General features: G+C 59.9%; 53 protein-coding genes (2 of these 53 cut by a window edge). 33 read left to right on the top strand and 20 right to left on the bottom strand.

What is annotated here, in order from left to right:
- A protein-coding gene (locus tag CCANI_RS12525) for an AMP-binding protein (protein ID WP_186750174.1) crosses the window boundary here: on the top strand, positions 1 to 112 show its final stretch. 449 nt of this gene lie to the left of the window's left edge; the window shows 112 of its 561 coding nt (coding positions 450–561); its start codon lies beyond the left edge, outside the window; it ends in the stop codon at positions 110 to 112.
- On the opposite strand, the gene CCANI_RS13620 is transcribed toward CCANI_RS12525, so the two are convergent.
- Positions 99 to 488, bottom strand: a complete 390-nt coding sequence (locus CCANI_RS13620; RefSeq protein ID WP_146324028.1) for a hypothetical protein — start codon at positions 486 to 488, stop codon at positions 99 to 101. The two genes, CCANI_RS12525 and CCANI_RS13620, sit on opposite strands and share 14 nt — an antisense overlap.
- A gap of 197 nt (positions 489 to 685) precedes the next feature.
- Between CCANI_RS13620 and CCANI_RS12515 the strand changes: the two genes are divergently transcribed.
- Positions 686 to 1255, top strand: a complete 570-nt coding sequence (locus CCANI_RS12515) for a nucleosidase (protein ID WP_146324027.1) — start codon at positions 686 to 688, stop codon at positions 1253 to 1255.
- A 32-nt stretch (positions 1256 to 1287) separates the two neighbouring features.
- On the opposite strand, the gene CCANI_RS12510 is transcribed toward CCANI_RS12515, so the two are convergent.
- Entirely contained in the window at positions 1288 to 2649 is a 1362-nt protein-coding gene (locus CCANI_RS12510) for an AI-2E family transporter (protein WP_186750173.1), read from the bottom strand.
- Positions 2650 to 2841: 192 nt separating this feature from the next.
- Entirely contained in the window at positions 2842 to 6045 is a 3204-nt protein-coding gene (locus CCANI_RS12505; RefSeq protein ID WP_146324025.1) for a bifunctional proline dehydrogenase/L-glutamate gamma-semialdehyde dehydrogenase, read from the bottom strand.
- 740 nt (positions 6046 to 6785) lie between these two features.
- Between CCANI_RS12505 and dnaK the strand changes: the two genes are divergently transcribed.
- The 5 genes from dnaK to CCANI_RS12480 all read left to right on the top strand — a co-directional run bounded on the left by dnaK (position 6786) and on the right by CCANI_RS12480 (position 13257).
- Entirely contained in the window at positions 6786 to 8615 is a 1830-nt protein-coding gene (gene dnaK, locus CCANI_RS12500; RefSeq protein WP_146324024.1) for a molecular chaperone DnaK, read from the top strand.
- Positions 8612 to 9202: a nucleotide exchange factor GrpE gene (gene grpE, locus CCANI_RS12495; protein WP_146324023.1), complete on the top strand. Its 591-nt coding sequence runs from the start codon at positions 8612 to 8614 to the stop codon at positions 9200 to 9202. The genes dnaK and grpE overlap by 4 nt, the downstream gene beginning before the upstream one ends.
- A 107-nt stretch (positions 9203 to 9309) precedes the next feature.
- Positions 9310 to 10458 (top strand): molecular chaperone DnaJ, encoded by a 1149-nt coding sequence (gene dnaJ / locus CCANI_RS12490; protein WP_146324022.1) that lies wholly within the window; start codon positions 9310 to 9312, stop codon positions 10456 to 10458.
- Positions 10455 to 10868: a heat shock protein transcriptional repressor HspR gene (locus CCANI_RS12485; protein ID WP_146324021.1), complete on the top strand. Its 414-nt coding sequence runs from the start codon at positions 10455 to 10457 to the stop codon at positions 10866 to 10868. Before dnaJ ends, CCANI_RS12485 begins: the two co-directional genes overlap by 4 nt.
- 1735 nt (positions 10869 to 12603) lie before the next feature.
- Positions 12604 to 13257 (top strand): ABC transporter ATP-binding protein, encoded by a 654-nt coding sequence (locus tag CCANI_RS12480; protein WP_186750171.1) that lies wholly within the window; start codon positions 12604 to 12606, stop codon positions 13255 to 13257.
- Here CCANI_RS12480 and CCANI_RS12475 read toward each other — a convergent pair.
- Positions 13234 to 14016, bottom strand: coding sequence for a transposase family protein (locus CCANI_RS12475; protein WP_290210929.1), 783 nt, complete (start codon positions 14014 to 14016; stop codon positions 13234 to 13236). The genes CCANI_RS12480 and CCANI_RS12475 overlap by 24 nt on opposite strands.
- A gap of 122 nt (positions 14017 to 14138) precedes the next feature.
- On the opposite strand from CCANI_RS12475, the gene CCANI_RS12470 reads away from it, so the two are divergent.
- The 4 genes from CCANI_RS12470 to CCANI_RS12455 all read left to right on the top strand — a co-directional run bounded on the left by CCANI_RS12470 (position 14139) and on the right by CCANI_RS12455 (position 18411).
- Entirely contained in the window at positions 14139 to 14420 is a 282-nt protein-coding gene (locus tag CCANI_RS12470) for a hypothetical protein (protein WP_146325671.1), read from the top strand.
- A 20-nt stretch (positions 14421 to 14440) separates the two neighbouring features.
- Positions 14441 to 15121, top strand: coding sequence for a hypothetical protein (locus CCANI_RS12465; RefSeq protein ID WP_146325672.1), 681 nt, complete (start codon positions 14441 to 14443; stop codon positions 15119 to 15121).
- Between the two features lie 656 nt (positions 15122 to 15777).
- Entirely contained in the window at positions 15778 to 17298 is a 1521-nt protein-coding gene (exaC, locus tag CCANI_RS12460) for an acetaldehyde dehydrogenase ExaC (RefSeq protein ID WP_146325673.1), read from the top strand.
- Positions 17299 to 17385: 87 nt separating this feature from the next.
- Positions 17386 to 18411 carry a zinc-dependent alcohol dehydrogenase gene (locus tag CCANI_RS12455; RefSeq protein ID WP_146325674.1) on the top strand — a complete coding sequence of 342 codons (1026 nt, stop codon included), beginning with the start codon at positions 17386 to 17388 and terminating at the stop codon, positions 18409 to 18411.
- Here the strand turns inward: CCANI_RS12455 and CCANI_RS12450 are convergent.
- Together CCANI_RS12450 and CCANI_RS12445 are read right to left on the bottom strand one after the other, a co-directional pair.
- Positions 18408 to 19490, bottom strand: coding sequence for an alpha/beta hydrolase (locus CCANI_RS12450; protein ID WP_146325675.1), 1083 nt, complete (start codon positions 19488 to 19490; stop codon positions 18408 to 18410). The two genes, CCANI_RS12455 and CCANI_RS12450, sit on opposite strands and share 4 nt — an antisense overlap.
- A complete protein-coding gene (locus CCANI_RS12445; RefSeq protein ID WP_146325676.1) occupies positions 19481 to 19720 on the bottom strand; it encodes a hypothetical protein in 240 nt (79 codons plus the stop codon). The genes CCANI_RS12450 and CCANI_RS12445 overlap by 10 nt, the downstream gene beginning before the upstream one ends.
- A 101-nt stretch (positions 19721 to 19821) precedes the next feature.
- On the opposite strand from CCANI_RS12445, the gene CCANI_RS12440 reads away from it, so the two are divergent.
- Complete coding sequence (locus CCANI_RS12440) at positions 19822 to 20604, top strand: carbon-nitrogen hydrolase family protein (protein WP_146325677.1); 783 nt, start codon at positions 19822 to 19824, stop codon at positions 20602 to 20604.
- Between the two features lie 739 nt (positions 20605 to 21343).
- Here CCANI_RS12440 and CCANI_RS12435 read toward each other — a convergent pair.
- Positions 21344 to 22102, bottom strand: a complete 759-nt coding sequence (locus CCANI_RS12435; RefSeq protein WP_246118312.1) for an FAD-binding oxidoreductase — start codon at positions 22100 to 22102, stop codon at positions 21344 to 21346.
- Between CCANI_RS12435 and CCANI_RS12430 the strand changes: the two genes are divergently transcribed.
- The 9 genes from CCANI_RS12430 to fbaA all read left to right on the top strand — a co-directional run bounded on the left by CCANI_RS12430 (position 22025) and on the right by fbaA (position 32941).
- Positions 22025 to 22333, top strand: a complete 309-nt coding sequence (locus CCANI_RS12430) for a hypothetical protein (RefSeq protein WP_246118313.1) — start codon at positions 22025 to 22027, stop codon at positions 22331 to 22333. The genes CCANI_RS12435 and CCANI_RS12430 overlap by 78 nt on opposite strands.
- A 226-nt stretch (positions 22334 to 22559) precedes the next feature.
- Positions 22560 to 25082, top strand: a complete 2523-nt coding sequence (gene clpB / locus CCANI_RS12425; protein WP_146325679.1) for an ATP-dependent chaperone ClpB — start codon at positions 22560 to 22562, stop codon at positions 25080 to 25082.
- Positions 25083 to 25271: 189 nt separating this feature from the next.
- Positions 25272 to 27746 (top strand): NosD domain-containing protein, encoded by a 2475-nt coding sequence (locus CCANI_RS12420; protein ID WP_146325680.1) that lies wholly within the window; start codon positions 25272 to 25274, stop codon positions 27744 to 27746.
- A 52-nt stretch (positions 27747 to 27798) separates the two neighbouring features.
- Positions 27799 to 28362 carry a lysoplasmalogenase gene (locus tag CCANI_RS12415; protein WP_146325681.1) on the top strand — a complete coding sequence of 188 codons (564 nt, stop codon included), beginning with the start codon at positions 27799 to 27801 and terminating at the stop codon, positions 28360 to 28362.
- Positions 28363 to 28367: 5 nt separating this feature from the next.
- Positions 28368 to 29375, top strand: coding sequence for a TtfA family protein (locus CCANI_RS12410; RefSeq protein ID WP_186750438.1), 1008 nt, complete (start codon positions 28368 to 28370; stop codon positions 29373 to 29375).
- On the top strand, positions 29368 to 29901 hold the full coding sequence (pyrE, locus tag CCANI_RS12405; RefSeq protein ID WP_146325684.1) for an orotate phosphoribosyltransferase: 534 nt from the start codon (positions 29368 to 29370) through the stop codon (positions 29899 to 29901). Before CCANI_RS12410 ends, pyrE begins: the two co-directional genes overlap by 8 nt.
- Positions 29885 to 30550 carry a TrmH family RNA methyltransferase gene (locus CCANI_RS12400; RefSeq protein WP_186750440.1) on the top strand — a complete coding sequence of 222 codons (666 nt, stop codon included), beginning with the start codon at positions 29885 to 29887 and terminating at the stop codon, positions 30548 to 30550. Before pyrE ends, CCANI_RS12400 begins: the two co-directional genes overlap by 17 nt.
- A gap of 30 nt (positions 30551 to 30580) precedes the next feature.
- On the top strand, positions 30581 to 31795 hold the full coding sequence (locus tag CCANI_RS12395; protein WP_146325685.1) for a glycoside hydrolase family 76 protein: 1215 nt from the start codon (positions 30581 to 30583) through the stop codon (positions 31793 to 31795).
- A 111-nt stretch (positions 31796 to 31906) separates the two neighbouring features.
- Positions 31907 to 32941, top strand: a complete 1035-nt coding sequence (gene fbaA, locus CCANI_RS12390; RefSeq protein ID WP_146325686.1) for a class II fructose-bisphosphate aldolase — start codon at positions 31907 to 31909, stop codon at positions 32939 to 32941.
- Between the two features lie 433 nt (positions 32942 to 33374).
- On the opposite strand, the gene CCANI_RS12385 is transcribed toward fbaA, so the two are convergent.
- Together CCANI_RS12385 and CCANI_RS12380 are read right to left on the bottom strand one after the other, a co-directional pair.
- Complete coding sequence (locus CCANI_RS12385; RefSeq protein WP_290211329.1) at positions 33375 to 34463, bottom strand: DDE-type integrase/transposase/recombinase; 1089 nt, start codon at positions 34461 to 34463, stop codon at positions 33375 to 33377.
- Positions 34463 to 34963, bottom strand: coding sequence for a transposase (locus CCANI_RS12380; RefSeq protein WP_146325764.1), 501 nt, complete (start codon positions 34961 to 34963; stop codon positions 34463 to 34465). Before CCANI_RS12380 ends, CCANI_RS12385 begins: the two co-directional genes overlap by 1 nt.
- Positions 34964 to 35826: 863 nt before the next feature.
- Between CCANI_RS12380 and CCANI_RS12375 the strand changes: the two genes are divergently transcribed.
- Positions 35827 to 36981 carry an FUSC family protein gene (locus tag CCANI_RS12375; protein WP_146324591.1) on the top strand — a complete coding sequence of 385 codons (1155 nt, stop codon included), beginning with the start codon at positions 35827 to 35829 and terminating at the stop codon, positions 36979 to 36981.
- Here the strand turns inward: CCANI_RS12375 and CCANI_RS12370 are convergent.
- Entirely contained in the window at positions 36978 to 37817 is an 840-nt protein-coding gene (locus tag CCANI_RS12370) for a hypothetical protein (RefSeq protein WP_186750276.1), read from the bottom strand. The two genes, CCANI_RS12375 and CCANI_RS12370, sit on opposite strands and share 4 nt — an antisense overlap.
- A 71-nt stretch (positions 37818 to 37888) precedes the next feature.
- On the opposite strand from CCANI_RS12370, the gene CCANI_RS12365 reads away from it, so the two are divergent.
- Both CCANI_RS12365 and purT read left to right on the top strand, forming a co-directional pair.
- A complete protein-coding gene (locus CCANI_RS12365) occupies positions 37889 to 39178 on the top strand; it encodes an adenylosuccinate synthase (RefSeq protein ID WP_146324592.1) in 1290 nt (429 codons plus the stop codon).
- Positions 39179 to 39295: 117 nt separating this feature from the next.
- Positions 39296 to 40498 carry a formate-dependent phosphoribosylglycinamide formyltransferase gene (purT, locus tag CCANI_RS12360; protein WP_146324593.1) on the top strand — a complete coding sequence of 401 codons (1203 nt, stop codon included), beginning with the start codon at positions 39296 to 39298 and terminating at the stop codon, positions 40496 to 40498.
- Here the strand turns inward: purT and CCANI_RS12355 are convergent.
- From CCANI_RS12355 to CCANI_RS12345, 3 genes are all read right to left on the bottom strand, one after another.
- On the bottom strand, positions 40495 to 40992 hold the full coding sequence (locus CCANI_RS12355) for a phosphoribosyltransferase (protein WP_146324594.1): 498 nt from the start codon (positions 40990 to 40992) through the stop codon (positions 40495 to 40497). The genes purT and CCANI_RS12355 overlap by 4 nt on opposite strands.
- A gap of 44 nt (positions 40993 to 41036) precedes the next feature.
- A complete protein-coding gene (locus tag CCANI_RS12350) occupies positions 41037 to 41513 on the bottom strand; it encodes a GNAT family N-acetyltransferase (RefSeq protein WP_146324595.1) in 477 nt (158 codons plus the stop codon).
- Positions 41514 to 41634: 121 nt separating this feature from the next.
- The gene (locus CCANI_RS12345) at positions 41635 to 42999 is read right to left on the bottom strand and encodes an FAD-dependent oxidoreductase (RefSeq protein WP_146324596.1); all 1365 of its coding nucleotides are present in this window, start codon (positions 42997 to 42999) and stop codon (positions 41635 to 41637) included.
- Between the two features lie 284 nt (positions 43000 to 43283).
- Here CCANI_RS12345 and CCANI_RS12340 point away from each other — a divergent pair, with 284 nt between their 5' ends.
- From CCANI_RS12340 to CCANI_RS12330, 3 genes are all read left to right on the top strand, one after another.
- Entirely contained in the window at positions 43284 to 43784 is a 501-nt protein-coding gene (locus CCANI_RS12340; RefSeq protein ID WP_146324597.1) for a hypothetical protein, read from the top strand.
- A gap of 186 nt (positions 43785 to 43970) precedes the next feature.
- Positions 43971 to 45314 carry a phosphate acetyltransferase gene (gene pta, locus CCANI_RS12335; protein WP_425457343.1) on the top strand — a complete coding sequence of 448 codons (1344 nt, stop codon included), beginning with the start codon at positions 43971 to 43973 and terminating at the stop codon, positions 45312 to 45314.
- Positions 45315 to 46517: an acetate kinase gene (locus CCANI_RS12330; RefSeq protein ID WP_146324598.1), complete on the top strand. Its 1203-nt coding sequence runs from the start codon at positions 45315 to 45317 to the stop codon at positions 46515 to 46517. It abuts the gene before it with no gap.
- 18 nt (positions 46518 to 46535) lie between these two features.
- On the opposite strand, the gene CCANI_RS12325 is transcribed toward CCANI_RS12330, so the two are convergent.
- From CCANI_RS12325 to CCANI_RS12315, 3 genes are read right to left on the bottom strand one after another with little or no spacing between them, the layout of a single operon-like run.
- Positions 46536 to 48803, bottom strand: coding sequence for a serine/threonine protein kinase (locus tag CCANI_RS12325; RefSeq protein WP_146324599.1), 2268 nt, complete (start codon positions 48801 to 48803; stop codon positions 46536 to 46538).
- On the bottom strand, positions 48800 to 49765 hold the full coding sequence (locus CCANI_RS12320; protein WP_246118232.1) for a glutamate ABC transporter substrate-binding protein: 966 nt from the start codon (positions 49763 to 49765) through the stop codon (positions 48800 to 48802). The genes CCANI_RS12325 and CCANI_RS12320 overlap by 4 nt, the downstream gene beginning before the upstream one ends.
- Positions 49762 to 51105 carry a GlnX family signal transduction membrane protein gene (locus CCANI_RS12315; protein WP_146324600.1) on the bottom strand — a complete coding sequence of 448 codons (1344 nt, stop codon included), beginning with the start codon at positions 51103 to 51105 and terminating at the stop codon, positions 49762 to 49764. Before CCANI_RS12315 ends, CCANI_RS12320 begins: the two co-directional genes overlap by 4 nt.
- A 40-nt stretch (positions 51106 to 51145) precedes the next feature.
- On the opposite strand from CCANI_RS12315, the gene thiE reads away from it, so the two are divergent.
- From thiE to CCANI_RS12285, 6 genes are read left to right on the top strand one after another with little or no spacing between them, the layout of a single operon-like run.
- On the top strand, positions 51146 to 51853 hold the full coding sequence (gene thiE, locus CCANI_RS12310) for a thiamine phosphate synthase (RefSeq protein WP_146324601.1): 708 nt from the start codon (positions 51146 to 51148) through the stop codon (positions 51851 to 51853).
- Positions 51850 to 52905 (top strand): glycine oxidase ThiO, encoded by a 1056-nt coding sequence (gene thiO, locus CCANI_RS12305; RefSeq protein WP_146324602.1) that lies wholly within the window; start codon positions 51850 to 51852, stop codon positions 52903 to 52905. Before thiE ends, thiO begins: the two co-directional genes overlap by 4 nt.
- Positions 52902 to 53108: a sulfur carrier protein ThiS gene (gene thiS, locus CCANI_RS12300; protein ID WP_342779839.1), complete on the top strand. Its 207-nt coding sequence runs from the start codon at positions 52902 to 52904 to the stop codon at positions 53106 to 53108. The genes thiO and thiS overlap by 4 nt, the downstream gene beginning before the upstream one ends.
- Positions 53101 to 53859, top strand: a complete 759-nt coding sequence (locus tag CCANI_RS12295; RefSeq protein ID WP_146324603.1) for a thiazole synthase — start codon at positions 53101 to 53103, stop codon at positions 53857 to 53859. Before thiS ends, CCANI_RS12295 begins: the two co-directional genes overlap by 8 nt.
- A gap of 25 nt (positions 53860 to 53884) precedes the next feature.
- Positions 53885 to 54811, top strand: a complete 927-nt coding sequence (locus tag CCANI_RS12290; protein ID WP_146324604.1) for an ABC transporter ATP-binding protein — start codon at positions 53885 to 53887, stop codon at positions 54809 to 54811.
- Complete coding sequence (locus CCANI_RS12285) at positions 54808 to 55566, top strand: multidrug ABC transporter permease (RefSeq protein WP_146324605.1); 759 nt, start codon at positions 54808 to 54810, stop codon at positions 55564 to 55566. Before CCANI_RS12290 ends, CCANI_RS12285 begins: the two co-directional genes overlap by 4 nt.
- Here the strand turns inward: CCANI_RS12285 and CCANI_RS12280 are convergent.
- From CCANI_RS12280 to CCANI_RS12265, 4 genes are all read right to left on the bottom strand, one after another.
- Positions 55563 to 56024 (bottom strand): DUF2004 domain-containing protein, encoded by a 462-nt coding sequence (locus CCANI_RS12280; protein ID WP_146324606.1) that lies wholly within the window; start codon positions 56022 to 56024, stop codon positions 55563 to 55565. The two genes, CCANI_RS12285 and CCANI_RS12280, sit on opposite strands and share 4 nt — an antisense overlap.
- 90 nt (positions 56025 to 56114) lie before the next feature.
- Positions 56115 to 56258: a hypothetical protein gene (locus tag CCANI_RS12275; RefSeq protein WP_186750278.1), complete on the bottom strand. Its 144-nt coding sequence runs from the start codon at positions 56256 to 56258 to the stop codon at positions 56115 to 56117.
- 138 nt (positions 56259 to 56396) lie between these two features.
- Entirely contained in the window at positions 56397 to 56624 is a 228-nt protein-coding gene (locus CCANI_RS12270; protein WP_146324607.1) for a hypothetical protein, read from the bottom strand.
- An 11-nt stretch (positions 56625 to 56635) separates the two neighbouring features.
- On the bottom strand, positions 56636 to 57385 hold the 3' portion of the coding sequence (locus CCANI_RS12265) for a Na/Pi symporter (RefSeq protein WP_222432949.1). 453 nt of this gene lie beyond the right edge of the window; the window shows 750 of its 1203 coding nt (coding positions 454–1203); the start codon falls outside the window, past its right edge — the gene reads right to left on this strand; it ends in the stop codon at positions 56636 to 56638.

The raw sequence follows: 57385 nt of genomic DNA, 5'->3' as shown, positions 1-57385 counted from the left end.
TACGCCGATCGTGGAATGGTACGATCCGATCCGCAACGGGCGCCCAAGTAGTACCGTGCTCACGCACCAGGATTGGTACCAAGAGCACATGCAAGGCGCTAGATCCAGGTAGGCACCTCGCGGGCGGCCCGGAACGTGGCGAACCAATCGCGGGGTGAAGATTGGTTCGTCTGTGAGTGCTGCTCCCAAGTGGTGTGGGGGATACCCTTGGTGTGGATCAAATCCAGCACGTCGTAGCTTACGGCGATGGGGGAGTGGGTGGCGGTAATCACGGCGTCGTAAAGCGGGTCTAGCTCCTCCCGCGTAATGTCGCGCCCAATGTCAACGTTGCCGATAAAGCGAATATCGGGGTGGCTAGCGCCGTAGTGCGTAAGCCCAAACGGGGCCGGGCGGGAATCAAAAATATCCACGTGCGTATTGGGCAAGGCGGCGAACTCCTCAGCGGTACGGATGCCGTGAGCGGTAGCGCCAATGATTGCGATCTTCATAGTCAACGTCCTCTGCTGCGATAGTTTCTCCTAACATAGCGCAACCCGGATCGGAAATGCAAGCACTTTCTAGACTGCTTTGTCTGTAGAAGGTGTGGGAGGTGGCGGCGGGTAAATGGTGTACTGCGGGCTCGAATGTGGACCGATAAACATACAGAGCGGTCTAGATGCTGGGAGGGCGCTTACAATGAACAACTATGAAACAAGACGAAATCCTGTTCGTTTCCGCGACCGCCGAAGAAGCGGCGCACGTTACGGGCCAGCCCGTGCTGATCACCGGAATTGGCACCACGCGCTGCGCAGTGACTTTGATGGAATACCTTGCCGAACGGAGGCCGCGGCACATTATCAATATCGGGACCGCGGGGAGCCTCGGCGGGCTCAATGGTATTTTCGAAATCTCCAGCGTGCTGCGGCACGACGTATCGGACGAGCTGATAGCGAAGATAACGGGGAAGCCGTTTCCGAATGAGATTACGCTGCGCCCAACCGGGTTGTTTCCGGTCGCGCGCTTAGCCACCGGCGATAGCTTTATCGCGGACGGCGAGGTGCGAGACAAGATCGCCGCGCGCGCCGACCTAGTGGATATGGAAGGCCACGTGGTGGCTTTTATCGGCCGAAGGTTACGGATCCCCGTCACGCTGCTCAAACAAGTGAGCGATCAGGCCGATGATTCCGCGGCGCGGACATGGGGGGAGGCGGTAGCGCAAGGGGCGCTTGAGCTGGCAAGCGCCGGGGACCGAGTGGTGCGGCATATCCGGGGTTGAGGGTCTCGCGCCTGCCCCGACGCGAGCCATCCTTAATCTGTGGCGCCCTCTGGCTTTGAATCTGGCTTCGATTCAGTGTTCGCATCGGCTTCGGCCACCGTCGCTTGGCGGCGGTTTACCAGGGTGTGGAAGCGTTCGCGGATTTTACCAATGGTTTCGTGGGCGGTCAGCTTCGATGTTGCGCCCCTTGTTTGGATCTCAATCTCATCGACCGTAGTTTCGCCTGTGCGGAGCGACACCATTTCGGCGTGGTAGCGCAGCCAGACCGCGAGCGTGGCCGCCACCGGTACGGAGAGAAAGGCGCCGATAATACCGAACAAACCGCCGCCCACGAGCACCGCGAGGAGGACGATCACGGGGTGCAGATTCATGGCCTTCGACTGCAGGATCGGCGACAGGATATTCCCCTCGACCTGCTGCACTACCAGGATCAATATCAAGACCAAGATGGCCGTGGTTGGGCCATTGGACACCAGCGCAACGAGCACGCTGATGGCACCGGCGGAAACCGCACCTACGATCGGAATGAACCCGGCGAAGAAGGTGAGCGTGGCTAGCACGAGCGCCAGCGGGACGCCGAGCAGCAGCAGGCCGATGCCGATAAACACCGCATCGATCAAAGATACGATGGCCTGGGCGCGGATAAAGCCCGCAAGTGTGTTCCACGTGCGGGATAGCACTTCGGTCAGGTGCCAGCCGGCCGTTTCGCCGGTGTTGCGGCGCAGCCAGGGAATGAATTGATCGCCGTCCTTGAGGAAGAAGAACGTGAGTACTAACACCACGCCGAGGGTGACGGCGATTGACGACGCCGTGGACACGCCCTCAAACACGCCCGTTGCGATATTGCTCGCCTGGGCCTGCACTCGAGACACGATTTCGTTGACCACGTTATTGAGCTGTTCGGCATCCACATTCAGCGGTGGGCCCTTTACCCAGTTTTGGATAAAGCGCACGCCGGACACGGCTTGATCGAAAAGGTCTTTGGATTGCGAGGAAACGCTTGGTGCCATGGCGGCAACCAGCCCGCTCATCACCGCAAAGACGGATACGAGGGTGATTGCGGATGCGGCCCCTGGTTTCATGCCGCGATCGCGCAGCCATTTTGTTGGCGGCCACAATACGGTGCACAACAAAATCGATAGCATGATCGGCAGCAGGCCTTGCCACACCTGGGCAAGGCCTAGCCAGGCGATATAGGCGGCGACGGCAAGGATAATAAAACGGAGCGCCCAAGCGGCAACCCAACGACCGTCTTGGCCAAGGATAATGGCGCGGTCGACTTTCGGTGCCTGGCCGCTCGACGTGGAAGAAGTACCAGCATCAGCTTGCGGAGCTGCTGGAGTGCCTTCGACAACATTGACGAGGGCTTCTGTCGGGTCGGTATTAGTACTCATCGACCATAACTTTGCCATGTAAAAGGGCACGTGCCAACATCAGTTCGCAATATTGTTACCAAGCAATCCACAGTGCAAACTTATAAACATCAGCGCAAACTTATAACGGCGAGCAATAAAGAGCACCAGTGATAAAACTCCCGCCGCCCCGGATAGGAAAACCAGGGCGGCGGGAGGCTTAAGGCGCGAAGTTTACTTGTCTTCGCTCTTGATATAGCCGAAGCGGTGCTTGGTGGTGGACACTGCCTGCTCCTTCAGGAAGTGAAGGAGCTCACGGCGGCCGTCCGCCAGCACGGGGGTATCGATAACAACCGAGCCATTGAGCGCGGCCCACTCGTAGATCGTGGCAGGTACCGGGCCGTCGCCGATGGCGCGGATGCGGGAATGCGGCGGGAACCACTCGTGGGTTTCCAGGCGACGCAATTCCGTGCCGGTGCGCAAGGCGGCCAGCTGCAGGCGCGCGAATTGCTCCTCATCGTCGCCGACCACGTACAGGGTTTCCAGCGGGCGGTAGCGGAACACATTGGATTCGCAACGCAGGCCGGTGAAGTCCTGCTCCACGCCGAACTCGGTGCGCCAAGCCAACTCGTCCAAAGCGGCGGCGCGGCGCAGGAAATCGGTATTGGCCAGCTCACGGTACGCGGGGGTCAGGCTCACCGAGGGGATATCGGAATCGACATCGGCCCACGTGCCCAATTGCGCCACGTAGTTCGGGCCGCCGGCCTTGGCGCCAACACCCACCGAGGAGTTCTTCCAACCGCCGAAGGGCTGGCGCTGCACGATCGCACCGGTGATGCCGCGGTTGATATAGGCATTGCCCACCTCAACCTTTTCGCGCCACAAAGCGACCTCATCCTCGTCCAGCGAGTGAATGCCGCCGGTCAGGCCGAAGCCGGTGCTGTTCTGCCATTCGATAGCCTCTTCCAAGGTGGAAGCGTGCATAATGCCGAGCACCGGGCCGAAGCATTCGTGCGTGTGGAACCAGCTGCCCGGGCGCACATTATCGCGGATACCGGGGGACCACAGGGTGCCCTCCTCGTTCAGCTTCTCCGGCTTGACCAGCCAAGTTTCGCCGGATTCCAGCTTGGTCAAGCCGCGCAGCAACTTGTCGCCGGGGGGAGAAATTAGACCGTTCATTGTGGTGGACAGCTCGTAGCCGTGGCCGACACGTAGGGTACGAGTGGCGTCGATAAGCTGGTCGGTGAAACGACCCACGTCGCCGACGAGGATGACCAGGGAAGCGGCGGAGCACTTCTGGCCGGCGTGCCCAAAGGCGGACTTGTACACGTCCGCAACCGCCAAATCCGGGTCCGCGGAAGGCGTGACAATGATTGCGTTCTTGCCGGAGGTTTCCGCATGGATATTCATCTCCGGCTTCCACCCGCGGAACAGCGAAGCGGTCTCGGAAGCGCCGGTGAGAATGATGGCGTCCACATCCGGGTGAGACATCAGGCGGCGGCCCGCATCCGCCTCATCCGTGTGCATCAGCTCCGCCAAATCCTCGCCGATACCCGCCTTACGCAGGGCCTTCATGGCCACCTCGGCGCAGCGGCGCACCTCCGGGGCGGGCTTGAGCACAACCTTCGCACCCGCGGCGATGGAGGCGAACACACCGCCGAGCGGGATGGCCACCGGGAAGTTCCACGGGGAAGCCACAACCACCAGGTTATGCGGGGTAAAGGTGGAATAACCAGGGGTGTTAAGGGCCTGGGCGCACTTGGCGTAGTAGCGGGCAAAGTCGATCGCCTCGGAAACCTCGGGATCGGCCTCGGCCACGGTCTTGCCCGCCTCGTGGGTCATCACACCGAGGAGCTCCTGACGCATGTTCTCCAGCTCGTCGGCGGCGCGTTCGAGGAGGGCGGTGCGTTCCGCGACGTCGAGACGCGGGGAGGCGAGCAGCTTCTCAACGGCGGCGTCAACCACGTCCACGTCGGTGACCAGCTTCCACTCCGGCTGCGGATCGCTCAACTCGCGCGCCCACTCCAGCGTGGACAGTAACGCCGGGTCAGAATCGGAAGCGTTAAAGGTAGACGGCGTGGTCAGGCGGCGGGAATCCTCCGAAACCTCCCAGCGGCGGGCCACCGACTCGCGGAACCGCTGCTCCTGCTCGGAAAGGTCGCCTCCGAACAGGGCGTACAGGAAGTTCTCCGGGGCGCCGTTTTCCTCCAGGCGGCGGACAAGGTAGCTCACGGCCACGTCGAAGTCCTCCGCGTGGACCACCGGGGTGTACAGAATCACCGTGCCCACGGCCTGGCGCACAGCCTCCGCCTGCGCGGGGGCCATACCCTGCAGCATTTCGACGTCCAGTTGCGCCTCGACGCCACGCTCAACGCTCAGCTCGTAGGCAGACGCCACCGAAAATAGGTTGTGGGATGCGATACCCACGCGCACGTTTTCATGCTCGGGGCGCAGGATATAGTCCATCATGCGCAGGTAGTTCGCGTCCACGTCCTCCTTGGTGGCGTACGGCGCGGGGTACCAGCCGTGCAGCTCCGCATCCACCTTTTCCATGGACAGGTTCGCTCCCTTGACCAGGCGGATCTTGATCTTCGCGCCACCGGCCTCGGCGCGGCGCTTGGCAAACTCAGCCAGGCGCTGCAACGCGGGGAACGAGTCAGGCAGGTACGCCTGCAGCACGATGCCGGCCTCGAGGCCGAGGAATTCCTCTTCCATGAGGAGCTCTTCGAACAGGCGGATGGTTACATGGAGGTCCTTGTATTCCTCCATGTCCAGGTTGATAAACGGGTGCGGGTCGCGCTGCATGGCCAGGCGGTACAGCGGGCGCAGGCGATCCTTGAGCAGCTCCGTATTGCCGTCAATATCCCACGGGTTCAGCTGGGCCACAACGGAGGTGGCCTTGATGGATACGTAATCCACGCGGGGGTTCTTTAACAGCTCCATGGTGCGGCGGAGGCGGTTATTTGCCTCGCCATCGCCGAGGACGGCCTCGCCGAGGAGGTTCACGTTCAGGCGGTAGCCCTTCGCGCGGGATTCATCAAGGAGCTTGTTCAGCGCCTTGCCCTCCGCGTCAAGCACCAGGTGGCTCACCATCTGCCGCAGGCGGGTGCGGGCGGCAGGCATGATCACATTGGGAAGGAACTTAGCCATCTTGGCGCCGGTGGAGACCAAGGTGCGGTCGATCGGGCCGATGAAATCCGGCAACTTATCATCGGTGAGCTTGGCCAGCTCGCGGGCGGCCACATCGTTGCACTGCGGGCGGGCGACCCGGTCCACGAAGCGCATGGTGAATTCCACACCACTCGGGTCATGCACCATGGCGGCGAGCTGTTCGGTGCTCTTGTTCCGCGCGGCGTTTTTCTCCGCCGCGAGCCACTCATTGGCCCGGGTAACAATCTTTTCTTGAAGCTTTTCAAGATCGCGGTTGACGTACGTCATGGTGAGACGGACTCCTTCTTCCTTTGTATGCAAATGCGTGTATTACAAGTGTTTGCGGTATGACACGGATCGGTCACAACGGAAGGTAGGTGGCCGGTCCCCAGCAGGACGTGTCCGCCCGCCAACAGCTTGGGGAGCGAACATGGCGAAAAAAGCCCAAGGCGGCGAGGGTGACCGCGGGGGTAGCAAAACCATAAAAGGTTGAGGCAAAGGGGGCTCTCTTTTCATCCAATGGTGGTGTTGCCGTAGCCGATCGCCGTTCGGGTCACACACAGGTATGGAGACCTAGCGGCAGTCGATGCGTGACGTATGGGGAATATAAGGGATCTTATGGCCCATATCACCTGAAGGCTAGTGGGGGTAAAGGTGGGGTTGAGGCGGGTCCGGCAACTAGGCGGCAGAGCTGTGCTGCGGGCGGGTGGATGCGGAGGTTTTGCGGGTGTTTGGTCGGTGTGTAGATGGTGTGTGGTGGGTGCTGAGTTGGTGCGTACGGGTGTGCGATCCGGCTGGAAGTCGCCTGTTTTTTCAACTATTTTTGGGGTGCTGGCCTGCGGTTATGTAAAAAGTTGAGTCGCGCGGGAACAACTTTATTAGTTGGCCTGTTATACAATGTGAAAAGCTTGAGTGGTGGCCACTCAAGGTGGCTGCTAATGTGGTCATCGAAGGTTGAGTGCTGCGATGTCAATCTCAGGCTTTGAGAATGTTGCACTACGAACCCTAAACATCAGGAGGAACACACTATGGGACGCGCAGTAGGCATTGACCTCGGCACCACGAACTCGGTTGTCGCCGTTTTGGAAGGCGGAGACCCGGTAGTTATCGCGAACGCTGAGGGCTCCCGCACCACCCCGTCGGTGGTTGCATTCGCCAAGAATGGCGAGGTTTTGGTCGGTCAGTCGGCGAAGAACCAGGCCGTGACCAACGTCGACCGTACGATCCGTTCCGTCAAGCGCCACATGGGCGAAGACTGGAACGTCGGCATCGATGAAAAGAAGTACACGCCGCAGGAAATTTCCGCGCGTACCCTGATGAAGCTGAAGCGCGACGCTGAGGCGTACCTGGGCGAAGAAGTTACCGACGCCGTGATTACCGTCCCCGCCTACTTCGAAGACGCGCAGCGCCAGGCAACGAAGGAAGCCGGCCAGATCGCGGGCCTGAACGTGCTCCGCATTATCAACGAGCCGACGGCTGCCGCACTGGCCTACGGCTTGGAAAAGGGCGACAAGGAGCAGACCATCCTGGTGTTCGACCTCGGTGGCGGCACCTTCGACGTGTCCCTGCTGGAGATCGGCGACGGTGTGGTGGAAGTCCGCGCCACCGCCGGCGATAACTCGCTGGGTGGCGATGACTGGGATCAGCGCATTGTGGATTGGCTGGTGGAGAAGTTCAAGGCCAGCACCGGCATCGACCTGACCAAGGACAAGATGGCCATGCAGCGCCTGCGCGAAGCCGCGGAAAAGGCAAAGATTGAGCTGTCCGCCGCGCAGACCGCAAGTATCAACCTGCCGTACATCACGGTGGATGCGGACAAGAACCCGCTGTTCTTGGACGAGACCCTGTCGCGCACCGAATTCCAGCGCATCACCCAGGACCTGCTGGACCGGACGAAGGCGCCGTTCCACCAGGTGATCAAGGATGCCGGTGTATCCATCAAGGACGTTGACCACGTGGTTCTCGTCGGTGGTTCCACCCGTATGCCTGCCGTGACCGATCTGGTGAAGGAACTCACCGGCGGCCGTGAGCCCAACAAGGGTGTGAACCCGGACGAGGTTGTCGCCGTTGGTGCGGCGCTGCAGGCCGGTGTGATTCGCGGCGAGGTCAAGGACGTGCTGTTGCTGGACGTCACCCCGCTGTCCCTGGGCATTGAGACCAAGGGCGGCGTGATGACCAAGCTTATTGAGCGCAATACCGCCATCCCGACCACCCGCTCGGAAACCTTCACCACGGCGGAAGACAACCAGCCTTCCGTGCAGATTCAGGTCTTCCAGGGCGAGCGCGAGATCGCTGCGCACAACAAGCTGCTCGGCTCCTTCGAGCTTGGTGGCATCGCACCCGCGCCGCGTGGGTTGCCGCAGATCGAAGTCACCTTTGACATCGACGTCAACGGCATCGTGCACGTGACCGCCAAGGACAAGGGCACCGGCAAGGAAAACACCATCAAGATCCAGGACGGCTCCGGCCTGTCTCAGGAAGAGATTGATCGCATGATCAAGGACGCCGAGACGCACGCCGAAGAGGACAAGCGCCGCCGCGAAGAGCAGGAAGTGCGTAACTCCGCCGAGTCCATGGTGTACCAGACCCGGAAGTTCGTCACCGAGAACGAGGACAAGATCTCCACCGAGATCAAGGACAAGGTTGAAACCGCAGCTAAGGAAGTTGAAGAGGCACTCAAGGGTGAGGATATCAACGCCATCAAGACTGCTGTAGATAATCTATCTACCGTGTCCCAAGAATTGGGCAAGGCGATCTACGAAGCCGAAGCCGCTGGCGCCTCCACCACCGATGGAGCCTCAGCTGATAGCGACGTCGTCGATGCCGAAGTAGTTGACGAGGAAGAAGACAAGAAGTGAGCGACACCCCGCGTGACCCGAAACTCGACGCCGCGATCGACGAGGCGTTAGCCGAAGCCGAGGAAGCAGCAGCCGCCCCCGAACAGGTGGAGGAAGCTGAAGTGGAACAGCCAGTTGAGGGCACCGAGGTCGAGCCGGATCAGGACGGAGACGGCGAGGTTTCCGAGGTGGAATCGGAACTCGCCGAGCGTACCGAAGACCTGCTTCGGATCACTGCCGAGTACACCAACTATCGTCGCCGCACGGAACGCGAACGCACCGTTGCGATCGAGATGGCCAAGGCGCAGGTAGTGACCTCGCTTCTCCCGCTCATTGACGACCTCGACCTTGCCGGGCAACACGGCGCGCTCGAAGAGGCAGGGCCGTTGAAGTCCTTGAACGATAAGTTCCGCGCCACGCTCGCCGGCATGAATGTCGCCGAGTTCGGTGCGGAAGGGGACGACTTCGACCCGGAACGCCACGAAGCCGTCCAAGATTTTTCCGAAGGGGACGACAAGGTCATCGGAACCGTGCTCCGGCGCGGGTACCTTATGGGTGACCGTCTGCTTCGAACCGCCATGGTGATCATCGCCGATCGCAAAAACTAAGTCACCGCGGGTCCGCGTTCTCGTGGGCCCGCGTGTGCATGTCACCCGTACCAGGTTGCACACAATAAAATTCATTGATTTAAGCCTCAGGAAGGAGGAGCCCAGTAATGCGAAGTGAATGGGCGGAAAAAGACTACTATGCGGACCTGGGTGTTTCCTCGTCCGCGAGCGCTGAAGAAATCAAGCGCGCTTACCGCACACTCGCCCGCGCAAACCACCCCGACAAAAATCCAGGAGACAAACGCGCCGAAGAACGCTTCAAAAAAGCCGCCGAGGCCTACGACGTTCTCGGAGACGAATCCAAGCGTGCCGAATACGATGAGTTCAAACGAACCCTAGCCACTGGCGGGTTCGGCGGACTCGGAGGCTATGGTGCCGGGTTTCGCGGACAGGACTTCTCGGATATTTTCGGCGGGGGAGGATATAGCCAGGAAGGTGGTCTTGGTGACATCTTCAGTGGCCTTTTCAACCGCGGTGGTGCTACTCGCAACACGGCTCGGGCTACGCGAGGGGCCGACGTCGAAACGGAAATTACACTAGATTTCCGCGAGGCGGCCAAAGGAACGGTCATCCCGATCCAACTCACCGGCCAAGCCCCCTGTAGCGCCTGCCACGGTTCGGGCTCCCGAACCGGCAGCACCACCACTTGTACCACTTGCCACGGTTCCGGCTACCGCAGCGAAAGCCGCGGCGCCTTCGGACTCTCCGCCCCCTGCGAAGATTGCGATGGCACCGGCCAGCGAGTCACGGATCCCTGCCACGAATGCTCCGGCTTAGGCACCGTGCATCGCACCCGGTCCATTACCGTACGCATCCCCGCCGGAGTCATCGACGGGCAGAAAGTACGCCTCGCAGGCAAAGGCGAAGCCGGCCCCAAAGGCAAACCCGCCGGTGACCTCTTTGTCACCGTTCGTGTCCGACCTGACGCCGTCTTTACAAGGACTGGCGACGACCTGGAGGTCACCGTCCCCGTAAGCTTCGCCGAACTAGCACTCGGCGACACAGTGAGTGTGCCCACGCTGGATGCTCCCGTTCGGGTCAAGATCCCGGCTGGGACGCCGAACGGGCGCACCCTGCGGGTGAGGGGACGCGGCGTCCCAAAGCGGGACGGTAAAGCCGGGGACTTGCTGGTCACGGTCAATGTCACCGTGCCCAAAAACCTCGACGCCGTCTCCGCCACTGCACTACGAACCTATGCAGAAGCGGAAAAAGCCTCCGGGTTTGACCCGCGTAGCGGATGGGCTGGGACGAAATGAACAGGGAACAGACCGAAACGGAGTTCTTCGTCATCTCCGTCGCGGCCGAACTAGCGGGCATGCACGCCCAAACGCTCCGAGCGTACGACCGTTTGGGCCTAGTCACGCCCATGCGATCCCGCGGGGGCGGCCGCCGATACTCGCGACACGACGTGGATTTGCTCCGCGAAATCCACCGGCTGAGCCAAGAAGAAGGCGTGAACCTGGCGGGCATTAAAACCATTATTGCCTTGGACCGGGAAAACGACCGGCTGCGCCGCGAAAACGACCGGTTGCGAGCCCAAAACGAAGCACTGCAAACGGAAAACGAACGGCTACAAACCCAACAGCCTAGGCCCCGAGGCGAAATCGTCCACGTACCGAGGTCTACCGCCGTGGTGATGTGGGAACCACGTCAACGCAAACGGTAAAACACGTACACGATCCGCGACCCATCCCTGATGGTGCCGCGGATTTCGTGTTTCTGGGGGCGGTGAGGTTGGAGCGCGCGTAGCATGTGCGGGTTGGGTAACGCGCGGGTTGGGTAACGCGCGGATGGATGTCCCCGCCAAAACGGCCACTTCCCGATGGGGCGGTTACCGAAAAGGAAGCTTTAGAACTGGGAACCTTCCGTGTGGAGCAATTCCCGGACAATTAGGTTACGGTCAATCAAATTGGACAAGATCGATAGATCCTGTTTTGCGGGATCGAAATTGGCGTTCCTATTAAAGTATCCCGGAATTCTCATAAAAGGCCTCATATGAGCCCTTCAGTTGCTTGCAACCTATCCCCAAGCGCTGAGATGAACGGTGTCTACTGATATTTTTTACATCAAAATCTCGAAATCTGTGTAAAAAATATCGCGTCGGAGGCCTGTGGCGGCTCTCGATGATGAAAATTACACAGAATCCGGGATTCGTGTGTAAAAAAACTTCATGTGGAGTGCGCGACCTATCCCAAATGGGGGAGTTGGAGCTCTCGCTGCACCGTTAGGCTCCGGAGCTTATGGCTAGGACCGCAATTGATGGCGAAGCTGGCTTGCTCGGCGACTGTCTCGCCGCCTCCAACGATTGGTTTTCCGCAACACTTTAAACCTCGGAAGGTCCGGTCAAGCCCAATATGTTTCCGATGTAATACTTTATTGACGCAGTGCCATAGGAGCCCTTCTCAGCGCTTGAAGTTGGTTGCCCATGGTTGACTATGGCCGAATTGCGCTAATCGCGTCATTTTAATGTATCCGGTTGTGGTCGACCTATCCTCAGGTCCGGAGTTGAACGGTGTCTACTGATATTTTTTACATCAAAATTCCGAAATCTGTGTAAAAAATATCGCAACGGAGGCCTGCGGCGGCCCCCGGCGATGAAAATTACACAGAAACCGGGATTCGTGTGTAAAAAACGTCATATGAAGTGCGCGACCTAATGTTGATGCTGCCATTCAGCCGGGTTTGCCAATGGTGTAGCTCGAAGTGCGATGGGTTGAGGCAAGATTGCCGCCAGCTAGTCGGCGTTGGGTGTCCAGGTCCGGTGGCGGGCACCCAGTTCCGACGACATGACTCCAAGTTTGGGCTTGAAGCGTGGGCAACTGAAGTCTAAGCCCCGCAGTTTCCGGGACAACAGCTGCGGACGCGTGCCGGCGTGCTGTGCGCCACTTTAGTGTTTGGCAGACTGGTGATAGGTTGTGCAAACTCGTTTCAGTGTTGTCTACTTGGGCGCTTGGGTGTGCTTCAGGGCTTTAAGGTCCAACGTCTCGATTGCTACTTAAACCTGCAGTTAGACCGCCGTTGTGAACATGTAAACTATTGAGCTTGTCCGAGGAGCCTGAAGTCATGGCAGCATGGTTTATCTTGTTACCCCCGCGCGGGGGCCGATGTTTATGTGACTCAAGCCACCAACTTGAGATAAGCAAAATTTCCTATATATAGTTCAAAGCACTGCAGATAACTCATTCATACTGCTTCGATAGATATATACTGCTTTATGCTAACTCGAGGGTGACAATATGATGAAAGCGAAGTGCAAAAGCTGGCTAATTTGAGATAGGTGTACCAATTCTGAATCGAGTCGACGATAGAGGGGTGTTTGCTGCGCGAGTGCGATAGCAAAACTGAGCATGGTCTATTAAATTTGATATCAAATTAAACGAGGGAATGCCGTTATTGTGTTAGTGGATAAAGATAGCGTTATTGAGCTAAGGGATGTTAACGTTATTCGTGGCAAAAGGAGGATCTTTAGCGATGCCACGCTAGAGCTTGAAGCAGGAAGTATTTATGCGATAGCTGGTCCAAATGGTGCTGGTAAGACGACGTTGCTGGATACAATCACCGGCTTAATTCGCCCGACGCAAGGCACTGTGTCTTTGTTGGGGCAGACCCCTCCTTTGGCTGCTGACCTCGCGAAGAGCTACTTAAAGGTATTAAGGCAGGACGGTCGACCTTTTGATGATTTGACTGTGCGGGAATTTATCACATTCGTGGAACAGGTTGACTCGGCTGAGGTAGAAAACTGCCGTTCAAGGTTTGGTCTATCGGATGAGTTGCTTGATCAGAAAATATCGAGTTTATCCGGTGGTGAGGCAAAGCGGCTGCAACTCCTAACTACTGTTGCTACATCTCCGCCCGTTGTAATACTTGATGAGCCTACGACGGGCCTGGATCCAGCATCTCGAGATATTCTCTGGAAAGAGATCAGGAGGCTGCGCGATAACGGATCAACCGTGCTGTTGGTGACCCACTACTTAGAGGAAATGGATTCGCTCGCAGACCAGCTCATTTACATTCGCAACCAAGAAGGTTATTCAGGGGTTTCTGTAGAAGAATAGCTTGGTAAGGGTTTGTATTGTGCGCTTCGTGGTGGCTATGGGTAATCGGCAGTCGGTGTGAAGTATTCGCCAGTTTTTGATGTGGGCGATTGCTTGTTCGACGACCCAGCGGATGGATGCAAGAGCGTTGTTGAAGCGCTGCTGCCAGGGTTCGAGAACCTTTTGCCCGTTGTTGCGTTTCTGGGGGATGTCAAAACCAGTACCTACGTACCCAAGGTCGGCGGTGACATAGTCGCCTGGCAACACGGTGGTGATGCCCAGCTTATCTGCGATGCGCTTATCGTGAGATCTCCCAGGCATTGGCGGGCTGATGTACTCGATATTGCCGTTCTGGTCGGTCAAGACTGCGAGGTTGTGGCCGGTGGCTTTGCGTTTGCCGCTGATCAACTGTTGTTGCCCTTTCCATGACCAGCATGGGACCAATGTCCCATCGAGGACGCGATGGCGCGTTGGTACGAGGTCTTCCACGGTTGGTGCGGTTGGGAGAAAGCGTTCCAGAAGGTCAAGGACTGCGTTGATGGCGCGGGAAATCGTGGGTTGGGACACCCCATAGATCGTGGCGATCACACGTTGCGGGAGATTTTCGCTCCAGTAGTAGACCAAAGCGCATTCCAGGCTACTGACTAACCCCAAACTAAGGGGGCAATGATGTGTATAACCTGCGGTTTCGATGTCGTTGGCTAGCGCGATAATCTCATCAGTCGAACATTTGCTAGTATTGGCCCAGCGGTACAAGGCATTTGTGTTTTGTTTTGTCATAGATTCATTATGCGGAACCTTGTATCGCCTTTGCTATGTTCGGGGGTATTGAGGTCGGAAAGTCCACCCGGCAAAACCCCAGCGGTTGAATAACCCTCCAACATGTTCATGGTCCATTTCAGTTGGCTGAACTCAAGGCAGAGCTTGGGTATGTGATTTCAGTTTCGTGTGCCGATGGACAGGCTGCGGAGCAGATTTTTAGCGAGTTTGACCCATTTGCAAGGCGGGAAGGGCAGAATCCAAACAGAGTATTGATATGTGTCGATGACGTCGACGATGTAATGAGTACTTTAGCGAAGCTGACTACTGATTCGCGCGTGCGCGCCGAAATTCGAGATTTGAATGTGGCAGCGACTACGCTGCGCACTATTTTGGAATCATTTGAAGAAAGCGAATTAAAGTGAAGCCGATTCTGAGTTATATCATGAAATACATAGTGCGCGGAAGAATTAATCAGATTATGACTTTAGGGGCGCCTGTCCTGGCGTTCGCGATGGCACTGTGGATGGGGAACGGTGCAAATGTTTCGGGACGCGTCCAAACTTCTTTATCAATGAGTTTTATTGTTCAGTTGTTTGGTATTTATATGGCGTTAGCCGGTGTGATTGTTGGTATGCGTGGAAATTGCTCGTTACTTTGGCTTTTTGATCGGGGATACCGAAAGAGTGCGATTATCGGAATGTTGCTAACAGCCGGATTTCCAGTGGCTTTCTTACAGTCCTTCGCGGTTATAAGTGGGCTATTTTTAACAGGATATCTGCCTGGGAATATCGTTCCGTTTGCTGTGTTAGGTGCATTTGTTCAGTCGATCAGTGTCAGTGCGGCAGGCATATTCGTCGGAACAATCAGCCGTGATGTTGCAGTGTTGCAGTGGGTGAGTTTGCCCCTATTGTTGCTTGGCGCTGTGGCAATCAACCTTGCTGGAGTCCTTGATCTCTCGATCATCGCAGCTCTGCCGTTTGGTGTCGGAATGGTGGTTGCATTAGGTGGGCTCGATAACTCGATGGTTCCCGTGTTCGGTGCCATCACTGCATCTGTTCTTTGGACCTCGGCCTTCATTTGGTTGAGTGTGGTGGGCTGGAAGTGGAGCTCCCGCGCTGCTTGACGGCAAATCTGGTGCCTCATAAGTTGCGGCAGCTGATCGCTTCCTGGCACGGGCTTCGTGTTGGCTCTAGGCAAAAGTGACTCGACCGACGGTCCAGAACTGCAGCGACAAGGGGTTACCTGACTAAATTGACCTAAGTCACGTCCAAGTGTGGGGCAACTGAAGTCTGAGCCCAGCGGTTCCGGGATAAGTAGGCGGCACCCGCCCAGGAATCCCGCTTAGATTCCACGTGAACCCGGGGCTCACAATGGTGTGATTTGTTCAAGGTCAAAAATTCGTCAGCGCTGCGCTATGGGGTAATATTTGCTACCTAATTCCAAATGCTGGTTCAAGGACTCAACAGTAGTGCAGGTTGCGTTTCGGCTGAATTTTTGCTGTTAGACAGCTATGGGGGTGATTAACCCCCCAACGGTTCCCAATTTTGGTACAATTTGTCGGAATTGGGGGTGCTGCAATGGGGTGCTCTGGCATTCGGGTTTCCGGCCGCGGACGCGCGCGTAAAAGGCCTGTAAAAGGCGAGGAAATGAGGGGTACCAAAAGGTCAGATGCCAAAAACTTTAAAAATATGATTTACAACACTTGTGCGCGTGGTTAGGCTCTGTGGTATCGGCGTTCGCGAGGTCGGGCGCTTGTTGTAAAGAAGGGAAACCCAGCAGATGACTGTTTACGCAAACCCGGGCACACCCGGTTCGTTGATCACCTTTAAGGATCAGTATGAAAATTTCATTGGTGGGCAGTGGGTACCGCCGGTAAGCGGCGAGTATATGGATAATGTCACCCCGGTCACCGGTGAAGTGTTCTGTCGTGTGCCTTTGTCCCAGGCTGCGGACGTAGAGCTTGCGCTGGATGCGGCGCATGCGGCCAAAGACGCTTGGGGCAAGACTTCGCCCTCGGAACGCGCCTTGATCCTGCATCGCATCGCCGACCGCATGGAAGAAAACCTTGAGATGCTGGCGGTGGCGGAAACGTGGGAGAACGGCAAGGCCGTCCGCGAAACGTTGATCGCTGATATTCCGCTGGCCATCGACCATTTCCGGTATTTTGCCGGGGTGGCGCGCACGCAAGAGGGGCGCATTTCGCAGATCGATAATGATACGGTCGCGTACCACTTCAAGGAGCCAATTGGCGTGGTCGGGCAGATCATCCCGTGGAACTTCCCCATCCTTATGGCAACGTGGAAGCTCGCCCCGGCGCTCGCGGCGGGCAACTGTGTGGTGCTTAAGCCGTCCACGCAGACGCCGGTTTCCATCCTGGTGGTCCTCGAGCTGATCCAAGATCTGCTCCCGCCGGGCGTACTGAATGTGGTAAACGGCCGCGGTGGCGCGGTGGGCGACGCCCTGACCAGCACCGATCGTGTGTCCAAGATTGCATTTACCGGCTCCACCTCGGTGGGCCAGCAGATTCAGCGCGCGGTGGCGGAAAAGGTTATCCCGGTTACCCTCGAGCTCGGCGGCAAGTCGCCGTCGGTATTCTTCCCGGACGTTATGGACGCGGATGATGATTTCCGCGCCAAGTGCATCGAGGGTCTCGCCATGTTTGCCCTCAACCAGGGTGAGATTTGCACGTGCCCCTCGCGGGCGCTGGTGCACGAGTCCATCGCCGATGAGTTCCTCAAGCTTGCCGTGCAAAAGGTGAAGGAGATCCGCACCGGAAACCCGCTGGACACGGACGTCATGATGGGCGCCCAAGCCTCTGCCGATCAAATGGAAAAGATCGTTGGTTACCTAGAGTCCGGGCCTGCGGAAGGCGCGGAGGTGCTTACCGGCGGCGGCGTCGCAACGTTCGAAGGCTTGGAGGGCGGCTTCTATATTGAGCCCACGATCCTTAAGGGCGATAACTCCATGCGCTGCTTCCAGGAGGAAATCTTCGGCCCGGTGCTCGCCGTCACCACGTTTAAGGATTACGACGAGGCAATCGCGATCGCCAATGACACCATTTACGGTCTCGGCGCTGGCGTTTGGACCCGCAGCCAAAACCTCGCCTACCGCGCGGGCCGCGATATTCAGGCTGGTCGCGTCTGGGTGAACAATTACCACTCGTACCCGGCGCACGCTGCGTTCGGCGGCTACAAGATGTCGGGCATTGGCCGTGAGAACCACATGATGATGATGGACCACTACCAGGAAACGAAGTGTCTGCTTGTTTCCTATAACGATAAGCCAACGGGCCTGTTCTAGGACGAGCCTCGCGGAGAGACCGGTGAATCACCGGTCTTTCGTCATTTCTACACCATATTGAAAAAAGTTCCCCTTAAGGAGGGCGCTATGACTGAGAAGTTTACAGCCGCGATCGTCGAAAAATTCGGCCCCGAGCTCGTGATCGGCGAACTGGAACTCCCCAAGCCTGGCCCACACCAAGCCCTAGTGAAGCTGCTTGCTTCGGGAATCTGCCATACAGATCTCCACGCTGCGGAAGGCGATTGGCCGGTCAAACCCGAACCGCCGTTCGTCCCCGGGCACGAAGGCGTGGGCGAGGTGGTCGCCCTCGGCGAGGGGGAGCATGATGTCAAGGTCGGCGATATCGTAGGCAATGTGTGGCTGTGGTCCGCGTGCGGCCGTTGCGAGCATTGCCGCACCGGGTGGGAAACGCTGTGCAACCAAGCGGAGTACGGCGGCTACACCGTGGACGGTTCATTCGGGCAATACATGCTGGTAGACACCAGATATTGCGCCCGAATACCGGAGGGCGCGAACCCGGTTGAGGTGGCCCCGATCCTGTGCGCGGGCGTCACCGTGTACAAGGGGTTGAAGATGACGGATACCCGCCCCGGCCAGTTCGTGGTCGTCTCCGGCGTCGGCGGCCTTGGCCATATCGCGGTGCAATACGCGGTGGCCATGGGCATGCGCGTCATCGCGGTGGATATTTCGGAGGATAAGCTGGAGCTTGCCCGCAAGCACGGCGCGGAGTACGTGATTAATGGTCGCGAGACGGATCCCGGCCCCGCCGTGGAGGCCTACACGAAGGGCGGCTCGCACGGGGTGTTGGTTACGGCCGTGCACCCGAACGCGTTCCGCCAGGCCATCGATATGGCGCGCAAGGGCGGCACGATTGTGTTTAATGGGCTCCCGCCGGGCGATTTCCCCGCGCCGATCTTCGATATTGTGTTCAAAGCGCTGACCATTCGCGGTTCCTTGGTGGGCACCCGCCAGGATCTCGAGGAGGCGTTGGACTTCTACGCGCGCGGCATGATTAAGCCCACCGTCACCGAGTGCAAGCTCGACGACGTCAACTCTGTGTTCGAGGATATGCGGCACGGGCGTATCGACGGCCGCATGTCCATCCGTTTCTAGCCACCCAACGCGCCCACCTTCCGCAGGAATTCCTGGTTTCCCCAGTATCCGCTGTGGTCGGTGGGTGTGTCCCAAACCTCCGCCCCGAAGCGCGGATGCGTGGGGTCCGGCCCGTGTACCCCGCCTGCTGCGGCGGCGGCGAAGCTGATGGGATCGCGGTCGCCGGTCACGGCGATCACCCGCGGATGCTCCGAATGCAGCTTGAGTTCGCTTGCGTGTTCGGCTACGACTCCGGGGCTACCGAGGAGTACGAGGGCGTCCGCATCCAGCCCCGCGCGCGCCGCGTTCCCGGCCACCACCGTGCCGTAGCTGTGCGCCACGATCGTGCGGTATTGCTCAGAGTTTCGATTGGCGAGCGCGGCCTGGAATTCGCGCAATGCGGCGCCGCCGTCGATGGCGGGTTCGGCGACCAATGCGGCCGGAATGCTGTCCGGCGCGCGGTAGCCCAACCACACCACGGAAGCCCCGGTTTCCTGCGCTAATCGACGCCCGCGCCCCGCATACCCCACCCAAGTTTCCGGCTGCGAGGAGCCGACGCCGGCCACGATGGTGGCTACCTTTCGGGAGTGTTCCAGGTCGCCATAGGCGATCACGAGGTGGCCATCGCCGGATTCGAGTATGCGTCCGTCCGGGCCCGCGATCGCCTCCAGCTCGGGCGTGGCGTTGAGCTCGTGGATCGCGTCGATGGAAAGCCGATCAAGGTCCGCGAATCTGTGCCGTGGCGGCACCGCATCGGGTGTGCAAATCAGTTCGATCTGGCTGGCGCAGGCGGCATCGAGGGCAGCGCCCATGGCGCACAGGGTGTTTAGGAACGAGGTGGTGGTTTCGGATTCATCGCCAAATTTCCGCGCCCACTGCCAGGCGTGGTCCAGATCGAGCTGGGCGGAGGCCACATCCGAAAGCACATCGGCCACCAGTTCCTGGGTGCGGCGGAGGGCCTCCCAGCGCTGGTGGATGCGGGTGGCCTCGGCGTCCGCGGCGTCGAAAATAGTGCCTAATCCGGCGAAGGTGGGTGGGGTAAACCAGCCGCTGCGCAGCTGACGGGCGCAGGCGGCGGCGAGTGCGGCATCTATTGGCATAGCAACCGCCGAGCAGTCGCGGCATCCACATCGCTTCCGCGCTCCAGGAACGTACGTACGACGTGTTCCCAATGGATTGTGGAAGCCTCGAGCTCGGCGCTGCCACGTTGCCAAAGCGCGGCGGCGTGGGCGAGCGCGGCGTCGGTAAGCGGGCCGCCGATGGGGAAACCGGTGCCTAAAATCGGTGCGGGAAAACGAACGGTCTGGGTGGGATCGAATTGCAGGGTCATGCTTCAACCTTGCTCGGCGCGCGTGGCGGAGGGAAGGGAAACCGGCAAGGGGCGCGCGGAAACTGTGGATAACTACACAAAATCCACATACAGTGTGAGGTATGCGAATCGCAGCAGTGCAAATCCGAAGCAGTTCAGATACAGTGGATAACTTGGCCAAGGTGGAGCACTGGGCGCGCAAAGCCGTGGAAACAGGTGCTGACCTGTTGGTATTCCCAGAAGCGACCATGAAGGCGTTTGGCACCGGGCGGCTGGACACGTGCGCCGAGTCTATCGACGGCCCCTTTGCCACCCGCGTGCGCGAACTTGCGGAATCCTTGGGAGTGATCATCGTGCTGGGGATGTTTAGCCCCGCCGATGAATGGAAGGGCAAGCGGCGGATCTATAACACGGCGCTGATTACTGGGCCGGGGATCCACCGCGGGTACCGCAAAATACACACCTACGATGCGTTCGGATTTATGGAATCGGACACCGTGAAACCTGGTGAGGAGACCGTTACCTTCGAATGCGGGGACGTTACGGTGGGGGTGGCGGTGTGCTTTGACGTGCGCTTTCCGGAGCAATTCAAGGTGCTCGCCATGGATGGGGCGCAGGTGATCGTGCTACCCGCCTCGTGGTCCGGAGGGCCGGGGAAAACCGAGCAATGGCAATTGCTTACCGCCGCGCGGGCATTGGATTCCACCTCGTATGTGGTCGCCTGCGACCAGGCCGCGCCGGACGGGGAAGACCCAGGCGGGGCGCCGGTCGGGGTGGGGCACTCCGCGATCATCGGGCCGACCGGGGTGCCGATAGTCACCGCTGGGACGGCGGAGGAAATAATCTACGCGGACGTGGACGTGGCGCACGTTGCGGAAGTCAGGGACTCGATACCTGTGCTGTGAGCGTGGGTTGGTTCGAGAAAGTTCGAACGCGACTGCACGAAAAAGCCTTGTGAGATGAAGCCGCGGGTGATCCGCCAATGGGTCGTATGCGGTTCCGGATAGGTTGTGTGCAGCCGTTGACCTGCGATCGTCCGGAATTTCTTCATTGGGGTGTCCAACGAAGAATGGAAGGACGAGCTGCGGTGTTTTCGGCCGAGATTCGTCCGGAATTTCTTCGTGAGACCCCCGAATGAAGAATAGAAAGACCAGCCCCAGGTCGGCGGTTGCACACAACCCATCGGCGGCGTGATGTGGCGGGGGTGAAGTGGCTGCCGAGCTTCGCGCTCAGGCAGATTCGACACGCCGGCCGCCGCGCGGTGGTGTTTCCGCAGGACGCCGAGTTCGAGCTGTTAGATCTGCCTGCGGCAGATCCGGCGAAGGGGGTTGGTTCGAGAAAGTCCGACCATTATCGCCTGGGAATGCTCTCCCAGCTGCTCCCGCCAATGGGTCGTATGCGGTTCCGGATAGGTTGTGTGCAGCCGTTGACCTGCGATCGTCCGGAATTTCTTCATTGGGGTGTCCAACGAAGAATGGAAGGACGAGCTGCGGTGTTTTCGGGCGAGATTCGTCCGGAATTTCTTCGTGAGACCCCCGAATGAAGAATAGAAAGACCAGCCCCAGGTCGGCGGTTGCACACAACCCATCGGCCGCTGAGGCCTCACCCCAACCACCCGTCGCCCCCACGATCCAAGCCCGATAGCTATAGCGGGTCGTGTTGAATGATTGATTCGGGTGTGCCTGCTTGAATCATGGTGTCTTTAATAGATTGCACTTCCTTGGGTGGGCCGGCGATCAGGATATCGCGGTCGTCCCACGTGCCATAGGAGGTGACCACCTCGCCGAGCTTGCCCGTTTGGCGCAGGTGCAGGCCGCGGGGCGGTTGGGAAAACTTCGTGGCGCCAACAAACCAACTATCGGTGGGGTGCGTGGACACCGGAATCACCGATAACCACGGCGCTGTGCCTGCGATATTCCATAGATCGAGCAGATCGTAAAGCTCCCCTGGGTATTCGGCGCCGAAAAACAGGTGCACGCGCGGCTGGCCTTGGCGGGCGGCGAGTTCCAGCAGTATGGCGCGCATGGGGGCGAGGCCTGTGGTGTGGGCGATCATAAGGATGTCGCGCTGGTAATCCACGTGCATTTTGCCTAGTGGGGTGCCAAACATCCATTCGTCGCCAATACGTGCTTTCGCAAGTGTGCGCGAACACTCGTCGGTTGCACGCACGTGAAATTCCATGTGACCATACCTATTCGGGGGTAAAGCGGGAGAAAGGAACCGCCAATGCCCTTGGAGTAACGGCATGGTGACAGGTAAATATTGCCCCGCTGTAAATGGAATAGGCTCCGCCTCTAAGCGCACGACATAAATATCCCTACTGCGTTGCTGGGTGGCCACAACGCGCCCCTCATAAGTAATTCGCTCACCACCGGCTTCGGCCTCGCGGGCGGCGGTTGCCATTATTTCGGCGGCCTCGGTAAAGATGGCCTCCGTTTCAATGATTTCCTCAGGGGGCACAGTATCGCGCGCTATGGATTGCAAAGCGCGGCACATGGCCTGCGCAAAGATTTCGTAATGTTCTGGGCGGGCGCCAAAGCGAAGATGTTCGGCCGCGAGTTGACGGAGAACCGCCACCGTTTTCTCGTCAAAGGGGGCCCGTTTAATCAGGTAACAAACGGCGTCAACGAGTGAACTATGCGCAGGTGTAGGGAACAGTAGCAACGTTTCTGGGCGTGCTCTTGTAAAGAGTTCTTGAGTACGTTTCCGGAACTCTTCTGCATTGGCGCGAAGGCAGTCGATGATCACGCCTATATTTTGCCTCATATTTGCAGGTTGAGTGTGAACGACTCAACTGGAATAAAAATTTTTCTGATAGGTTGAGTGGAGTAGGCGCAACTACGACTAGGAGAACAAACAGATGAGTAATTACACGACTAAAACCCAAGAGGCCCTGCAGGCCGCTGTACAACGCGCATCCGCGTTGGGTAACCCGGACATTCGCCCAGCCCATGTGCTGGCTGCGATCTTGGAGCAGCCGGACAGCATCGCTATACCCGTGCTGCAATCCGCGGGCGGGGACGTGGACGCGATTCGAGCGGGCGCTCGAGCCCAGATTGATTCTTTTCCGCGTGCCGCTGGCGCCAATATGGCGAACCCGAATTTCAGCCGCGACATGGTGGCCGCGTTTGGGATTGCGCGCGACCTAGCTACGGAGCTCGGCGATACGTTCTTGTCCACCGAGGTTTTGGTCGCCGGTATCGCACACGGTAGCGATGAGACCGCCAAGCTGTTGCCTTCCTATGAGGACATCCGCGCGGCGTTCCCCAGCGTGCGCGGAAATAAGAAGGTCACCACGGAGGACCCGGAGGGGCAGTTCCAGGCTTTGGAAAAGTACTCCACCGACCTGACCAAGCGCGCCCGGGAAGGCAAGATCGACCCCGTGATTGGGCGCGATTCGGAGATTCGCCGCGTGGTGCAGGTGCTTTCGCGCCGGACCAAGAACAACCCGGTGCTTATCGGCGAACCCGGCGTGGGTAAAACCGCCATCGTGGAGGGCCTGGCCCGCCGCATTGTCGCCGGTGACGTGCCGGAATCGCTGAAGGGAAAGACGCTGATCGCCCTGGATCTTGGTTCCATGGTCGCCGGCGCGAAGTATCGCGGCGAGTTCGAAGAGCGGCTCAAGGCTGTGTTGGATGAGATTAAGGATTCCAACGGCGAGATCATTACGTTTATTGATGAGCTCCACACGATCGTTGGCGCCGGCGCCACCGGCGAGTCCGCGATGGATGCCGGCAATATGATCAAGCCGATGCTGGCCCGCGGTGAGCTGCGCCTGGTCGGTGCAACCACCTTGGAGGAGTACCGGAAGTACATTGAAAAGGACGCCGCCCTCGAGCGCCGCTTCCAGCAGGTATACGTTGGTGAACCTTCTGTGGAGGACGCCATCGGTATCCTTCGCGGGCTTAAGGAACGCTACGAGGTGCACCATGGTGTGCGGATTCAGGATTCCGCTTTGGTCGCCGCCGCCACGCTTTCGGACCGTTACATTACCTCCCGGTTCCTGCCGGATAAGGCCATTGACTTGGTCGATGAGGCCGCGTCTCGGCTACGCATGGAAATCGACTCTTCGCCGCAGGAAATTGACGAGCTTGAGCGCTCGGTGCGTCGATTAGAAATTGAGGAGATGGCGCTGGCGAAGGAGACGGACGCCGCGTCCAAGGACCGCTTAGAGGCATTGCGGCGTGAGCTTGCCGACGACCGCGAAAAGCTCGGGTCGCTCACCGCAACGTGGACGAACGAAAAGCGTGCTTTGGATAGGACCCGCCAGGTAAAGGAGGAATTGGAAAACCTCCGTCAGGAGTCCGAGATCGCCGAACGTGACGGTGATTATGGTCGCGTCGCAGAGCTCCGCTATGGCCGCATCCCCGAGTTGGAGAAGCAGCTCGCGGAGACCGCCGTGGACACCACCTTGCTGGATGAGGAGGTCACACCCGACACCATCGCGGAGGTGGTTTCGGCCTGGACCGGCATCCCGGCGGGCAAGATGATGCAGGGCGAGACGGAGAAACTGCTGGCCATGGAGAAGGAGCTGGGGCATCGCGTGGTCGGCCAGCTCGAGGCTGTGCAGGCGGTGTCCGACGCTGTTCGTCGTTCCCGCGCCGGTGTGGCGGACCCGAACCGTCCGATGGGTTCCTTCCTGTTCCTGGGCCCCACGGGTGTGGGTAAGACGGAGCTGGCCAAGGCGCTCGCCGGGTTCCTTTTCGACGATGACCGTGCGATCGTGCGCATCGATATGTCCGAGTACGGTGAGAAGCACTCCGTCGCACGTTTGGTCGGTGCGCCTCCCGGATATGTGGGTTATGACGCCGGCGGCCAGCTCACCGAGGCCGTGCGTCGCCGCCCGTACTCCGTGGTTTTGTTCGATGAGGTGGAAAAGGCTCACCCGGATGTGTTCGACGTGTTGCTGCAGGTCCTCGACGAGGGTCGCCTGACCGATGGCCAGGGCCGCACGGTGGATTTCCGGAACACTATCCTGATCCTCACGTCGAACTTGGGCGCGGGCGGCACGCCGGAGCAGATGATGGAGGCCGTGAAGCATGCCTTCAAGCCGGAGTTTATTAATCGCCTCGATGACGTGGTGGTTTTCGAATCGCTCACCCAGGAGCAGCTCGCCAATATCGTGGACATTCAGGTTGCGCAGCTTGCGGAACGGCTCGCGGCGCGGCGCCTCGTCCTCGACCTTGACGAGGGTTCCCGCAAGTGGCTGGCCGAACGTGGGTACGATCCCGCATATGGTGCCCGTCCGTTGCGCCGGCTGATTCAGCAGGCGATCGGCGACGCGCTGGCCAAGAAGCTTTTGGCTGGTGAGATCCGTGACGGCGATACCGTGCACGTGCGCGCCTCCGCCGGGGGCGACGGGCTCGACATTACCGGTAGCTAAGCGAACCGCTTTTCGACGCCCCGCCTGACCTGGCGATTGTGCCCACCCCCAGCGTGTCCACACACGTATGGGGGTGGGTAATTTTTATCGCACTATAGGCGCTATGAGTGCTGCTAACATCGTTTGATGCAAGTTTGCTAACACAATCTTGTGCTCAACGAAATTGTTGGACCTGATTGGAGCCTTGAGATGCGACCCAGGCCTTTATCCATCAAGGGGGCGGCCGCCGCGATCGCTGCTTGTCTGTTCCTCACCGGCTGTGAGGACCCTAATGCGCAGCAGCAGACAGCGCCGCAGGCGCGGGGGAATCAGGAGGAGGCCGCAACCTCCACGCCAACATCGCAGCAAGAGCCGGAGCCCCGTGCGTACGCAGTGCAGCAACCAGCCCAGGCCGTACCGGATAGCCCAGGGCTGCATCGGCGCATGGAGCCGCATTTCGAGGAAAGCGAACTGCCGCAAACGCCGCGCATCTCGGGTAAGGAAGTGCCCATGCCCCAAAACTTCCCGGTCCCAGTTGCGGCGGTGGAACAACCCCAAGACACTGCCCCGGAACCAGCTACGCAGCAAGAGCCAGCCTCACCCCAGCAGCCCGAACAGCCGGTTGCGCCCGCCGCCCCGGAAAATCCGGTGCAACAGGGCCCAGCGGTGGAACAACCCAGCGCCGTGGAGCCGAATGTGGTGGAGTCGCAACAGCAGCCCCCCAACCAGCCCAGCGTGCCGGAACCAAACCAGCCGCAGCAACCGCAGCAATCCCAGCAGCCACAGCAACCCCAACCTCAGCAGCCGCAGCAGCAGCAACCGGCCCCGGGGCCAGCGCAACCCAACCAGCCGCAACAATCCCAGCCACAGCAATCCGATTCGGATTTGGATGGCCTCGATGAGCCGCTGCCAGATGTGGATCTCGAAGAGCCGGAAGGCACGGTAGGGGAGGACGGCGAGGAGAGCGGGACGTCGAAAAGCAATACCTCGGAAAGCTCAACGACGGCGAAGTCGAAGACCAGCGAATCCAAGACCTCCGCAACAAAATCGACGGAATCAAAAAAGCCTGACGAGGGCCCGCGGAAATTCGCCACCATCGCGGAGGCGCGCAAAGCGAACGTCGCGGACCGTGAATTTTTGGTGACCGACGGCGCGGCCACGGTACGCTTTGTGCGCGATTTGACCAAGGACAAAGGCGCGGACCTGGAAATTCAAATTGGGAATTCGATTTACGGCACGAAATTCGAAGAAGAGGTCAGCCTACTCGCCTATGAATTCGCGGATGATGCCACCGATGTAATTCAGCACGCATTGGGTTTGGCGGGCGAGCGGAACCTTGGGGTGAGCCTGAGCCCGAACCAGCGATACGTGATTACAAAGCGCGTTTCCATTCCCAAGAATGTGAAGTATTTCGATGGGCATGGTGTGAGCATCGATGTGAATACCGAGGCCAGCCAGGACAGCCCTACCAGCACCTTTGAATTCGTGCGCGGTGCGAGCGGGACAACGATACGGAATTTCACCATCGATTTGAGTGACGCAAAATTCACTCGCGGTATCGCCGCCGTGGCTGTTACGGACATCACCATTACCGGTGTGACCATGACGGGCCTGAGCTACCGCGGCATCGAACTCGCCGCGGACGGCGGGGATCTGAAGAACATCCGGGTGGAAAACAACCGGATAGAGAATATTGTTGGTGAGAAGGAAACCAAGGGCCAGGTCATTTCCATTTCGGTGAATTCTGAGCGCAACGATCCCGACGATCGCTTTAAAAACAGCGCCAGCCCAATCTGGGACAGGTACGTGACCGACGGTACCGTGAGCCCGAACCGTTACGAGAATAGCAATATTTCGATCGTCGGGAATTATATCCACGGCGGGTATTACGGGATTAGCTTCTCTGGGGTTTCCGATAGCGTCATTCGGGATAATGAGGTCACCGCGAACACCCGCAATATTTCCATGCAGAACAATTGCAATAACAATGTGGTGGAGCACAATAGCCTGAGCAATAGCTATTCCTCCAGCGTGCATATCGCCTACAACTCAAACGGGAACGAAGTGCTGAACAACACAGTGCGCACGGAGGTTTCCCACGGTCAGGCGCTATTGCAGGCGTACCAAGATAGTGACCGCAATACGTTCCGCGGCAATTCGGTGACGGTGGTGGGCGAACAACAACCCAGTTGGCTGCTGTATGTGGGCACCGATTCGGACGATAATGTCTTTGTAAACAACACCATCGATGGCGCGGCGCGCAGGGCCGTGGTGGGCATCGAATCCATTTGGGACGGCCGCTCCGCGGAATCGAACTTGAACGGTGCGCCGACCAATCTGCATTCGTATATGTCCAATGGGACGATTGAAAGCCCAGTGGATAAGTCCAAGGTCACCTATGGTGGCGGCCGCGGGCCGCTGCGCAATGTGACGGTGGAGGATAACGTGTTTACGCCCAGGAACGCGAACACGCCGCTGGTGTATGTCGGCGCCGAGGTGACCGGCGGGCAGGTGGGCAACGAGCGCATTGTGGGCGATATTCATGGGGTGTCGCTTGCCAATAACACGATCGTTGGCAACGGCTGCTCCGAGCTGTTAAAGACGCACACGGGCGGGCTGCCGGAGATTGGCGAGGCGAAGATCATTTTCCAGAACGATAGCGTGGGCGAGCATAAAACGAACTAGTGCCCGAACCGTGGCCACACATGTGCTGTAAATCAGGCTAGGCTACAGCGGTATGAGCCTGTCTGATTTTCGCACCCCATTACGATTCGTTTCGGCGGCCGCCACGGCGACAACAACGGTGGCAAAACTGACCAAGCGGCGGAAATTGCAGCGGGTGGCCAAGATGTTGATCGTGCCGCCGTTGATCGATTATCGCGACCCGCTCATGGTGCTCGGCGGGCTCGGGCACGCCGCCGGGGATTTGGTGTTGCTGCGGAAGAATCGCAAATTGGAGCAAGGTGCCGCCTGTTTCGCGGCGGGGCACGCGGCCATGATCCTGTGCCAGGTGCGTCGCGGGGTGCGGCCGCAGTACCCGTGGGTGCATGCGGGGTTGTGGCTGGCTGCGGTGCCATTGATCCGCGATCCGAAGCTGCTGGCCTATGGCGCGCTGTTGGCGGCGTATAGCAGTTATTCGCGTTCGCTCGGCGGCCCGCTGTTCGTATTGAGCGACGCGCTGATCATTGCGAACAAGCGTTTTCCTCACCCGCTGCTTGATGCGGCGGTGACGGTTACCTATGGAAGTGCGCAGTTAATGCTTTTCGCTCCCGATGAAAGTTCTTATCGGCAGGTAAACTAACACGGGTGATATATGGTGTTTTGGTCATTTGCGCAGGCGTCGCCCTCGGCGCGTGCGGTGGCGCGCTTTGGTTTTGGGACGCTCGGCAGTCCGTAGGTTCGAATAGCGATCGGAAGCATTGGGCGAAATCCCAAGGTTATTCCTACTCCCGCAAGAACCAGCATTTGCCGCAGCACTGGGATTTCACGCACAACGAGCGCCACGGCGCCGCCCGCGATGTTGTTTCCGGAACGGTGCGCGGCGTTGATTTTTCCATCGCCGATATCGGGGAGGAAACCTTTGTGGGCATTCGCCGCGGGGCGACCTCGAACGTGATTGTGCAAGCGATCCGGGCGAACGCGTTTGATGCGATTGAAAGCGATCTGCAGCGGGTTCTTTACACCTCCGGGTTCGCCGTGGTTTCCAACGATAGCGGCGCGGCCGAGCGTTTCGTGGACGAACGGGTGGATGCCGCCCTCGAGGCGCTGGAGGAGGCCGACCATATTTGGCTGGAGGGGGAGTGGGTGGTTGCCCGCGTCACCGATGAAATGGCGTCCCTGGAACCCCTGACCTTGCTTGCCGACGCCGCGCGTGCCCTCCCGCCTGCGGAAACCTTACCGCTCGAACTTGCCGGTGGGGATGCCACCCGCCCGCTTCCGCAGCCGCTCGAACAGCTGGATGATCCGGAACCCGAGCCGGAAGCCGCCCCCGAATCCCAGCCCGACCCGGAACCAGACCCCGATCCAGAACCAGAACCCGAACCGGAGCCGCGCTTCGAGCCGAAACCCATGCGCCCGCCCGTGGATCTGCCTTCGCGCACCGTGGCGGAATCCCGCGGCGAGCTTCCCGCACATATGGTCGGCGGCGACGCCGTCGATAGTATTGGCGATCGCGGCTATCGGCCCGCCGACGATGAACTCATCTCGCCAAAGGTAGCCCGGGACCTTTCCCGCGGCTCCAGCATTTTCGACGATTTATCCGATGAATTGGGCATTACAGTGGACGGGAAGCACAAAGGAGAAAAGAATGGCTAACAAGCAAGAGCTCGCCGATTTGGTCAAGGAGCTCGCCGTGGTGCACGGGAAGGTCACCCTCTCGTCGGGGGCGGAGGCGGACTACTACGTGGATTTGCGGCGTGCGACGCTGCACAACCGGGCGTCGAAAATCATTGGGGAGCTGTTGCGGGAACTCACCGCTGATTGGGATTACGCCGCGGTAGGCGGGCTCACGCTGGGGGCGGACCCGGTGGCGACGGCCGTGATGCACGCGCCTGGGCGGCCCATCGACGCGTTCGTGGTGCGCAAGGAAGCGAAAAAGCACGGCATGCAGCGGCGCATCGAAGGCCCCGATATCGTGGGCAAGAAGGTGCTGGTAGTGGAGGATACGACCACCACAGGAAACTCTCCACTCACGGCCGTGGCGGCATTGCGCGACGCCGGTGCGGAAGTGGTCGGCGTGGCAACCGTGGTGGACCGTGCCACCGGCGCAGGGGAGGTCATCGCAGCGCAAGGCCTGGAATACCGGTACCTGCTGGGGTTGGAGGATTTGGGCCTTGGATAAGCCTGGCCCTACCGAATGGGGCACCAGCGTGGGCGTGGGGCCCTGGGCCGAAGAACACCCGGGGGAACCGCTGCCCACCTCCCCGCGTTTCGACGCCGCGCTGCTGGCGGAAGGCGACCGACGCAACGTTGTGGACGCGTACCGCTACTGGACCCGAGAAGCGATCGTCGCGGATATTGATGCGCGCCGGCACAGCCTGCATATCGCAATAGAAAACTTCGAGCACGACGCGAATATCGGCACGGTGGTGCGCACCGCAAACGCCTTCGCCGTAGACACCGTGCACATCGTGGGGCGGCGGCGGTGGAATCGGCGGGGCGCGATGGTGACCGATAGGTATCAGCACTTATTGCATCATCCGGACGTGAATTCCCTGCTAGCATGGGCTCAGGCGCATGGGCTGACGGTGGTGAGCATTGATAACACCCCGGGGTCCGTGCCGTTGGAAACTGCGGAGCTGCCCGAGCATTGCATGTTGCTGTTTGGGCAGGAAGGCCCGGGAGTGACCGCGGCTGCGCGGGAGGGCTCGTTGATGACGTGTTCGATTGCCCAGTTCGGTTCCACTCGGTCAATCAATGCTGGCGTGGCGGCAGGGATTGCAATGCACGCATGGATCCGGCAACATGCAGACTTATCACTCGCCTGGTAGCACAATTTCTGTTTAAGAAAGGCTGACGACGTGGAAGAAAAATGGGCTCATCGCGCGGACCTCGCCGAAGCGGCGATCAACGATAGGCACGCACGCCGCCTCTGGGGCATACCCAAAACAAACCTCTGCGTTGTTTGCTGGCCGCCGACGACGCGCGATAACTTGTTCCAACACTGGCATTATTGGTGGCAGGCGCACTATCTGGATTGCTTGGTTGATGCCGCGCAACGCCGCAATACCCGGCTGCGGCAACAGCGGATCAAGGATACCCAGCGGGGGATCCGCGTGCGTAACCTGCGGAGCTGGAAACACAACCGATACTACGACGATAAGGCGTGGTTGGCGCTTGCCGCTCATCGCGCAGGTTTGCTGCGGCGGCAGCGCTTTGCCAAGGGGTTGCGGGCGCTGGAGAGCGATATTTTCGCAGGTATTGATTCTTTGACGGGGGTGCTGCCGTGGCGCACTCGGGAAACCTTTTACAACGTGCCTACGAATGGGCCGGCCGCCATCATGATGGCGCGGCTTGGCGATGTGGAGCAGGCCCGCGCGCTGACCGATTGGGTGTTCGACAACCTTATCGACGATCGCGGGTTGGTCATGGACGGCATCCGCTTGCGCATGCACGGCCCGGAGGTGGTCAAGGACATTCATCCGTATTGCCAGGGCGTGATGATCGGCGCCTGTCTGGAGATCGCGGATCGGCTGCGGGAGGAATCCGGGGTGGAGAATCAGGCGGATTTCGCCTCGGTGGAGGGGGTGGAGCAGGTTTCACCTTCCATGCCGTACGTGATCCGGATCCGCGAGCTGGTGCAGGCGGTGGCCAGCGAAATGGCCACCCCCGCCGGGGTGATCGACTGGCAGACAGGCGGCGGCGACGGCGGCCTGTTTAAGGGAATCCTTGTTCGATACCTGGCGGAGGTGGCGGTGCGGTTGTCCGGGGATACCAAGCTGAATCGCGCGACAAAGAAGCTGGCCTCGCGGCTTGTGATCGCTTCCGCTCACAGCGTGTGGAATCACCGTTTGGAGGTGGATGGGCTGCCGGTATTTGCCGCCGATTGGACCGCCGACGCGAAACTTCCACGCAATACCGGGCCCGTCGGATCTTCTATCGCGGGTGCTGTGACCAGCTCGCAAGTGCCGGAGCGGGACCTGTCCGTGCAACTGTCCGGATGGATGTTAATGGAAGCGGCTGCCAAAGTGTCCAACGTCACTTTTGGTGGCGATTCGGAAGTATCCCCACGTTAACCAGACAAATTCGGTAGTGGAAACCAATAAAGTATAAGAAGAGCCTGACCCGAGGCCCTGCATCGGGGCATAATCGAAAACAGAAGAAACCATCTACTTGGAGGAACTTATATGCCTATTGCAACCCCCGAGGTTTACAACGAGATGCTGGACCGCGCCAAGAAGGGCGGCTTTGCGTTCCCAGCCATCAACTGCACCTCCTCTGAAACCATTAACGCTGCGCTTCGCGGCTTCGCGGAGGCGGAATCGGACGGCATCATTCAGTTCTCCACCGGCGGCGCAGAGTTCGGCTCTGGCCTCTCCGTGAAGAACAAGGTGAAGGGCGCCTTGGCGCTGGCGGCTTTCGCGCACGAGGCGGCAAAGAGCTACAACATTAACGTTGCGCTGCACACCGACCACTGCCAGAAGGAAGTGCTCGATGAGTACGTCCGCCCGCTGATCGCCGTTTCGCAAGAGCGTGTGGATCGCGGCGAGCTTCCCCTGTTCCAGTCCCATATGTGGGACGGCTCCGCAATTCCGATCGATGAAAACCTGGAAATCGCTCAGGAGCTGCTTGCCAAGGCACGCGCAGCCCACATTATTCTCGAGGTAGAAATCGGCGTTGTCGGCGGCGAGGAAGACGGCGTTGAGGCTAAGGCCGGCGCGAACCTCTACACGTCCGAGGAAGACTTCGGCAAGACTATCGACGCCCTAGGCACCGGCGAAAACGGCCGCTACCTGCTGGCAGCAACCTTCGGCAATGTGCACGGTGTGTACAAGCCGGGCAATGTCAAGCTGCGCCCAGAGGTGCTGGACATGGGCCAGAAGGTTGCCATCAAGAAGCTCGGCCTTGCCGACGGTTCCCTTCCGTTCGACTTTGTGTTCCATGGCGGTTCCGGCTCCGAGAAGGAGAAGATCGAAGAGGCGCTGACCTACGGTGTGATCAAGATGAACGTTGACACCGACACCCAGTACGCCTTTACTCGCCCCATCGTTGGCCACATGTTCACCAACTACGACGGTGTGCTGAAGGTCGACGGCGAGGTTGGCAACAAGAAGGTTTACGACCCCCGCTCCTACATGAAGAAGGCCGAACAAGGCATGGCCGATCGTGTGGTCGAAGCCTGCCGCGACCTGCATTCGGTTGGCACCACCCTGAGCAAGTAACCACTCGGCTCGGTGCAGCATCGCCTAGGTGTGCTGCTATTCAGCTTGGTGCGTCGCTAGCCTGACTGATCCCGCTTGGGTCCGAACACTCCGTTCGATCGCCCCGGCGGGATTCTTTACGCCCATAAGTGCATAAAGTCATAATCATCCCGCGCGCGCCCGCCCCTTTGCGCCCCTCCGCAACGGCGATTTCCCTGTTCGCCGAGGGTGGCTTCCTGGGGAAACGCCATAGCAGCCCCGCTAAGGCCTCGAAATTCGCTACCCTTGGTCAACTATGGACGAATTGCGTTAATTGGCCCCATTTGACACAGTGGGTCGCTCGCAACCTATTCGCCTTTGCGGAGTTGAACGGTGTCTACCGATATTTTTTACACCAAAATCCAGAAATCGCCGCGTGCCATTGAGTTGTGAACTTCTTTGATTGTTCTTGGTTTTATTGTACTTGGTTTTGTGGGGTTGGTGGTGGTGTTCCGATTTTGATGCCGACGGTGGCTGGTGGTGGTTGGAACATGGATCGTGGTGGGCGTCGTTGGGGGTAGGTGTTGTAGTAGATTTCTTCCTTTGCTTTGCGGTGTTTGAGTAGTGGTTTCCATTCGCCGGTGTAGACCTGTTGTGGGGTGAATCCGGCGAGGCCGCTGTGTGGGTCGTGGTTGTTGTAGGCGTCGATGATGGAGGCCATGGTGTTGGCGGCGGCCTTGATATTGGGGTAGCTGGTTAAGGCGTAGCGGTGGTGTTTGAGTGTGCGGTGGGAGGATTCTTCGAAAGGGTTGTCGTTGGATACTCCGGGGCGGATGAGTGAGAGTTCTACGCCGTTGGCGTCGAGCATTTGGCGCATTTGGGTGGAGGTCATGACAGCACCGTTGTCGGTGTGCAGGACTCGGACCTTGGCGTGGTTGAGCTGCTCGGCGGCGATGACTTGGGCGATGAGGTCGGTGGCGATGTGTTTGTCTTGGCGCAGTTGTACGGTGTGGCCGACGATTTTACGGGAGTGCAAGTCCAGCACGGTGTAGAGGTGAAATCCCTTGGTCATAAAGGATCCGGGGAGCCAGGTGATATCCCAGCACAGGACTTCGCCGGGCCGTGTCGCGGTCACTATTCGTGGTGGTTGCGGCGCCCGTGGCGCGCCGTGGCGCAGCGGTGCTGGCACCGTTTTGATTTCATTGTTCACGCGGTAAAACGTCCGCAATGAGCCGAGCAAGGGCTCCTCGGAATCGACATGGCTGAAAAAGATTTTATAGACCGATAATCCCTGCTCACGACCGTCGCGAAGCAATGCGGCGATACGTTGACGCTCCGGGGCGCTAATCGTTTTCGGCGGCGCGGCCTTTGGGTGTTGTGGTGGTTTCTTCGGCCGCGGATGCCGCCGGTAATACAGGGTTGTTTTCGCAAGCCCAAGCAGCTTCAATGCCGCGTTTTGGGTATAGCCAGCCGCCGCAAGCAACTCTAAAATATGGTCTTCAAGCTTAACGAACTCATCGAAATCGGCTTGCTGCTCTGGGGAAAGTTTCCGGCCACCACGCATCAACGATCGGTATATTTTTGCATGGCGGCGATAGCTTTTCCCATCGCCTCCACCGCCTTGGCATGCGCAGTGGTGGCAGCATCCTTATCCGCAACCACCTTTTCCAATTCAGCGATCCGCGCCTCCAATTTGGCGTGACGTGTTTCCCACTTCGCGCGCGCAGTCTCCCACTTCGCGCGCTCGGTCTCCAGCTTCGCACGCTCCGCCCCCAGCTCGGCGTTAAGCGCCTCCAACTCCTGATTGCGCTGTGTCAGCCGAGAAAACTCCACGATATTTTCATCACTCATAGGAATATTTTCTCGCGGTGTTAACCCGATGTCGAGCGTGCCCGCCGCAAGCTGCCGCCGCCACAAATACAACTGCCGCGGCGTCACCCCGGCCGCCCGGAGGAACTCTCCCTTCAGACCATGCTTGGTCTCCGCATGGGCCAACACGATCTCCCGGCGCTGCTCCGCAGTAAACGTCCGGTCCGGATCTACCGGAGGGATCTGTACAGACATCTTGAACCTTCCTTCCTCATCCCCATGACCATCACGGGGAAGCTTCCGAAAGTTCACATCTTCAATGGCAAGGTACGAATCTGTGTAAAACATATCGCGCCGGCGGCCCCAGGCGGCCCAGGATGATGAAAATTACACAAAATCCGGGTTTCGTGTGTAAAAAACTTCATGTGCTGCACACAACCCATCCCCACCGCGGCTACCAGGTCGACTACGTGCTGTTTGGTGTCGCGTTGGCGGGCGGTCTACTGCGGTGTGCCCCAAGTTGATTTGATGTGTCTGAAGTGTGCCCGCTGTAGATGTTTGGCACATGCCCGGAAAGTAGCTACAAAATGATATATGGTTGGACCCTATCGAATTTTCGCCGTAGCAGCCCCGCTAAGGCCTCGAAATTCGCTACCCTTGGTCGACCATGGACGAATTGCGTTAACTGACCCCATTTGACATGGTGGGTCGCTCGCAACCTATTCACCTTTGCGGAGTTGAACGGTGTCTACCGATATTTTTTACATCAAAATCCCGAAATCTGTGTAAAAACTATCGCGGCGGTGGCCCTGGGTGGCCCTGAGCGATGAAAATTACACAAAATCCGGGTTTCGTGTGTAAAAAACTTCATGTGCCGCACACAACCCATCCCCACAGCCAGCCAACAGGCCGACGACGCGCTATTTAGTGGCATGCCGAACCGAGTGGGATGCCGAACCGAATGGCATGCCGGACCGAGTGGCGCAACGCAGGGTGGCCCGCAGAGATTCGGCACCGCCGAGTGCGCCCTTCGTCTCGGCGGGACCTATCCAATCGGGGCGCTACCATGGGGGTGACGCACGTTTAGCCATCTAGGTCGGAGGGATCGCGGGTTCGAAATGTCAGCCGCAACTTCACGCATCAAGCAGCTTGCCGCAGTTCGCATTGGGGCTGGATTTCGGCGGCTTAATGCCTCCCGGCTGTACATTATTCAGGTGGGCTTGGCCGCTGGGCTTTCGTATTGGGTCGCGTTGAACCTAGTGGGCCATGCGCAGCCGTTTTTTGCGCCGATGTCCACGGTGATTGTGCTGTCTACGACGGGTGGCGAGCGGTTCCGGAGGTCGTTAGAACTGGTGGCCGGTGTGAGTCTCGGGGTGGGGCTTGGCGACCTGATGATTGCGGGCGTCGGCACCGGCGTGTGGCAGATCGCGGTGGCGGTGACGCTGGCGATCGCGATGGGCACGTTCATAGATAAGGGCGTGCTCGTGGCCAATCAGGCGGCGTTCGCTTCGATCCTGATTGCGACGATCCTGCCGCCGGGTTCTTCGGGTGGAACCGATCGTATGATCGACGCGTTTATCGGCGGCATGGTGGGCTTGGTGGTGATGGGCGTGTTTCCGGAGTCGCCGCTGCGCAGTGGCCGCAAGGAGATCGCCAAGATCCTCGGCATTACCGCAAGTGTGCTCGATCGCGTGGCCGCCGCTTTGCGCACCAATGATACGGAGGAGATTGCGGCCGCGCTCGCCAGTGCGCGGGGTACGCAGGGTGGCATTAACGCGATGATTGCTGCTGCGAAGGCTGGCAAGGAGAGTCTCGACGTCTCGCCCTTGCTGTGGCACCAACGCCGCCGCGTTCGCTCACTCATTCGCATACTTAATCCGGTGGATAACGCCATTCGGAATACCCGCGTATTGGCCCGCCGGGCACTCATACTCGCGGAGGATGGGGATACCGTTTCGGAGGAGCAGATCGAGATCATCGCCGAACTCGGTGCCATCACCCGTCGCCTTTATGAGCTTTTTGATGGCAAGGGTCAGGTCATGGAGAATACCGAATTGCCTGTATTGGTGCGGCGGCTGCGGGTGCTGGGCGGCAAGGTTGGGGTGGACGTCGCAAAGGGAAGGGTGCTATCGGCGCACGTGATTTTGGCGCAGTCGAGGTCGTTGATCGTGGACCTTTTGCAGATCTGTGGGTTATCGCGTCGGAGCGCCGCGGCGGTGCTAAAGCCCACGTCAGAGACGCCTGCGCAGCCGCCCGAGGTGTGGGATGGTTAGGGGCGGACGGCTTGGAGGTCGCGAAGGTGGCGATAGAATGTGACGCGCTCGACGGGGCGAGGACGGGGGATATCGTCGACGGTGACCTTGAGGTTTGAGCCCCCGGCCTGGAGCGCGCGGCCGGTGGCGAGATGCTTGGGATCCACGGCGCCGCGGGGGCTGCGATCGCGCAAACCCAGCAGGCCGGTGCGGGGCTCGAGGCTGGTGGTATAAGGCACGGCGGCGATGCCGGGGGCGGTGAGCATGGGGACAAGGCGCGCACCATATACGCCGTGTTTGCGTCGATTGCCGGCCTCGAGACCGGTGCAAAGTGTGTTCGAATCGACGATGATTTCGCCGTAGAGTTCCGCGCCGTCCCAGGAGGTGATGGAGGCGGATCCGGCGACGGCGATGCCGGCATCGTCGCGGATTAATGGCAGGGGGCGTACTTGGCCGGAAAGGGCGATCTCCCAAGGGTCCGAACTAATGCTCCAATTGGTGGCGGTGGGGGAGTCTTGCCGGGGGATAAAGGCGAGCTCGGCCCAGAGGGCGTCGATACGCATGAGGCGGGTGAGGATCGCGGATAGGGCGGCGTCGGAACCGGCGACCACGATGCGCAGAGGCTCGGATAAGTGTTCGAACTGGGGCGCGGGCTGCGGTTCGCTCAAGTGTGCGACGTCGGGCTGGCGGGCGATATCGGCGAGGGAGGGCGTGGGATCGTGCGGCAGATGCTCGGCGGCCAAGGCGGGCAACAAGGCGAGATCGCGGCGGCCCGGAAGCTCCGGCAGATAATCAACACTCAGGCCACCGGGGACAGTGCCCTCGTGGCGGCCACAAACGAGGACGTGCACGCGCATGGAATGAGAGTTTACCGCGTAGTAGAATCTTAAGCCGTCTTCTTTACATTCCTACAGGAAGTGACTTTTCAATGGCCGCAATCGTAATCGTCGGCGCCCAATGGGGCGATGAAGGCAAAGGCAAGGCCACGGATATTCTCGGCGGGCAGGTCGACTACGTGGTCAAACCCAACGGCGGCAACAACGCTGGGCACACGGTTGTGGTGGGCGGTGAAAAGTACGAGTTGAAGCTACTTCCTGCGGGCGTACTCTCAGAAAACGCTGTGCCAATGCTTGGCAACGGCGTGGTGATCAACCTCGAGGCATTGTTCGATGAGATCGATGGCCTGGAAGCCCGGGGGTGCAACGCCTCCCGCCTGCGGATTTCCGCCAATGCGCATGTTGTGGCGCCGTACCATCAGGTGCTCGATCGGGTGCAGGAGCGCTTTTTGGGCAAGCGGGCAATCGGAACCACCGGCCGCGGCATTGGGCCGACGTATGCGGACAAAGTTTCGCGCGTAGGCATCCGCGTGCAGGACATTTTCGACGAATCCATCTTGCGGCAAAAAGTAGGATCCGCATTGGATGTAAAGAACCAGATCCTGGTGAAAATGTATAACCGCAAAGCCATCGTTGCGGAGGAAATCGTGCAGTACTTCTTGGGGTACGCCGAGCGGCTGCGCCCGATGGTGGTGGAATCTGAGCTGGAGCTGAACCGGGCGCTGGATAACGGCAAGCATGTGCTTATGGAGGGGGGCCAGGCCACCATGCTGGATGTAGATCACGGCACCTATCCCTTTGTCACCTCCTCGAACCCGACGGCCGGTGGCGCGTGCGTGGGGTCCGGGGTCGGGCCGACGCGCATCACCTCCTCGTTGGGGATTGTGAAGGCGTACACCACCCGCGTGGGTGCGGGGCCGTTCCCCACGGAGCTTTTTGATAAATGGGGCGAATACCTGCAGGTCACCGGCGGTGAGGTCGGGGTGAACACGGGCCGCAAGCGGCGCTGTGGGTGGTATGACTCGGTGATCGCAAGGTACGCCTCGCGCGTGAATGGGTTTACGGATTTATTCCTGACCAAGCTGGATGTGCTGACGGGGATCGGCGAGATTCCGATTTGCGTGGCGTATGACGTGGACGGCAAGCGGTACGACGAGATGCCCATCACGCAGTCCGAGTTCCACCATGCCGTTCCGATCTACGAGACCATGCCGGCGTGGGAGGAAGACATCAGCGGGTGCAAGACCTTTGCGGAGCTGCCGCAGCGGGCGCAAGATTATGTGCGCAGGCTGGAGGAATTGTCTGGGTGTCGGATTTCCTATATCGGCGTGGGGCCGGGCCGGGACCAGACGATTGTGATCCATGACGTGATGGAGTCCTAGCGTGCGGGTCTGGTAGCGCAAAAGTTCGATTACTAAACTCTGAATGCAAACTGATGGCTAGTTATACTTTGGGTAGTCCTCAATCGCCTTTGAACTGATAAAAGGAGCATCTTCGACGTGCTTACGCCGGAAAAGATTGGCACCCCACTTTCGCAGACTGCGACTCGCGTGTTGCTGCTTGGTTCGGGTGAATTAGGCAAAGAAGTAGCCATCGCGTTCCAGCGGCTGGGCGTGGAAGTCCACGCCGCGGATCGCTACCAGTACGCCCCAGCGCAGCAGGTAGCCCACTACTACTACACGCTGGATATGACCGATCCCGTGGCCATCCACGAGCTGGTGGCGCGGGTGAAACCCGACTTTATTGTGCCGGAGATTGAGGCCTTGGCCACCGGCGCGCTGGTGGAGGTGGAGGCCGCGGGTACCACCGTGATCCCCACCGCGCGGGCGACCCAACTGACCATGAATAGGGAAGGCATTCGACGCCTAGCCGCCGAACGCTTGGGGCTTCCCACCTCCGCATATGCATTCGCGGGGACATATGAGGAGTACCAGCAGGGAGTGGCGCACATGGGATTCCCGTGCGTGGTTAAGCCCGTGATGAGTTCCTCCGGCAAGGGCCAATCCGTGGTGCGCTCCGAAGGTGAAATGTACGCGGCGTGGGAATACGCTCGCAGCGGTGGGCGCGTGACCGGCGGCCGGGTGATTATCGAACGCTTTGTTAATTTCGATTACGAGATCACGCTGCTGACCGTGCGTTCCATCGATCCCGCCACCGGCGATGATGCCACGTGGTTCTGCGAACCAATCGGGCACGTGCAGAAGGACGGCGACTATGTGGAATCGTGGCAGCCGGTGCAGATGAGCCCCATCGCAATGGCGAATGCGCGTTCCGTTGCGGCGCGGATCACCGGGGCCCTCGGGGGCCGAGGGGTGTTCGGTGTGGAGCTATTCGTCGCTGGTGACGACGTGTATTTCTCCGAGGTATCGCCGCGACCGCACGATACCGGCATGGTCACGATGGTGAGCCAGCGCCTATCCGAGTTCGAATTGCATGCGCGGGCGGTGTTGGGATTGCCTATCGACGTGACCTGCGTGTCGCCGGGTGCTTCGGCGGTGATCTACGGCGGCGTCGATAAGCAATCCGTTGAGTACTCTGGGTTGGCGGCCGCGCTGGCGATCGAGGAAACGGACGTTCGACTCTTTGGTAAGCCCGAGGCGCATGTGCGGCGGCGCATGGGAGTGGCGCTAGCGACGGCGGAAAACACCACCGTCGCTAGGGGCAGGGCCCGTAAAGCGGCGGGCGAGGTGTCCGTGCACTAACCGGTCACTGGGGGTTTCTCCGACCACGGGAAGACGATCCATTCGTCCGTACGTTTCCACACGTAGTCCGGGGAAATCTCGGCGCGGCTCTTGGCAAACAAACATGCGGTTCGCACCTCGGCGCCTTGGTTGGCGAGCAGCTTCAATACAAGCGCGAGGGTGCGGCCGGAATCGGCGACGTCATCGACCACGAGCAGGCGGTGGCCGGCGATGGAGGTTTCATCGAGCAAGGGTTCGAGGAGTACGGGGTCGGGGAGGGTCTCGTTGACGTCGGTATAGAACTCAACGTTCATCGTGTCATTGAGCTTGACGCCGAGCGCATACGACAAAGCGCCCGCAGGGACGAGTCCGCCGCGGGCGATAGCGATAATGATCTCCGGTTGGAATCCGCTGGCTGCGATCTGTGCAGCGAGTTCACGGGAAGCGGTGCCAAACCCCTCCCAGGTGAGCACTTCCTTCTTGGTGAGTTCGGTGGAATCTGCATGGTATGCCATGCACTCACTGTAGCCGCGCAGGTCGTGCCCAATTTAGTGAGGGTTTAGTTAGCGAACACCTTCGCTAGCGCGTCCTTCTCCAACACCATGGGGATGTGGGGAACGCCGTCCCAATCGAACGCATCGCCGATGGGCCGGAAGCCTAGTTTTTGGTAGAACTCGGCGTGCTGCTCCTGGGCCTCGAGGTAGACATCGCGGGCCGGATCCTGCTCGAACGCAAGGCGCAGGGTTTGGTGCATAGTCTCCTCGCCCAAACCCGTGCCACGGTATTGCTTGGCCACGCACACGCGGCCCAGGTGCCAGCGATCCTGCTCCGGGTACAGGCGCGCGGTGGCCAGCAAGTGTTTCTCGGAATCCCAGGCGAGGACGTGGAAGGTGGTGGGTGCGGCGTCGGCATCGTCGATCTCCGCGTACGGCGTGCGCTGTTCGTGCACGAAAATATCCACGCGGAGCTTGTACAGCTTATGTACTTCTAGGGCGCTGAGCTGGGAGAGATGAGAAACAGCAAAGTAATGGTTCATGGCGATCCAACATACACTGGACGGACAGATATTTGGTTGTGCACCGCCTAATTTACCGGAAAATGTGACGTGAGAAAACCCCCAACAGGCCGCGTACGCAGCGTCGATGGGGTTTTGCGGGCTATTCGGCGTCGTGGCGGGCGTGGCTGACCATATCGTCCCATTCGACAATCTTTTTGCGTTCGCGGCCTTCCGCCTCGCCCAAGCCGCGCTCGGCGGCATCCAACTTATGCCAACCCTGCCACGTGGTGTAGGCAATGTTCTTCGACTTCAGGAATTCGATCACCGCGTCCTCGTCCGGCTGCGGCGCGGGCTCCAGCACGCCGGCGGCCCAGTCGCCCAGCAGGATATCGGTGGTTTCCTTCGCATCGGACTTGGTGTTGCCGATCAAGCCCACAGGCCCGCGCTTAATCCAGCCGGTGGTGTACAAGCCCGGAATAGCGGTGCCGGTTTCGGGGTCGATGACGTGCCCGCCGTCGTTAGGGATTACGGCGCGCTCGCTATCGAACGGCACGTCAGTCACGGCGTCGGAACGATAACCCACGGCGCGGTACACGGCCTCCACGGGCCACACGGTGAACTTGCCCGTGCCGCGAACATTACCGGTGCCGTCGAGCTCCGTGCGCTCCGTCTTCAGGCCCACCACCTTGCCGTCCTCGCCGAGGATCTCCACGGGGGTTTCAAAGAAGTGGATAAACAGCTTGTGCGGCGCGCCCTTGGGATCGCGCATGGCGTATTGCTCGAGGATATTGCACACCAAATCCTGGGTCTTCGAGGAGCGGCGGGCGGCCTCGGAAGCTTCGTCGTAATCGATGTCCTCCGGGTTCACCACCACCTCGATGGTCGGCGAATGGTCCAGCTCCTTCAACTCCAACGGGGTGAATTTCGCCTGCGCCGGGCCGCGGCGTCCAAACACATGGATCTCCTCGGCGCGGTTCTTTTTCAGCGTGTCATACACATTGTCCGGGATCTCGGTGACGTGCAGCTCATCGCCGGTCTTAGCCAGGATGCGGGCGACGTCCAAGGCCACGTTGCCCACGCCCACAACCGCAACCTTGTTTGCGTCCAGATTCCAGGAACGCTCGAACTCCGGGTTGCCGTCGTAGAAGCCTACGAATTCGCCGGCGCCGTAGGAACCCTCAAGGTCCGCGCCGGGGATATCCAGGTCGCGGTCCCCGGTGGCACCTGTGGAGAAAATGATGGCGTCGTAGAATTCGCGCAGCTCATCGACGGTAACCTCGGAGCCAACATCGACGTTTCCCAAGAGCCGCAGATCCGGCTTATCCAAAACCTTGTGCAGCGAATTGACAATGCCTTTGATGCGCGGATGGTCGGGAGCCACGCCGTAGCGGATCAATCCGAAGGGGGCTGGCATCCGCTCATAAAGGTCGATGGTGCAGGGGGTTTCGGACTTCATGAGCAGGTCAGAGGCGTAAATTCCAGCGGGGCCGGCCCCAACAATGGCTACGCGCAGCGGTCGAGACATAAGATAGGCATCCTTGAAGTTGTTCGAGGTTTTGTTCTTCCTCCTTACCATACGCTGTCGCGCGTCCTCACTTTTGCTCGAGGTTAGGTCAAGATCACTATGGGGAAACCCTGCGTAACGGGGGTATCTAGCACTCATTTTTTACTGAGCAAAGTAGCGTAGGTGGTACCCTACAGATAGTAGTGAGCTTGGGCTCTAGGCGCTGTTCAGTGGGAATTCTTGCAAGAAACACAGTTACGTCCACTGCCAGCGCTTTTGATGGTTATGTTGAGGAGGTACAAAGGGTGACGCGTTCGGTGTTGAAACCCGTAATGGATTTCTTGCGGCAGCACGGTTCGACGTTCGGCTTTCTTGTGAGCTTGTTGGTCACCTTGATCACGGGTGCGCCCGACGGGCAGGCGGTAGGCGAGCAAGCCGCAACTTCGCAGAATACCCAAAACATTAATTTGACCTTGTCGGAGGCCAACACCATGGCCACCGCTATTAGAAACCAAATGCCAGCTAATTTTGGCACCCTTATGGTCGACGATGAGTACGAGCACGTCGCGGCGGCAAATGCCCGTGCGTCCGAGATCCTGCAAGGGGCCCCCACCGCACCGGCGGAGGGGCAAAAGGAAGTCGCATATGTGTATGACTTGGGCGCGCAGCTCAACGCCCAGGCCGTGGCCTCAAAGTTCCTCAACGACGAGGCCTTCCACGCGTTTTCTGAAACCAGCACGCGCTACTGCATGGGGTATGCGTATAGCCCACAGCAGCTTGTGGTGGTGGTACGTTTCACGGAGTGATAGCGCTGCGTGGTCGCGGCGTCGATAATCTCAAAATGCCTGTCTTACGTTGAGCGGTAAGGCAGGCATTTTCTTTGAGTGTGTGCGAACCGCAACTTTACCACGTGTGCTCCGCTACACTTATGGGGCGAATCACACGTAACCCGCTGTGACAGCGAATTCACACTGCGAAGGAAAGGACCTTTGGTGACACATTCCGCACCCTCCATCCTGTTAACGGCGCTTGGTCGTGGCTTAGATACAGCAGCCGCCCAAGCTTTCGGTTTGCCGGTCCGACCCCTCGTCCGCGGTAATGCCGACATCGCCGACGTGGTTGCCGACGCCGCGCCGGAACCCGTCGTATATATAGGCACAGGTAACCTCAACTTCGACGCCCAATGTGGTGCCGCACTCGGGGTACCCTTAGCAATCTTGAGCGAACCGGGGGTCGCGGCTGACCTTACTCTCCGCGAGGCCGAATCTTTGGGTGCAGTGGTGGCGGGGATCGCCGCGGATCCGGAAGAATTAGCACGTGTGAGCGCCGGCGTCACCGCGACCCAGGTCATGAGCGCCGTTGTGTTCGAACATTGGTTGCTGGAGCGGGCGCGGCAGACGCGGGCGCATATCGTGCTGCCGGAGGGCGATGACGATCGTATCCTGCAGGCCGCGGACCAGCTGTTGGCCAAGAACGTGTGTGAGCTCACCATTTTGGGCGAGCCGGAGCGGGTGCTGGCGCGCGCCGAGGAGCTTGGCTTGGACCTTTCCGCCGCGCACCTTTCGAACCCACTTACGGATCCGCGCGCGGAGGAGTTCGCACAAGATTTTGCGGAGCTGCGGAAGTCCAAGGGGGTGACGTTGGAGGAGGCGCGGGAGACCATGAAGGATATTTCCTATTACGCCACCATGATGATTCATAAGGGGCTTGCAGACGGCATGGTTTCCGGTGCCGCCCACACCACGGCGCACACGATTAAGCCGAGCTTCCAGATTATTAAGACGCAGCCGGGGACCTCCGTGGTTTCTTCCATCTTCCTTATGGTGATGCGGGGCCGCCTGTGGGCCTTCGGCGACTGCGCCGTAAACCCCAATCCGACCGCCGAACAGCTTGGCGAAATCGCCGTGGTCTCTGCATGCACAGCTGCGCAATTTGGCATCGACCCGCGGGTGGCCATCCTCAGCTATTCCACCGGCACATCCGGAACCGGGCCCGACGTTGATCGCGCCGCCGCCGCCGTTGCAGCCGCACGCAAGCTCGACCCCGAGGTGCTTGTCGACGGCCCCTTGCAGTTCGACGCTGCGTGCGACCCAGGCGTGGCCGCCAAGAAGCTGCCGGAATCTGAAGTGGCCGGGCGTGCGAACGTGTTTATCTTCCCGGATTTGGAGGCCGGCAATATCGGCTATAAGACCGCGCAGCGTACCGGCCATGCGTTGGCCGTTGGCCCGATCCTGCAGGGTTTGAACAAGCCTGTGAATGACCTGTCCCGCGGCGCCACCGTGCCGGACATTGTGAACACCGTTGCGATTACGGCGATCCAGGCTGGGGGTAAGTAAATGTCTGCACTCGTGTTGGTGCTGAACTCCGGCTCCTCCTCTATTAAGTTCCAGCTGGTAGACCCGAAGAAGCACGCCAAGGACGAGCCCTTCGCCTCCGGCCTTGTGGAACAGATCGGCGAACCGAACGGCCGCGTTACCCTGAAGTACGAGGGCGAAAAATACTTTACGGAGGCGCCGATCCTGGATCACTCCGTGGGCCTCGCAATGGCGTTCGATCTGATGACGGCGCACGGGTGCGGCCCCTCCGATGTGGAGATCGTGGCCGTCGGCCACCGCGTGGTGCACGGCGGCATCCTGTTTTCCCAGCCGGAGCTGATCACGGACGAGATCATGAATATGGTCCGCGACCTGATCCCGCTCGCCCCGCTGCACAATCCCGCCAATATCGATGGCATCGAGGTGGCGCGCGCGATCCTGCCGGACGTCCCGCACGTAGCTGTGTTCGATACCGGTTTCTTCCATTCCATGCCGCCGGCAGCCGCGCTCTACGCCATTAACGCCGAGGTGGCCGTGAACCACGGCGTGCGCCGCTACGGTTTCCACGGCACCAGCCACGAGTATGTGTCCCAGCATGTTCCCGCGATGTTGGATATGCCCGCCGAGGCGGTGAACCAGATCACCCTGCACCTGGGCAATGGCGCTTCCGCCGCCGCGATTCGGGGCGGCAAGGCCGTGGATACCTCGATGGGCATGACCCCGCTCGCGGGCCTAGTCATGGGCACCCGTTCCGGCGATATCGACCCCGGCATCGTGTTTCACCTGCACCGTAGCGCCGGGATGAGCATCGATGAAATCGACGAATTGCTGAACCGCAAGTCCGGCGTCAAGGGCATTTCCGGCGTCAACGATTTCCGCGAGCTCGCACGCCTGATCGAAGAGGAGAATCAGGACGCGTGGCTGGCGTACAACGTGTACATTCACCAATTGCGCCGCTATATTGGCTCCTACATGATTGCTTTGGGGCGCGTCAACGCCATTACCTTCACCGCCGGCGTGGGCGAGAACGCGGCGAACGTGCGTGCCGACGCCCTGGCTGGCCTCGAGGGCTTCGGCATCAAGATCGACCCACAACGCAACGCCCTTCCTAATGATGGCGCGCGCGAAATCTCCACCGATGATTCCCAGGTGAAGGTATTTGTGATTCCCACCAACGAGGAATTGGCCATCGCCCGCAAGGCGATGAAGATCGCCACCCAATAAGGGGAGTGATCGAACGCTCTAGAACCAGGTGGTGGGGCGCACGGTGTTGGCCATGTCAACCAGGGCGTACCGGTGCCGGGGGAAGGGCGAGGATCGGGCCTGCAGCCGGAGGCTTTCCGAGATCCCCGTGCGCAATCCGCGCTGGGTAAAGGGCACATCGAAGAGATCGCCGGTCGCCGCGGCGCAATCGAGGTCTGCGGCCCGCAACCAGTTCAGCGCGGCGTTCATGACCGCGATCTTGATCTGCAGGAATCGCGGCTCGTTGGTGGGGATTTCCTCCAACCGGCGCGCCGCGCGGCGGATCCGGGATTCGGTGAGTTTTTCCGGGGGCCCAGAAACCAGGTGCAAGATGGTGGTCAATTTGGCCATGCGCTGGTGGCGCGACGGCTGCGGCACGCTATCCAATGCGGCCACCGCCTGCTCTACCTGCCCTTCCGCCATCAGCATGCGGGTAAGCCCGAAGGCGGAGGAAATGGTCGTGGGATTCGTCGCCCACACGAGGTTATACAGCCGCATGGCGTGAAAGCGCAGGGCGGCGGGTTCCCGGGTGAGGTGCGACCAGGTGGAATCCACGCAATTCAAGTGCGGCGTGTCATCGGAGGTGTCGGAGAGGAGCTGCGCGGCCTTGATGGTCGCGGCGTCGAGAAGCGGCGTTTGGTCCAGCCCAGCCTGTTGCAGCAGCAATTCATCGACCACGGCGAGCGCAAGCTTAGGGGCGGGCTCACCGGGAAGGATATTGAGCACATTATTAAAATGCTCCTGGGCGGCCTCGTAATCGTCCAAAAGCAGGTCGGTGATGCCCGAGTACCACTGGTGCCGCCAATCGCTGCTCAGCCGATCGAGCGTGCTCAACATCGCGCGCGCCTCAGAAGTCAACCCCAGGTCCAACAGCGCGCGCACCATGCCCAGGGGGATTTCCGTGCTGGTCGGGTATTCCTCCATGGCCTGGCGGATGGTTTCCAACGCTTCGTGCGGCTCCGCATAGGAATAGCCGCTGAGCATATGCGCGCCCGGGTCGGTGGTATCCAGCAGCGGCACTGGGAGCGCGGCAACGATTTCGGGCGGGGTGATGCGGACGGTGCGGGCGATGCCGTCGATAAGCTGGTCCGTGCGGAACACCGTGTGCTTGGTGCCAAAGGTGGTACGTTGTGGGGAAAACAGCGAGTATTGCGCCGGGAATTGCCGGCCATCGCGCACGGCCAGGATTTCCCGCAGCACCCCGTATAGCTGGGTTTTGAGCTCCCGCACGTTGCGGAATCGCTTCGCCGGATCCGGGTCCGTCGCCCGCACCAGCAGCCGGTACAAGCTCAGGTAGCGGCGGAATAACGGTTCGTCGCTGGGCGAGGGGATCCCCGGGGCAAACGCGCCGTCTTCCAGCGGCAGATCGCAGATCAGCGAGGCCAAGGTCCGCCCCACCGTGTAAATGTCCGAAGCCACCGACGGCCCCACCTGCGCCACCTCCGGCGCTTGGAAGCCCTTGGTGCCGTAAATATATCCGAAGGAAGCGATGCCCGATACCGCGCCGAGGTCGATGAGCTTCACCTGGTCTTCGGTGATAATAATGTTGTCCGGCTTTAGGTCGTTGTACACCACCCCGCGGGAGTGGAGGTATTCCAGCGCCGGCAGAATCTCCAGCACATAGCCGATGGCGATGTCCGGGCTGATCACCCCGTCGCGGCGGCGGTTGCGCAGGGACGGCCCTGGGGCGTATTCCATAACGATGAGGTCGCCCCTGGGATCATCGATAAAGTTAAAGATTTTAATAATCCCGGGGTGCGTAATATCCGCCAAGAATTCCCGCTCGGCGTCGGCCACGGCGCGGTCGTGCGCGGCCAAGGATTGGGCGAGCCCTTTCAATACGACGACGCGCCCGGACACGTTGCGGTCGTTCGCCAGGTAGATCCAGCCTAGGCCCCCGTGCGCCAGCACGCCGAGGACTTCGTATTGCCCGGCCACGACGTCGCCGCGCTGCAATAACGGCGGATCGAATTCGTCACCAGGTTCGATCAAGGCGCTCGCCGGATTGGTGGGTTCCACGAACGGCAGGTGCACCATGCCATCCGCCACCGCTCGCTGCGTGCGGTTTTTGCCGCGCCGCTCGCGGAAGGTGGTGAGGGCTTCCTTGCGGGCGCGGGTGGAGGAGTCTACAGGGATGCCTACTGTGACCTCATGGTCATCGTCTTCATCGTCGGCGAATGGGTCGAACGGGACCGCTTCGGTGCACGCCGCGCTGGTCGGCTCGGTGCGCGCTTCGCTGGTGAGTTCGGTGCGGGGTTCAGCCATCATTCCTCCCGGTAATTCGTGGGCGGCGGCCCTGGCGTGGTTTGATACGGCTCCAACCACTGGCGGTACATTTTCCACCACGTGTTATCGCGTTGTATACGTTCAATCGTGAAATTGACTTGCCGTATTAGCCCCAACGTGTCGTGCCTGGTCCCAGGCTTGGCCACGGCCACGCCGTAGGTTTCCTCCCGGAGTACTTCATCGAGGATGCGCGTGTAGGGGTCTTGGGCGGCGATGCCGGAGAGGATGGCATCGTCGGAGATTACCGCCACCGCCTGGTTTTGTTGGAGGGCAACGAGGCAGTCCGACCAGTTCCGCACCTTGAGGATGCGGCTTTCAGGTGCTTCTCGACGCGCCGTGTCTAATCCCGTGGACTGATCCGTTACGCACACCGTTTTCCCGGCCAAGTCCTTGGAGGAGTGCACTTCCGCATGGACAAGCGTCAGGATGCGTGTTTGGGCCGTGAAGTACGGGGTGGAAAACGCCACCTGGTCCTGCCGCGTCCGGGTAATGGTCATGGATTGCACCACGATATCCACCTGCCCGGATTCCAGCGCGCGGATTCGGTCGGTGGAATCCACGAACCGAAACTCCACGCGATTCGGATCGCCGAAGATATCTTGCGCTATTTCTTTTGCGAGTTCCACCTCGAAACCGCGCAGCTCGCCGGTGCTGGGGTCGCGGAAACTCAGCAGGTATTGGGATTGATCCACGCCGACGATAATGCGGCCGCGCGCGAGGATCTGCGGGACGCGTTCCTCGGGGGTGCGGTGATCCGGGCGGAAGGATCCCAGGAATTCCCGCGACATCGGCCGGTATGCCTGCCCGGGCTCCTCGATGACCGCCCCCGGCGGTAGCGGCAGCGGTGCCAGGGCCACCCAGGTTCGCTCCACTTGTGGGGGATCGTTGGCGGTGCACGCGGCAAGGAGTGCGACGCACCATAACACGCTGAACAAACGTTTCACAGGTACTCCTGGAAGCGAGGCCGGATTCCGATCCAGACTGCGAAGACGGAAAACAGTGAAAGTAACAATACCGGGGTGGCCACCAAGCGGGTAGCGGAAAGGCCCTCATTGATATAAGACCGCAACGAGGTGCGGGCCTTGCCCATGAGCGCGGCGAGGTCCTGGTCGAGGGCGTCGAAAGACGAGGTATTGCCCGAGATGTGTGCGACGGCGGCGGAATAATCGCCGGTATCCTGCGCCTGCAGCAGGGACCGGTGGTGCGTGGTCCAGGATTCCACATTGCTGCGCGCCGTCAACAGGGTTTGCTTATCCGCGGTGGTCTCGTTGAGAGAACTATGTTCGAAAAGATCGAGGGCCTCATTGATGCGCTTGGTGGCTTGCGCAAAGGTGGTGTCCGAGGTGTTTACGTTCTGGCGGCGGATCAGGGAAAGGGTTTCCTCCGTGCGGGCCTTCTGCGCCTGGATGCGCGCATTGGTCAGCGAAAACAGCGGGGCGGAGGCCTCCTGGTAGGCGGCCGAGCCCGCGCTCCAGTTCATGAAATTGGCCGCCCCCACCCAGCCGGTGGCGATCACCATGAGAACCGTGGCCACCACGAAGCCGGCGTTGAGGCGGCGGCGGGTCACCCGGAATAGCCACCATTGCGCCACCACGAGCAGGATCACGGCCGCGACAAGCCCCGAAATGGGGATCCACTGTATCTTGGTCAGGTGCGCCTGTTGCGTGGTCATCTCGTCGGAGGTGATGGCGTAAAGGTTGGCGGCGGTGGGCAGGATCTGTTCCCGCATCAGCGCCGAGGCCTCGGCCATATAGGCCGCGCCCACCGGATTACCCACGCGGTTATTAGCCCGCGCGGTTTCCACCAAACCGGTGTACACAGGAAGCTGTTGCTGCACTTCCAAAATCAGGGGTGAGGTTTCCTCGTTTTGCTGGGCGGCTGCCTCCGCAAGGGAGATACTGGCCAACCGGATCGCTTCCGAATATCGGTCGCGGGTGGAGGGGTCTTCTACACCCGCTTGGACGAAGCCGGTGGTGGCGGTGGTATCCGCAATTGAGAGCGAAGAGTAAATATTATGCGAAGCGTAGGACATAGGTTCGGTAGTGGTGATGAGTGTGTCCAACGCTTGCTGCCGGTCGTCCGAGGACAAAGACATGGAATAACCTGCGGCGAAGATAGCTATACTCACTAGGGTTGTTACCGCCGCAAGCTTGCCGGGTGAGGTGGAGAGGAAGTCGAGACTATCCAGCCAGCCGCGCACGATTGCGAAAGCGCGCTGACGTTTGGAGGGCTCTTGTGAACCCACCGCATCCAGCCAATGATCCTGAGTGACGGGGGTGCTCATTGCTTCAGAATACCCGCCACGGGCACTAGGCTGGTTTCTCATGGACTCCGCAACGCTGTATCTGGTAACTGATGCTCGGCGCCATGTGCATGGAAACAACCCTCGCGGACTCGTAGAACTCGCTGAGAGTGTGTGCGCCGCCGGCGTAGACATTATTCAGCTGCGCGATAAAAACTCCCCCGGGGTGGCGGAATTCGGGGCCATGGAGGCCGCGCAGGAACTGGAATTTCTTGCAGCATTGCGGGAAGTATGCGGCCGCTACGGGGTCCGCATGGCCGTGAACGATCGCGCCGATATCGCCTACGCGGCCAAGGCGGATGTGTTTCACGTGGGGCAACAAGACCTCCCCCCGGATATCGCACGGGAAATCCTCGGGCCGGACGTGCGCATCGGCAGATCGTGCCACAGCGCCGCCGATGTGGATGCCGCCCTGGCGGACCCGAACGTGGACTATTTTTGCACCGGCCCCGTGTGGGCCACCCCCACCAAGCCGGGGCGCGCCGCGGTAGGGCTGGAGCTGGTGCGGTACGCGGCGCAGCGGACGGGTGGGCGTCGAGAAGCGGAAGGGGAGTCCGGCAAGCCGTGGTTTGCTATCGGCGGCATCGACTTAGGGAGTGTCGGTACCACCATCGCCGCAGGTGCCCGGCGTATTGTTGTTGTTCGGGCAATTACTGAAGCTTCTAATCCAGCCGCTGCGGCCCAGGAACTTCAAACTGCAATCAATCAATGTACTAAGGAGGGGCAGTGAACGTAAGTGTCATCGGCGGTTCCATCGTCGGCTTGGCTTGTGCATACCGTCTAGCGAGCGCTGGATGTGACGTAACTATGTACGCTCCCGAGATGCCAGGTACCGACGGCGCAGGTTGGGTCGCTGGTGGCATGCTCGGCGCGTATACCGAGGCGTGGCCGGGGGAGCAGGACATGCTCTTCCTGGGCGTCGCTGCCCTGGATAGTTGGCTGCACATGGGGGCCGAACTGGGTGGCGATATGTTTACCGGTGAAGGCACGCTGATCACCGCCGTAGATGAAGCGGACGCGGCGGAGATTGCCACCATTAGGGAATTCGTTGCCGGCTACTACCCGGATGCGCTGCGCACGGTCACCCGCCGCGAGCTGCGCGTGATTGAGCCGAGCCTGCGCCGGGGTTTGCGCGGCGGCATTGTGTGCGACGATGAATGCGCCGTGGATAATCGAATCGCCATGACGTCGCTGGCGCGTGGCTGCCATGAGCTCGGCGTGAAATGGGTTCGCACCGTTGTCGAAGACGTGAACGAAGTGCCCGGCGAGCGCGTGGTCGTGGCCGCCGGCGCGGGCTCCGAAAAGTTGATCGGATTGCCCATCCGCGAGGTGAAGGGTGAGGTATTGCGCCTGCGCCGGCGTTCGTCCTCCCAGGAGCCGCCCCGCCGCACTATTCGCGCACGTGTGCACGGCCGTCCCGTGTATCTGGTGCCGCGCGATTGGGGGCTTGCCGTGGGCGCCACCGAATACGAACAGGGGCACGATTTAGAGCCCACCGCTGGGGGTGTTCGACAATTGCTTGACGACGCCGCGCTGATCTTCCCCGGCATCGACGATTACGCGTTCGACGAGGTAATTGCTGGTTTGCGTCCCTATTCTCCCGACAATAAGCCGTATATCGGTGCCGTGGATGACCGCATTATTGCCGCCTGCGGCCATGGCCGAAACGGTATTCTATTGTCGGCGCTTACGGCGGATGCGGTGCTCGCTGAAATCGCTGGAGACCCCCTCCCGATCATGCGCCTGACGGACCCGCACCGCTTTGAGAAAGTGGAACAATGATGGATGTTGAACTCAACGGTGAGCGGCGAGCGGTGGGAGAGGCCACCAGCGTTCGCGAACTGGTGGTTGAACTAGTGGGCCAGGAGCGAGGTGTAGCTGTAGCCCTCGATGGAACCGTCTTCCCCCGCGACCGGTGGGACGAATCTCTCGGCGAATTGACCCCGCGCGCGATCGACGTATTGACGGCGGTGCAAGGTGGATAACCTGGTTATCGCTGGCGAGGAGTTTTCCTCCCGCCTTATTATGGGCACCGGCGGTGCGGCCAACCAGCACATTTTGCGTGAGGCCTTGGTGGCTTCCGGCACCGAAATGACCACCGTGGCCATGCGTCGCGTGGATGCGAAAACGGGCACGGGGATGGTTCGGCTGCTGGAGGAGCTGGGTATCCGCGCCCTTCCGAATACCGCAGGTTGCCACACCGCCGCCGAGGCCGTGCTCACCGCACAGTTGGCGCGCGAGGCATTGCACACCAATTGGATCAAATTGGAGGTGATCGCCGACGACCGCACGCTGCTGCCGGATGGCATTGAGCTTCTCGACGCCGCGGAACAGCTCGTGGACGACGGCTTTGTGGTGCTGCCCTACACCACCGACGACCCGATTCTGGCCCGCCAATTGGAGGAGGCCGGGTGTGCCGCGGTGATGCCCCTGGCGGCGCCGATCGGGACCGGGCTGGGGATCCAGAATCCGCATAACCTTTCGATGATTACGGCGGCCGCAAAGGTTCCCGTGATCTGCGATGCCGGCATTGGCACGGCTTCCGACGCCGCCCTGGCAATGGAACTCGGCTGCTCCGGCGTATTGCTGGCCACGGCCGTGACCCGCGCCGATAATCCGGTGCAAATGGCCACCGCTATGAAGCATGGGGTGATCGCCGGGCGGGAAGCATATTTGGCGGGTCGGATTCCGAAACGTTTTTGGGGTCGTGCTAGTTCCCCCAAACGCGACCAATGATGGATGATGTGCCACACTAGTGTGCATGATCGAAGTCAAAGGGCTGACTAAGCGGTACGGCCGAGTGACAGCCGTTGACAACCTGAGTTTTGCGGTAAAGCCAGGGATTGTCACCGGTTTTCTCGGGCCGAACGGCGCAGGTAAGTCCACTACAATGCGCATGATTCTCGGGCTGGATCGTCCCACCGCAGGGATGGCTCTGGTCAACGGGAAACGGTATCGCAGTTTGCGCAACCCATTGCGTGAGGTTGGGTCGCTACTAGATGCGAAAGCGGTGCACCCCAACCGCACCGCAGTCAACCACCTGCGCTGGGTCGCGGCGTCGAACGGAATACCGAAGCGCAGGGCGGATGAGGTGCTCGGCATCGTGGGCCTAAGCGACGTGGCCAATAAAAAAGCCGGTAAGTTTTCGCTGGGCATGGGGCAACGCCTCGGGTTGGCCACCGCGCTGCTCGGGGACCCCGGCGTATTGCTTCTCGACGAACCGGTCAACGGCCTCGACCCCGAAGGCATACGGTGGGTGCGTAATTTCCTGAAAGGGCTCGCGGCGGAGGGGCGAACCGTGATGGTGAGTTCCCACATGCTTTCAGAAATGGCGCTGACCGCGGATCACCTGATCGTGATCGGACGCGGGCAACTCGTGGCGGATTCTTCGACTTACGAATTTATCAAGCATTCCTCCCAACGATCCGTGGTGGTGCGCACCCCGCACGTGCTGGAATTCGCGGGGGTATTGGAAGAGGAAGGCGTGGAATTCACGCAGGAAGAAGACGAGGAAGGCCGGTTGGTATATGTGATTCAAGATCAAACCACCGATTTCGTGGGAAACCTTGCGTATTCTACGCAAATCAATGTGCTTGAGCTGACCGAGCGTAAAGCATCCCTCGAAGACGCCTTTATGGCAATGACGGGGCATGCCGTGGAATATCAGGCAAAGGAGCAGCTGCGGTGAATCCGTTCTACACAATACGATCTGAATGGATCAAACTCAGCACCACGAAAGCGCTGCTTTGGACCACCCTGTTCTTTGTGGTTGTGGGTGCCGGGATTCCGCTGCTTTTGGGGTGGAATGCCGGAATGCCCGATGTCGGATACATTGACATCAATATGCTGCCGCAGGGCATTTACTACTTTGGCTTTTTGTCCGTGATCGTGCAGGCGATCATGGTGGTGACCACCGAATACCGCCACAATTGCGTCGGGGTCACATTTACCGCCACGCCGCAGCGGATCTTGGTGTTGGTGTGCAAATGGTTCCTGTACACGGTGATAGCCACCGCAATGACCTTTGTAACGCTGATCGGCGGCATCTACGGCGCGAAGATCTTGGCGGGCAGCGAGGTAAGCAAGCAGGTAGACGTGTGGAACAACGAATACCTGCTCCGCATGCTCTGGGCGTATCCGCTGGTGGCGTTGCTGATGGTCACCTTCTCCATGGGCATAGCCATGCTGGTGCGCCAAACCGCCGGCGCGGTGGCGATCATGCTTTCGTGGTTCCTCGGCCTGGAAACCTTTGTGTACTTCCTGCCTAAATACGGGCCGCAGATCTCCAATCACGGGCCGTTTAGCAACCTGCAGGCCTTTCTTACCCAGGGCAACCTTACCCACACCAAGTGGGAATACACCGGATCCTTGTATTACTTCATTGCGTGGTGTGTCGGGTTGTTTATCCTTGGCATGCTTTCCATCAGATTCCGCGATGTTTAGCTTTCCATCGTGATGCAGGTGACTGAACCCGTCGCATCGAAACTCACCTTAAGCACGCAATCCGTGTATTGCTTGCCCACCGTGAAATCGATGATGGCGGGTTCTTCCGCAGCCGCGGACAGCCACACGCAATCGGGGAACAAGTGGCGCGCAAGTTGTTCGGGCGTGGCGGTGGCGGGGGCGTCGATAAGCGTCGTTGCGAGGTGATGGTGGATATAGACGCCCGCCCAGTCCTCGTCCTCCGCAAAGCCCGCCGTGATCGCCTGCCGGGCCGCCCGCACGCGCTCCTCCAAGGCCGATAGGAAGGCCGTCAGCGCCGCAATCACGGCATGGTCGAGCTCGCCTGTTTCTTCGAAATCGGCGCGGACCGTGAGGGGGCGACCCGCAATGATTGTGGTGGCTTCATAAAACCCGCCTGGTGCGATTGAGCCAAAGAGCGGCAGGTGAAAAGAGGACATCGAGTGCCTTTCCGAAAACGCATGACGTACTTACCGTGTATGGATGAGTGTACTGCGTCGGTGGGCAACTCGAGCATAGATGCGAGGCCGTTAGGCGGCGTGCGCGAGCTCGTAGAACGCGTCCTTGAGCTGTGCCCAGCTTCCGCGCAGGCTGAACAGATCGGCTGGCAACATTTCAATTTCGGCGCGGGCAAGGGTGAGGCGTTCCGCTTCGGTGAGGGAAGAGATATTCATGACGGAGAAGTCACCACCTTCGGATTGTTGGGTAGATACCCATTATTGGTCAATTCGGCCCACTATACAAGAGCTGCCAGCCTTATGAAAAGCGAACGCGCCGTCAATCACTGACGGCGCGAAAGGTACGGCGGGGTACTAACCCTCGTTCATAATGCGACGGATCACACTAAAAACATTCCGCCAACCACCCTCAAGCTTGGACAAATCGTCCGGCAACGCTTGCATTTGCTGGTGGCGCTGCTCGCGGCGTCGTAACGCAATCTCTGCGCGGATCGCCTTGAGCTCCTCCTCCGCCTCGGCGAGCATGCGTTCTAACTCGTCGAGTCCGGCGGCGTGGATACGTTCTTGCTCTTCGTCTTTCATCGGGGGCCCGTCTACGTCAGCTGAGTATGGATCAAAATGGCCAACGCAGGGATAGCGAGGAACACGGTGACGATCCATGCGAGGGCGAGAGGTTTATGTTCAGTAGCCACTTTAGCCAAGAATTCCGCGCACACCAGCGGAACCGGGCGCAGGAACGGCAGCACGTAAATAATGAACACGCCGTACACGTTAAACAGGAAGTGCACCAGGGCGATCTGCAATGCCAGCTCCGCGCCCTGGCCCGTCACGGCCATCGCGGCGATCAAGGCGGTAATCGTGGTACCAATATTCGCGCCCAAGGTCAGCGGGTAAATCTGCTTGGTGGTCAGCGCGCCCGAACCGGCGAACGGAACCATCACCGAAGTGGTTACGGAGGAAGACTGCACTACGGCCGTCACGCCCGCGCCGGCAGCCAGCGCAGTAACGGGGTGTCCGCCCACGGACTTTTCCAGGATCTCCTTGGCGCGGCCGACCATAAGGATCTGCAGGATCTTGCCCAGCCAGTGGACGGTAAGGAAGATCGCGGCGATGCCCAGGGTAATGGTGAGCGCGGCGGAAATAACGCCGCCATCGATGGCGCCGAGCAGGCCATTCATGCCGATCAGATCGACCACAGGTTTGGTGAGCATGCCGATTACGTCCGCGTCGCCAGGCTCCGGCAGGACGGTGCCGTACATCTGGTGCGCGAGCCAGCCGGCGGAACGCTGGATCGGCTGGAAAAGAAGTTCGAGAGGCATGAGGATGGCCACGGCGGTGAGGTT

It is taken from the genome of Corynebacterium canis (assembly GCF_030408595.1).
Classification (GTDB): domain Bacteria; phylum Actinomycetota; class Actinomycetes; order Mycobacteriales; family Mycobacteriaceae; genus Corynebacterium; species Corynebacterium canis.
Note: the sequence above shows the minus strand (reverse complement) of the source record. Positions and strands in the feature narration are given on the sequence as shown.

Coding starts and splice junctions, on each gene's coding strand:
- CCANI_RS12365 (WP_146324592.1), top strand. CDS start 37,889: ATGGCCGCAATCGTAATCGTCGGCGCCCAATGGGGCGATGAAGGCAAA.
- CCANI_RS12435 (WP_246118312.1), bottom strand. CDS start 22,102: ATGGCAACCGCCGCCCGCGAGGCCGAAGCCGGTGGTGAGCGAATTACT.
- CCANI_RS12385 (WP_290211329.1), bottom strand. CDS start 34,463: ATGCGTGGTGGCCGGAAACTTTCCCCAGAGCAGCAAGCCGATTTCGAT.
- CCANI_RS12350 (WP_146324595.1), bottom strand. CDS start 41,513: ATGAACCATTACTTTGCTGTTTCTCATCTCTCCCAGCTCAGCGCCCTA.
- CCANI_RS12290 (WP_146324604.1), top strand. CDS start 53,885: ATGATCGAAGTCAAAGGGCTGACTAAGCGGTACGGCCGAGTGACAGCC.
- clpB (WP_146325679.1), top strand. CDS start 22,560: ATGAGTAATTACACGACTAAAACCCAAGAGGCCCTGCAGGCCGCTGTA.
- CCANI_RS12420 (WP_146325680.1), top strand. CDS start 25,272: ATGCGACCCAGGCCTTTATCCATCAAGGGGGCGGCCGCCGCGATCGCT.
- CCANI_RS12485 (WP_146324021.1), top strand. CDS start 10,455: ATGAACAGGGAACAGACCGAAACGGAGTTCTTCGTCATCTCCGTCGCG.
- thiS (WP_342779839.1), top strand. CDS start 52,902: ATGATGGATGTTGAACTCAACGGTGAGCGGCGAGCGGTGGGAGAGGCC.
- dnaJ (WP_146324022.1), top strand. CDS start 9,310: ATGCGAAGTGAATGGGCGGAAAAAGACTACTATGCGGACCTGGGTGTT.
- CCANI_RS12370 (WP_186750276.1), bottom strand. CDS start 37,817: ATGCGCGTGCACGTCCTCGTTTGTGGCCGCCACGAGGGCACTGTCCCC.
- CCANI_RS12455 (WP_146325674.1), top strand. CDS start 17,386: ATGACTGAGAAGTTTACAGCCGCGATCGTCGAAAAATTCGGCCCCGAG.
- CCANI_RS12380 (WP_146325764.1), bottom strand. CDS start 34,963: ATGTCTGTACAGATCCCTCCGGTAGATCCGGACCGGACGTTTACTGCG.
- exaC (WP_146325673.1), top strand. CDS start 15,778: ATGACTGTTTACGCAAACCCGGGCACACCCGGTTCGTTGATCACCTTT.
- CCANI_RS12415 (WP_146325681.1), top strand. CDS start 27,799: ATGAGCCTGTCTGATTTTCGCACCCCATTACGATTCGTTTCGGCGGCC.
- CCANI_RS12440 (WP_146325677.1), top strand. CDS start 19,822: ATGCGAATCGCAGCAGTGCAAATCCGAAGCAGTTCAGATACAGTGGAT.
- CCANI_RS12355 (WP_146324594.1), bottom strand. CDS start 40,992: ATGGCATACCATGCAGATTCCACCGAACTCACCAAGAAGGAAGTGCTC.
- CCANI_RS12475 (WP_290210929.1), bottom strand. CDS start 14,016: ATGACAAAACAAAACACAAATGCCTTGTACCGCTGGGCCAATACTAGC.
- CCANI_RS13620 (WP_146324028.1), bottom strand. CDS start 488: ATGAAGATCGCAATCATTGGCGCTACCGCTCACGGCATCCGTACCGCT.
- pyrE (WP_146325684.1), top strand. CDS start 29,368: ATGGCTAACAAGCAAGAGCTCGCCGATTTGGTCAAGGAGCTCGCCGTG.
- CCANI_RS12505 (WP_146324025.1), bottom strand. CDS start 6,045: ATGACGTACGTCAACCGCGATCTTGAAAAGCTTCAAGAAAAGATTGTT.
- CCANI_RS12275 (WP_186750278.1), bottom strand. CDS start 56,258: ATGAATATCTCTTCCCTCACCGAAGCGGAACGCCTCACCCTTGCCCGC.
- CCANI_RS12325 (WP_146324599.1), bottom strand. CDS start 48,803: ATGATGGCTGAACCCCGCACCGAACTCACCAGCGAAGCGCGCACCGAG.
- CCANI_RS12445 (WP_146325676.1), bottom strand. CDS start 19,720: ATGACCCTGCAATTCGATCCCACCCAGACCGTTCGTTTTCCCGCACCG.
- CCANI_RS12330 (WP_146324598.1), top strand. CDS start 45,315: ATGTCTGCACTCGTGTTGGTGCTGAACTCCGGCTCCTCCTCTATTAAG.
- CCANI_RS12465 (WP_146325672.1), top strand. CDS start 14,441: ATGAAATACATAGTGCGCGGAAGAATTAATCAGATTATGACTTTAGGG.
- CCANI_RS12515 (WP_146324027.1), top strand. CDS start 686: ATGAAACAAGACGAAATCCTGTTCGTTTCCGCGACCGCCGAAGAAGCG.
- CCANI_RS12315 (WP_146324600.1), bottom strand. CDS start 51,105: ATGAGCACCCCCGTCACTCAGGATCATTGGCTGGATGCGGTGGGTTCA.
- thiE (WP_146324601.1), top strand. CDS start 51,146: ATGGACTCCGCAACGCTGTATCTGGTAACTGATGCTCGGCGCCATGTG.
- CCANI_RS12280 (WP_146324606.1), bottom strand. CDS start 56,024: ATGTCCTCTTTTCACCTGCCGCTCTTTGGCTCAATCGCACCAGGCGGG.
- CCANI_RS12510 (WP_186750173.1), bottom strand. CDS start 2,649: ATGAGTACTAATACCGACCCGACAGAAGCCCTCGTCAATGTTGTCGAA.
- CCANI_RS12450 (WP_146325675.1), bottom strand. CDS start 19,490: ATGCCAATAGATGCCGCACTCGCCGCCGCCTGCGCCCGTCAGCTGCGC.
- fbaA (WP_146325686.1), top strand. CDS start 31,907: ATGCCTATTGCAACCCCCGAGGTTTACAACGAGATGCTGGACCGCGCC.
- dnaK (WP_146324024.1), top strand. CDS start 6,786: ATGGGACGCGCAGTAGGCATTGACCTCGGCACCACGAACTCGGTTGTC.
- CCANI_RS12375 (WP_146324591.1), top strand. CDS start 35,827: ATGTCAGCCGCAACTTCACGCATCAAGCAGCTTGCCGCAGTTCGCATT.
- CCANI_RS12270 (WP_146324607.1), bottom strand. CDS start 56,624: ATGAAAGACGAAGAGCAAGAACGTATCCACGCCGCCGGACTCGACGAG.
- CCANI_RS12345 (WP_146324596.1), bottom strand. CDS start 42,999: ATGTCTCGACCGCTGCGCGTAGCCATTGTTGGGGCCGGCCCCGCTGGA.